Below are 56,227 nucleotides of genomic sequence, written 5' to 3'. Positions count from 1 at the left end.
AAAGCGTGTAATATCTTCAACTAAAATATCATCTAAGTGGCCGTTAACAAGTGCATATAAAATTGCAACCTGCTGCTCGACTTTTAATGGTTTGTTTTCGTCCTGTTTTAACACTTCAACAGTACGCTTACCACGCTCTAATTTAGACGCAGTAGCTGCATCAAGGTCAGAACCGAACTGTGCGAAAGCTTCAAGCTCACGATAAGCAGCCAAATCAAGACGCAGTGTACCTGCAACCTTCTTCATCGCTTTAATCTGAGCAGATCCGCCTACACGGGATACCGATAACCCGGCGTTTATTGCCGGACGTACACCTGAGAAGAATAAGTCTGACTGCAGGAAGATCTGTCCGTCAGTGATGGAGATTACGTTTGTTGGTACGAACGCACTGATATCTCCGGCTTGTGTTTCAATAAACGGCAGTGCAGTAATTGAACCTCCGCCTAACTCATCATTCAGTTTTGCCGCACGTTCAAGTAAACGGCTGTGAAGATAGAAGACATCCCCTGGATATGCTTCACGTCCCGGCGGACGGCGAAGTAGTAATGATAATTCACGGTAAGCTGCTGCCTGTTTTGTTAAATCATCATATACAATCAGTACATGTTTACCGTTAAACATAAATTCTTCTGCCATTGATACACCTGCATATGGTGAGATGTATAATAAAGGTGCCGGCTGTGACGCACTTGCAGAAACAACGATTGTGTAATCAAGTGCACCATTTTTACGTAATGTTTCAACAGTTGAACGAACTGTTGATTCTTTCTGTCCGATTGCAACATAAACACAGATCATATCCTGATCTTTTTGGTTTAAAATTGTATCAATTGCTACAGTTGTTTTACCTGTCTGACGGTCACCGATGATTAATTCACGCTGACCACGTCCGATCGGTACAAGTGCGTCAATCGCTTTAATACCTGTCTGCAGCGGCTCATCAACACTTTTACGTGCCATAACACCAGTTGCAGGACTTTCAATTGGTCGTGTTTTAGTTGTACCGAGCGGCCCTTTGCCGTCAATAGGCTGACCAAGCGGGTTAACTACTCTTCCAACCAGTTCTTCACCAACAGGTACTTCCATAATACGACCTGTACGCTTTACTTCGTCGCCTTCTTTTATATCATCAGATGGTCCTAAAATTACAATACCGATATTATTTTCCTCTAAGCTCTGGGCAAGACCCAGAACACCGCTAGGAAATTCAAGTAACTCTCCAGCCATTGCATCACTTAAACCATGAGCAAGTGCAATACCGTCACCCACCTGGATTACAGTACCTACATCAGATACTTTCATATCTGCTTCATAGTTTTCAATCTGGCTTTTTAACAGAGCACTGATTTCATCAGCTTTGATTGCCATAAAATCACTCCTTAATTAGCTATTCGTCCGTTCTTTGAACTGATTCTGTAGAGATTCGAGCTGGCCGCTTACAGATCCATCGTAAACACGAGTTCCGATGAAAACCTTAATACCGCCAATCAATTCTTCATTCACTTTATTGTCGATTAACAATTTTTCATAACCTGTTTTGTTAATAAAATATTTACCGATTTCATCAAGCTCTTCCGCCGACAATTTATATGTTGATTCGACTACAACATACTGTTGATTTTCATGCTTGTTGTACTCATCTACAAATGCAGCGTGTACATCAGACAGTTCATTCAATTTGTTTTTGTCGGATAAGATTAAAAGCGTGTTCAAGAGAGGCTTTTCAACCCCTTTAAATGTCGTTTCAATCAAAGCTTTCCGGGATTCTTTGCGGATTCTAGGGTTCTCCATAAAATCGTTAAAGCCGGGCACATTTTCAATACTTTTCATAACAACTTCAAAATCTTCATGTACTCGTTTTAAAGTATTTTCATCCTGGACCGCACTGAATAAAGCTTGAGCATATTTCTTTGCAGAATTAGCCATTATTTATCCCCTGCTTCCTGTATGTACTTCGTCACAAGTTCTTTTTGTTCTTTTTCGCTGATTTCTTTTGAAATCATCTTTCTTGCAATAAGAACAGATAATTCCGCCACTTGATCATTGATCTCTCTGACAGCTTTTTCTTTCTCGCTTTCAACATCTGCTTTTGCGTCTTTAATCAATTGATTTGCACGCGTATTCGCATCATGAATAATTGCTTCCTGTTCTTTTTTCGCCTGGCCTTTTGCATTTTCCATCATCTCGGAAATCTCAGATTGAGTTTTCTTTAATAATGCTTCGTTTTCTTCCTGTACTCTAATTGATTCTTCTTTGCGTTTTTCAGCATCGCTAATTTCGTCATGGATAAACTGTTCACGGTCATCCATGATTTTTTTAACGGGCTTCCATACGAAATATGACAAAGCGAGAAGCAGTATCAGGAAACTTGCCAAAAGAACAATACTTGTCCCAATCGCAGAACCCATCGTATCAGCAGCACCTAAAATAAGAAAATCCACTCATGTACACTCCTTTCAAGAAAGTCTCATAAAATTCGTTAGTTGACATAATAAGAGGGCGAAATCTTAATTGGAAGACTTCGCCAAAAGTAACGATTCTTAGAACGTGAACATAAGTAAGAATGAAATAACGATCGCCATAATCGGCACCGCTTCTACAACACCGATACCAATGAACATGATACCCATAAGTGGTCCGCGTGATTCCGGCTGACGCGCAACCCCTTCAACTGTTTTAGAAACTACCATACCAATACCGAAAGATGCACCAAGTGCCGCTAATCCTGCCGCAATACCAGCTGCTAATAAACTCATAATATATTTCCTCCTAATTATTCTATAAATAAAATTTTATATTAATGGTCTTCGCTCACTTTATGTGATAGATAAACCATCGCTAACATAACAAATATAAACGCCTGAATTCCGCTTATAAAGACTTTAAATCCCTGCCAGATCATCATCGGAATAAAACCGCCGACTGCGCCGAGAATTGTACCGCCTGTAACCAAAGTTAAAAGCAGTGTCAAAAGTACTTCACCTGCATAAATATTACCGTAAAGTCTGAGACCCAATGTTAAGTTGTATGTAAATTCCTCGATGAACTTAATTGGGGCAAACCACCACATCGGTTTGAAATACTCTTTAATATAACTTCCGAAACCACGCATTTTCACACCATAATAATGTGTCAATACAATCATCAGTCCTGCCAAAGTCAAAGTAACTGTCGGATCTGCTGTTGGTGATTTCCACCATAATGTGTGCTCTGCGTCCGGAGCAACAAACATGAACGGAATACCCAGGATGTTCGCTGTAAAGATAAACGTAATTAAAGTCAATGCAAAAAAGTGGAATTTACCGCCTGTTTTCCATGCCATATTACTTGATATAATACCTCTGACGAAGTTCATCAGTGCTTCTACCAATACCTGAGGTTTCCCTGTCGGTCTGACCGCAAGCTTTCTTGTCATAAAGAATAATGTAAAAAACACTATCAGACATGTCAAAATAATCATCATTGATGTTGATAATTCAAATGTTATCGGCAGTCCAAATAAGTCTATCGTTCTCGTAGGACTTCCATGCTCCATTTTCTCACCTCTTTCACTTCGTCAATTCTTTAATTCCACGTACTATAATTAATATATAACTAAGGGCAAGCCCTGCAGCTATCGCAAAAATATTAAACACTTCCGGGAAACGCACCCAGATGAGACAAGTCATAATCACAATCAAAAAGCGTGTCAGCGTCCCTGTCTTTACCCGTTCAACATCACTGTCATAAGATTTCTCAAGGTGATAGAGCCAGTTTAAATTCATCAATATTGACGCAAAAGTGCCTAATGCGGCGCCTGCTGCTATTGATGATTGTGTAACTGCAAATATGAGTATGCTTAAAATGAGAGGGATAAGTAAAAACTTCAAAAAGTGATGGAAAAATCGTCTTAAAAATGACACTTTCAACATTGTCTCCTAGTGGTATTAACGGCCCGTTTTATGAAACCGTTACATTACTCTTGTAATGATATATTAGTGATAATTTAGTGTCAATATTTTGTTGGAATTATTTCGATATATCAACACTTCCGACATAATATTGACATATTTTTCACACTCTAAAACTTGCAGGTTTTTCTCCCAAAATCCCGTAATAATATTTTATATTTTCGCATATTCTTCTCGATGCTTCTCCATCACCGTAAGGATTGGATGCCTTGGACATTTTCTCATATAAAGAAGTATCTTCCAGCAGTTCTTTTGTCAGCTTATAGATGTTTTCTTTGTCTATACCGGCAAGCTTCAAGGTTCCTGCCTCAACACCTTCCGGACGCTCAGTGGTATCACGCAGTACAAGTACAGGCTTCCCAAGTGACGGTGCTTCTTCCTGAACACCGCCTGAATCAGTCATAATGATATGGCTTTTGGCAGCAAAATTATGAAAATCAAATACATCAAGCGGTTCAATAATTTCGATTCTGTCGTGATCAGATAAATACTTGGCCGCAATTTCCCGGACCTTCGGATTTTTATGAATAGGATAAACGACTGTTACATCTTCAAACTCATCAACGATGTCACGCACCGCACTGAAGATGTTCTCCATCGGTACACCGATATTCTCTCTTCTGTGCGCTGTTAACAAGATTACTTTGTTATCTTTATGCTTATCGATGATTTCGCTCTTATAGTCCTCATTCACAGTGGTCTTTAACGCATCAATTGCAGTATTGCCTGTGACTGAAATTAAATTTTCATCCTTATTCTCTTTTAACAGATTATCTCTTGATGTTTCTGTCGGTGAGAAATGAAGATCTGCCAGCACACCTGTCATCTGACGGTTCATCTCTTCAGGAAACGGTGAATACTTATTATGTGTACGAAGACCCGCTTCAACATGTCCGATTCTCACTTCATTATAAAACGCAGCAAGACTACCGGCAAAAGTAGTTGTCGTATCTCCGTGAACTAAAATCATATCAGGCTCTGCTTCTTTAATAATCGCCTCAAGACCTGTAACTACCCGCCCGGTGACTTCAGATAATGTCTGTCCCTGCTTCATAATATCAAGATCATAATCCGGTGTAATACCAAAAATCCCAAGTACCTGGTCAAGCATTTCACGATGCTGTGCTGTAACCACAACAATTGGTTCAAGATCAGGGTCTTTTTTCAATTCCAATACAAGTGGTGCCATCTTAATTGCTTCAGGTCTTGTTCCAAAAACGGTCATTATTTTTTTCATTCAACTTCTCCTTAAATCCCTTAAAATTTAACGTGTTCCGAATAATCTGTCCCCGGCATCACCGAGGCCGGGAATAATATAACTTTTTTCATCCAGTTTTTCATCCAGTGCAGCGATATATATGTCGACATCAGAATGTGCCTTCTGCAGTGCCTCTACACCTTCCGGTGCAGCAATCAGGCAGACAAAACGGATTTTGTTGGCGCCTCTTTTCTTAATTGCAGTAATTGCTTCAACTGCCGATGCACCTGTCGCAAGCATAGGGTCAATCACCAGTATATCCCGGTCTTCAATATCTGCCGGAAATTTTGCATAGTACTCAACTGCCTGCAGTGTCTCCGGATCTCTGTAAAGACCAATATGCCCGACCCTTGCAGCAGGGATTAGTTTATGAACTCCCTCCTGCATACCGAGGCCGGCTCTTAAAATTGGAACCAGGCAGATTTTCTTCCCGCTCAAACGCTTTGCAGTCATAGTTGTAATCGGCGTTTCCACTTCCACATCTTCAAGCTGCAGATTTCTCGTCACCTCATACACCATCAGCATGCCGACTTCATCAACCAGTTCCCTGAAGTCTTTAGTAGACGTTTTTTTATCACGAATGTAGCTCATCTTATGCTGAATTAACGGATGATCCATTACATGCACATTAGACATAGATAGTCCTCCTATTTATAGAGTGGATATTTTGCTGTTAAAGCATGGACTTTTTCCTGCAGTCCTTCAAGAGAAGCCTCTTCTTTAACACGGTTCAGTGTTTCAACAATCAAATCAGCGACCTGTTCCATATCCGCTTCGTTGAAACCTCTGGAAGTCATTGCAGGTGCACCCAGTCTGATGCCTGAAGTAACAAATGGTGACGCTTCGTCAAATGGAATCATATTTTTATTACATGTAATTCCGATTTCATCCAGCGCTTCCTCTGCAATTTTCCCTGTCAATCCGTAGCTTTTCACATCTACAAGTACCAGATGATTGTCAGTACCGCCGCCGACAATTCTTAATCCTTTTTCAGACAGTCTTGCTCCAAGTGCCTGTGCATTTTTAATCACCTGCGCCTGATAAGTTTTAAACTCCGGCTGAAGTGCTTCACGGAAGGCAACAGCTTTCCCTGCAATAACATGCATCAAAGGTCCGCCCTGTATACCCGGGAAGATAATTTTATTTAATTCTTTAGTATATTTTTCTTTGGCAAGGATAAAGCCGCCGCGTGGTCCGCGCATTGTTTTATGAGTAGTGGAAGTAACGAAGTCCGCATAAGGAACCGGGTTCTGGTGAAGACCGGCTGCAACGAGTCCGGCGATATGCGCCATATCTACCATGAAGTACGCACCGACTTCATCAGCAATCTCGCGGAATTTCTTAAAGTCTATTTCAAAAGGGTATGCACTTGCGCCTGCAAGAATTAATTTAGGCTGCTCTTTTTTCGCCTGCTCAAGAAGTGCATCATAGTCGATTCTCTCAGTGTCTTTAGTCACACCATATTCTACAAAGTTATATAATTTACCGCTGAAGTTAACAGGGCTGCCGTGAGTCAAATGACCGCCGTGGCTTAAATTCATACCGAGAACTGTATCACCCGGCTCTAAAATGGAGAAGTAAACGCCCATATTTGCCTGTGAACCTGAATGAGGCTGTACATTTGCATATTCTGCTCCAAATATCTCCTTCAAACGGTCAATTGCAAGACTTTCAACTACATCAACATGTTCACAGCCGCCGTAATAACGTTTCCCCGGATAGCCTTCTGCATATTTGTTTGTTAAAGTAGACCCCTGTGCTTCCAGCACTGCCTGTGATACAAAGTTTTCGGATGCGATTAATTCAATATTGTTGTTCTGACGGTCAAACTCATTCTGCATTGCCTCATAAAGTTTTGGATCTTCTGACTTAATATATGACATTTATATAACTCTCCTTATTATTTTAAATATTATTGATATTTCGCACGCGGTCCACCAATAAGTTTCGGACGGCTTTTTGCGATGGTAACAACAGCTTCACCAATTTTTTGGGTGTTTGTCCGGACTGGAACGGCAACATGTCTGATATGCATACCAATCAGTGTCTGACCGATATCAATTCCTGCATCTGCAGTAATCTTTTCGACAACCACCGCATCACTTAAGTGTCTGTATGCATATTCACTCAGACTGCCTCCCGCCTGACGATGCGGTACGACAGAAACAATCTCGGCATTCAGCCTTTCTGCAACCCTGCGTTCCAGGGTTAACGCCCTGTTAATATGTTCACATCCCTGGAAGATTAAATCGAGGTGATGTTTTTCAGAGAGTGACTGAAGCGTACTGAATATTATTTCTGCTGCTTCTAAAGAACTGTGACTGCCGATTCTCTCACCAATCACTTCTGAAGTTGAACAGCCGATCACCAGTGTCTCACCGGAAAAGAAAAATCCCTGACTGTCCAGTTCATCAAACAACTGCTTAATTTCATTCTTCAATCTTGCATACTCTGCGCTCATGTCTACCACCCTCATATTCAGTATTCAACCAAATATTAACGATATCATCTGCGAGTCCGGGACCGATTACCCGCTCACCCATAGCAAGCATGTTTGAATTATTGTGCTCTCTCGTGGCATGTGCACTGAATGTATCGTGAACTAAAGCACATCTTATCCCTTTAACTTTATTCGCTGCGATACTCATTCCAATACCTGTGCCGCAGATAAGAATACCACGGTCAAACTCTCCTGAAGCTACCTTTTGTGCTGCAGGCTTTGCATAATCAGGATAATCCACAGAATCCGTATTATCAGGACCAAGATCAGTGACATCCACACCGTTATCCTTCAGTTTCTGAACAACCGATGCTTTTAAATTAACGCCGCCATGGTCTGACGCTATAATGACCTTCATAACCTCACCTCTTCCTTACTTAATCAATTATAAGCAAAAACATGTCTGTATTAAAGTAATCTTAATAAAATTTACACTTCTATTTTATCTACAAAGGTCTTAATCTCCTGAAAAACCTTATTGTAAACTTCTTTTTCTGCACCGAACGGATCACTGATATCCACAGAATGTTCTGTAGTAAACTTACTCAAAAGTTCAACTTCAGCACCCGGATACATATTTTCTACCGCTGTCCTATGTGCTTCTGTCATCACAAGAAGCACGCTTTGAAGTGTATCTGCCTTTGACAGCTGCCGGGGGCTGGAGGGTTCCGGAAGTGCGTTCTCCCTGATAATTTCAAGCGAGTATTTACTGATACGGTCCGAAGTAACCATCAGTCCCCTCGATTCAAATTCCCGCTCAGGATATACTTTTTTTGCATAGCTTTCTGCGAGAGGGCTGCGGCATGTGTTTCCCGTGCACACAAATATTATCTTTTTCATGTTAACCTTCCTTAATAATTTCATCGCCGGCTGCCTTGTAAATCCGGTTCAACAGGGCTTCTGAATGTTCATCTCTATGAAACGCGTAAATATAAATTTCATCAACGTCGGACTTATCCATGATGCGTAACGCACCGTACAAGTTTCTTGCCGCATTTCTATAATCAGCGGCATCCATACATAAACTCACAAATTTTACGCCTTCAGGAATTTTGTCTCTTGTCGTCTCCGGTGCGATAACTCCGATTTTTTTATTTCTGGCTTCGGAAATTTTCCAGTTCATCACCGACTCTTCCACTATAGTCAGCGGCTGTCTTGGTGCATAATGTTTATACTTCATGCCGGGTGCAATGGGTTTATCCATCGTCATCTGATATGCGTCTACGCTGTTTTCAAGTACACTCTCTAAATCTTCTTTCGTTACTGCACCCGGTCGTGCAATCCGGTAAGGGAAAGTCGTACAGTCAAGAACAGTTGATTCTATACCGTAATCCGCCGGCTCACTCGCAATCACACCATATACTTTTCCATTTAAATCATCAATGACATGGCTGAAATCGGTCGGTGACGGCTTGCCGCTGATATTGGCACTCGGTGCTGCAAGCGGCACATCAACAAACTGCAGCACTTTTCTGCCTACAGCATGACTCGGCATACGGACTGCCACCGAGGGAAGCTCTGCAACTGTCCGTGACGGCAGATAATCTCCTTTTAAAGGGAGAATAAAAGAAATCGGTCCCGGCCAAAAATGCTCCATCAGTGCTGATACACGGCTGTCATTAATTTCAACGAAATTTTCAAGCTGTTTAATACTGTGAATATGAACAATCAGAGGGTTGTCCGACGGCCGTCCTTTGGCATTGAATATTTTATTGATTGCTTCCGGATTGGTTGCATCACCTGCAAGACCGTATACAGTTTCTGTCGGCAGGCCCACGACCTCCCCGTATGTAATTGCTGTTTTAATTTCCTTCAGCTTTTGGAGTGCTGATTCACTGTCTACGTCTTCAGTTGATATTTTCCATACTTTAGTATCCACTGTCATCTCTCCCACATAAAATGTAAAATTCTTGGGTTGCCGTTAATATCGTTCTCAATTTCCGGTACAGTATTCGGCCAGATACTTACTATATAATCCCTGAGTGCTTCACCTTGTCTGAAGCCAATTTCGAAATACACTTTTCCACGGTCATTCATAACCTTCGGGAGCTCATTAATCATTTTTTTATATAAGGCAAGTCCACTGTCTCCGGCATATAAAGCAACAGCCGGCTCGTACTCTAGTGTCGACCGGCTCATGTATTCAGTTTCATCACTTGAAATATAAGGCGGGTTGGAAATTAACACATCCACCCGGATACCTTGTTCAATTAAAGGTTCGAACAAATCACCTTTTAAAAGCACTGTTTTTGTGTTGTGAAGATGATTATTTTCCCTGGCGACATCGAGTGCCTTCTCTGATATATCCACAGCAAACAACCGGTTATGCGTCCAGTGTTTTCCCAGAATGATTGGAATGATGCCTGTACCCGTTCCGATATCAGCGGCAGTTTTCCCGTCATCTGCCGTTTCTTTCAACACAAGCTGCACCAGTTCCTCAGTTTCATTCCTCGGAATTAATACATTTTCATTTACTTTAAATTTTTCTCCGTAAAACCACGAAAAACCAATAACGTATTGATACGGTTTTCCTGAACAGACTTCATCAATCACCTTGTGCAGCATCTGCCTCTCAGCCTCCGGCATCTCTTTTTCACCGTCAATCATCAGTCTGGTCCGGTTCATTCCGAACAAATCCTCCATCGCAAGAAAGGCAGGATTTGTTTCTTCATGACTGTTTTTCAGTTTCTCGACGGCAATTTTCAGCTGGGATGCGTAACTATAGTCCAGCATTATTCAGTTCTTCAAGTTTGGATGTCTGTTCTTCAATTGTCAGTGCATTGATGATATCTTCCAGGCTTCCGCTGATAATTTGATCAAGCTTTTGAATGGTTAAGCCGATTCTGTGGTCTGTCACCCTGTTTTGAGGATAATTATACGTTCTGATACGTTCGGAACGATCTCCCGTTCCTACCGCTGTTTTTCTTTTTTCTGCATATTCCGCGTGCGCTTCCTGCTCCATCATGTCGTAAATACGCGCATTCAATACTTTCATTGCCCGCTCACGGTTTTTAATCTGGGATTTTTCATCCTGACTGGTTACAACAACACCTGTCGGCAGGTGGGTGATTCTGACTGCGGAATCTGTCGTATTAACGTGCTGACCGCCGGCACCGCTTGAACGGTACGTATCAATTTTTAAATCTTCATTCCGGATATCAATTTCAACATCTTCTACTTCCGGCAGCACAGCCACCGTCGCTGTCGATGTATGAATACGTCCGCCTGACTCAGTTTCAGGCACCCGCTGAACTCTGTGCGCACCGTTCTCAAATTTCAATTTGGAAAAGGCACCGTTCCCCTGAATCAGGAAACTGATTTCTTTATATCCACCGTGGTCACTGGCACTTGCTTCGACCACTTCAGTACGCCATCCCATATCTTCTGCAAAACGGGAATACATTCTAAACAAGTCCCCCGCAAAAATCTGTGCCTCATCTCCACCTGCAGCACCTCTGATTTCCATAATCACGTTCTTATCATCATTTGGATCTTTTGGAATCAAAAGGACTTTCAGTTTTTCCTCAAGTTCAGGCAGTTCTTTTTCAGACATTTTAATTTCTTCTTTCAACATGTCTATCATTTCTTTATCATCTGTCTCACCAAGCATCTCACGTGACTCGGCAATTGTTTCTTTATGCTGTTTGTATTCCCTGAATGTATCCACAGTTTCCTGAAGATCACTCTGTTCTTTTGAATACTCCCGTAATTTCGCAGGGTCACTGACAACATCAGGATCTGACAAAAGCTCGTTCAGCTGCTCATAACGGTTTTCTATAATTTCCAGTTGATCAAACATATTTTTCACCTTTTCATCTCTATAATCCGTTCAATTATATCATATTTTTATAACAAAAAAACTGCACTGAAAATTGCTTCAGTACAGTTTGAGATTCATTATTCGTTACTTGATTTGAAACCGAATTTTTTGTTGAATCTTTCAACACGGCCGTCGGCAGATGCGAACTTCTGACGACCAGTATAGAATGGATGTGAATCAGAAGAAATATCAAGTCTGATAACTGGATACTCATTACCATCTTCCCACTCCATAGTTTCGTTTGAAGTACGAGTTGAACCGCTCAAAAACTTATATTCTGTTGTTGAGTCAAGAAAAATCACTTTGTGATATTCAGGATGAATTCCTTGTTTCATAATTTTCAGCTCCCTTGCCCTGAACCATCTGGAACAGAGTTATTCTGTGGTTTTTTCCACACAGTACCTACGTATTATACATGTGAAAAGGGTAAAAATCAACCATCTGTACGATAATTATATTACAGGCTTTCCGGATTTTTGAGATGCAAGCATACGCTCTCTCAAAACATCGAAAAATTCTTCGTTTGACTCGGTCTGCCGCAGGATTTTCAGGAATCTCTGTGTAAAGTCCGGTGCATCTGTAAATAAATTTCTAAGCTGCCATAGAACGTCCAGTTCCTTTTTATCAAGCAGCAGTTCTTCTTTACGTGTACTGGACCTTCTAATGTCAATCGCAGGGTATATTCTGCGCTCACTTAAATTCCTGTCCAAGTGAAGTTCCATATTCCCTGTACCTTTAAATTCTTCGTAAATCACATCATCCATTCTGCTTCCTGTGTCAACCAGAGCAGTGGATAGAATCGTCAGGCTTCCGCCTGCTTCAATATTACGTGCCGCACCGAAAAAGTGTTTCGGACGGTGAAGACTTGCAGGATCCAGTCCGCCGGAAAGTGTTCTGCCGCTTGGCGGAATCACCAGATTGTATGCTCTTGCGAGCCGTGTGATGGAGTCCATTAAAATAATAACATCCTCACCCATCTCTACAATACGTTTTGAGCGTTCAAGCAGGAGCTCTGCAACCTTTACATGATGTTCAGGCGGCTCATCGAATGTAGAATGGACCACACTTGCATCTTCAACAGAACGCTCAAGATCTGTTACCTCTTCCGGGCGCTCTCCAATCAACAGTATGAATAAACGCGCTTCCGGATGATTCTTTGTAATTGCTGTTGCGATCTCTTTTAATAAAGAAGTCTTACCTGCTTTCGGCGGTGCGACAATCATACCACGCTGACCGAAACCGATTGGTGTCACCAGATCCATAATTCGTGTGGATAAATCTTTCGGCCCGTTCTCAAGACGGATACGCTGATCCGGGTAGAGTGGTGTAAGTGCCTGGAAATGTGGACGCTTTTTTACGTCTTCTGCATTTTGATCATTGATAAAATCAACCTGCAGCAGTCCGTAATACTTTTCATTTTCTTTCGGCTTCCTTACTTTACCGGTAACCTTATCCCCTTTTTTCAGCTCAAAGCGGCGGATCTGGGAAGCAGAGATATAAATGTCTTTCTCCCCTTTTGAAAAGTTGACTGTCCGCAAAAATCCATAACCATCCTGCTGGATGTCATCAAGGACACCTTCCATATAATAATTTCCGTCCTTCTCCATCTGCGCTTCCATAATCGCAAGGACGAGTTCTTTTTTATTTAATTTACTGTAGTTTGATAATCCGAGCGTCTTCGCCCGTTCAGTAAGTGCTTTAGTCGTATTCTTTTTATATAAAACATCAAAGGACTCATACTTCATCACTTCATTTGCTTTATCAGCCAATATATTCACTTCACTTTCAATTTTTGGACTTTACTTTCAAAATGAGATTCACGTTAAGAAGGTAACTATCGAGGCAATCACATGATATTTTACATGAAAACAGGATAAATGAAAAGGACATGCCGCCCGTATTTATTTTTCTTCATTAATCAATTTTCAGCAGAATTAAATTATACATTTATGCCGGACTTTCATTCACATAAAAAAACCGGAGACTAAAAGTCTCCGGGAGAAATTCTAGATATCTTCATCTTCTATTGTTTCGCGCCAGATATCCGCGCCTAAACTGCTTAGTTTTTTCACAATGTCTGAATATCCTCTGTCGATATGGTTAACATTATGAATCGTCGTGACACCCTCTGCAATCAAACCTGAAATTAAAAGGCATGCACCTGCACGAAGGTCACTTGCATACACATCCGCACCTTTTAAAGTTGAAGGATATATCAGTGCAGAACCGCTTTTTTTCTCAATCATTCCGTCCATACGCTTCAATTCATCCACGTGACGGAACCTCGCCGGGTAAATAGTTTCCGACACTTTACTTACGCCCTCAGCCATAAACAATAATGGTGTCAACGGTTGCTGAAGGTCTGTCGCAAAGCCCGGGTATACCTGCGTTTTAACAGAAACTGCATTATATGATTCCGGTGATGAGATGACAACGTAATCATCACCCATATCAATATGAACGCCCGCCTCCTCAAGTTTAGAAGACAAAGATTCCATATGCGTCGGAATAATATTATTAACCGTAAAGTTTTTACCGGCTGCAGCACCGACAATCATATATGTCCCTGCTTCAATTCTGTCAGGGATAATGCTGTGGCGTGTTCCGTGAAGTTTCTCTACACCGTTAATTTTAATCGTATCTGTTCCGGCACCTTTAATATCCGCACCCATTTTATTCAGCAGGGATGCAACATCCACAATCTCCGGTTCTTTTGCAACATTTTCCAAAATTGTCTTGCCTTCTGCACAACTCGCAGCAATCATTAAGTTAATTGTCGCACCAACAGAAACAACATCAAAAAATATTTTAGCACCTTTCAGTTTTTCTGCGACCAGATACATTGCACCGTGCTCATTTGTGACTTCAGCTCCCAGTGCTTCAAATCCTTTAATGTGCTGATCAATCGGACGCGGCCCGAGCGGACACCCTCCGGGAAGACCGATTACACATTTCTTAAAGCGCGCAAGCATTGCACCCATCATATAATATGATGCTCTTAATGATTGGACTTTTGTATTGGGAAGCGGCATATTTTCAGCTTCCGATGCATCAACTTCCAGAGTTGTATCATCAAGTGCCGTCTTGATGTTCAAGTCGTTCAGTAAGCTCATTAAAGTTTTCACATCGGAAATCTCCGGCAGTCCTTCCAATACCACTTTTCCCTCAGAAGCCATCAGAGAGGCAGGTATCAGTGCAACTGCACTGTTCTTTGCACCACTGATATCCACTTGACCTGTTAAAGTCTGTCCGCCTTTGACTTTTATCACTTCTTTAGACATATATTTTCTCCTTATATACCAATATCATGCTCGCTTACTTATTTTTCCAGTCTTCGAGGAACTGGTCAATCCCTTTGTCTGTTAAAGGATGATTTGTTAATCTTTTAATGACTTTATAAGGAATTGTTGCGATATGTGCACCGCGGATTGCAGCACCGTGTACATGACCTTCATTACGGATAGACGCCGCAATAATTTCTGTTCCAATATCATGAATGGTAAAGATATCGCTGATTTCTTCGATGAGCTGCATACCTTCAAGACCGATATCATCCAGACGTCCGATGAATGGTGAAACATAGGTTGCACCCGCACGCGCAGCAGTAAGTGCCTGTACTGTATTAAAAATCAGTGTAACATTTGTTTTAATTCCTTCTTCTGAAAGGACTTTAACTGCCTTCATACCTTCCGCAGTCATTGGAATCTTGACAACGATATGGTTGTGCAGCTTGGCAAGTTCGCGGCCTTCTTCAATCATGCCTTCAGCTTCAAGAGAAATAACTTCTCCGCTGACCGGTCCGCCGACCAGCTCACAGATTTCAACTAAGCGATCGTGAAATGAGATATTTTTTTCTTTTGCGACTAGTGAAGGGTTTGTAGTTACCCCGCTTAGTACGCCCCATTGATTAATTTCAGTAATTTCGTCCATGTTTGCTGTATCAATAAAATATTTCATAATATATTATCCTCCAAATTGTTTATCGTTCTTATTATAATGTATCAATCATCACACCGGCAATGTATTTGATGAACATTCTTTGAATCTGCTATTATAGTAAAGAATTCACAAGGAGGAAATTACAATATGACACCGCCGATTCTTTCATTCAATAATTTTGTCAAAGATTTCGAGAAATTTCAACTAAAAGGAAATGACCTGTCAATACCGAAAGGTGAAATCACTGCTGTTGTCGGTGATGAAGGTGCAGGAAAAACCACCCTGCTCGAATTAATCATGGGGCTGAGGACTTTGGACAGTGGAACAATAGAACGTTCACTTGTTTCGGAAAATGATTCCATGACAGCATTTAAAGCAGCAACGGGTTTTGTATATGACGACCTTTATTTTTATGATTTCGGAACTTTAAATGACTTATCCCGCATGATGAGTGAAGTCTATCCATCATGGGAACAGAAGATATTCCACAAATACTCGGCAGAATTCGGACTGCCGGCCGGTCAGAAGTTCAGAGATTTTTCATCTGAAATGAAAATGAAAGCCATGCTTGCAGCAAGTCTTTCCCATCATCCTGAATTATTAATTATGGATGAACCTGTTAAAGCCCTGGAAACCAAGGCACGTTTTGAATTTTTCAAATTATTGCGCCAGCTGCAGAAAAAAGAAGAGTTAACCATTATTATTACATCACAAAATGCCAGTTCAGTTGAAAAATTTGCGACAAATATGCTGTTTATGCATGAGGGGGAATTCATTCTCGAAGGCCGCCCCCGTGAACTGAAAAAACAGTATAAAACACTGGATATCGCGTATAAAAGTGCAATCGGAGGTACACATAAATGATACAGCAGATGAAACGGGATTTTTTCTCACTCAAAATGATTTTTTTATTTTTCACATTCATTGTTCCTGCACTTTATTTAGTGCGTAATGAGTTTACAACAATGGGGCTTCTTCTGAGCGCTTTTGTTGTCGGCATGCTCGTAATGAATGATGAGAAATTCAAATTAAATAAGTTTTTTAACAGTATGCCGGTAAATCCATCTTCACTTTTTTGGGGCCGGGTAACGCTCGTATCCCTTTTCGGTATTCTCTGGGTAATACTCGAGATTCTGCCGTTCGCTGTATCCGGGAGCATTCCCATGTCGTTTGCAGCCGTCTCAATCCTGATTCAGTCCAGCATGATATTAATTCTGGTCCCTTCAGGCTTATCCGCACTGCAGCTGATTAAAGGAAAATTATTCCGCTGGGTGCCGTTAATCATCAGTTATTTTGTACTGATATTTATTTCTTTGTACATCACTGATCTTTTTATGATTATATTAAATACACCTGAGGCAGAGACAAACACAGGAACAGCATTTCTCACGCTTGCCTCCCTCGTTGTATTTTCAATTGCATATATGTACTTAAGCAGCTTTATGTATAAACGTGCTTTACAAAAAAGAGATTTAATTTAAAAAAACTTTCGGACGGCGATCGTCCGAAAGTTTTTTTCTTATGCTTTGTTTGATGTACCGAATTCTTTGATTTTTCCTGTAACTGTCGCAAGAATTGCTTCTTTCGCAGGTCCAAGATATTTTCTCGGATCGTATACTTCAGTATCTTTATTCAGTACGTCACGTACCGCTTTTGTAGAAGAAATCTGGTTTTCAGTATTCACGTTGATTTTAGATGTCCCAAGAGAAATAGCTCTCGTGATATCATGTGTCGGAATACCTGTACCGCCGTGTAATACTAATGGAATATCAGATTGGTTACCGATTTCCTCCATTTCTTTAAAGCCAAGGTTCGGTTCACCTTTGTACGGCCCGTGAACAGATCCAAGAGCCGGTGCAAGACAGTCAATTCCTGTCTTTTCAACGAGCTCACGGCACTCTGAAGGATCAGCGTAGATGACACCGTCAGCAACAACATCATCTTCCTGTCCGCCGACAACACCAAGTTCAGCTTCAACAGAAACACCTTTTGGATGTGCGTATTCTACAACTTTTTTAGTTGTTTCGATGTTTTCTTCGAAAGGTCCGTGGGATGCATCAATCATTACAGAAGTAAATCCTGCATCGATTGCTTCCTTACATTTTTCAAAGCTTGAACCATGGTCTAAATGAATCGCAACAGGTACAGTGATATTTAAATCCTCAAGAAGTCCTTCAACCATTTTTACAACAGTTTTGAAACCACTCATATATCTTGCAGCACCTTCTGACACACCTAGAATAACCGGTGCTTTTTCATTTTCAGATGCTTGAAGAATCGCTTGTGCGTATTCAAGGTTGTTTACATTATACTGTCCTACAGCATATCCTTCTTTTCTTGCTTTTTGCAGCATTTCTTTCATTGATACTAAAGGCATTTTAACTTCCTCCTAAAATTCTATACTTTCACAGATAATTATACCAAAAGCTTTTTATTTTAACCAATCGTTTGTTAGTATAAAGGATACTAACATTTAGAAACGGAGAATGCATGATGGATAAAATTTTAAGAACACAGCTCGGTCACATATACAACCATATCGATGCACAGGCCGAAGAGCTCGAAATTGCAGCCAGACTCCTCTCACAGGCTGTTGACAGCGAAGGAAATATCCTGCTTAAAACCTTTCATGATTTCACATTGATTGAAGACCTGCTGCTTCAAGGTTCTCTGTCATTACCCGATATCTCACGATTCAGCACGATTGAAGATATCGATACCCCTGACCGGGTGCTTGTAGTCGGTTCAGTTATTGATCCCGAGGTTAAATCATTTGTCACAGAACTGCAGGATAAAGGTTCTGAATTCGTCCTCATCGCAACATTCAATAAAAAAGAAAGTGATTTTATCGACTCAATCAATCACTACATTGATTTGAATTCACCGCGGCCTTTAGTCCCTACACCGAACTTCGATAAAATTATCAATCCGTATATCAATGTATTTCTATACGCCTATTATCACCTGTACACGTTTATTGATGAAATGACAAATGAAGACTATGAATAACAAAAGACGCATGCCGGGCATGCGTCTTTTATATTACCTATTTACTTTCATCAAGACATGCATTAATCAGACCCTGGAATAACGGGTGCGGACGTGTCGGTCTTGACTGAAATTCAGGATGGAATTGTACAGCAACAAAATAAGGATGATCCTTAAGCTCTACCATTTCAACCAGTCTGCCGTCAGGAGACGTTCCTGAGAACACCATGCCCTTCTCTTCCAATGTATCTTTATATGCATTATTGAACTCATAACGGTGTCTGTGACGTTCATTAATTAATGAGTTATTATACAGTTTTCTTGCGATTGTGCCTTCTTTAATTTCACACGGGAAACTGCCGAGACGAAGTGTTCCGCCGAGATCAATCACATCTTTTTGATCCGGCATCAAGTCAATAATCGGATCTTTAGTGTTTGGTGCCAGTTCTTTTGAATGCGCCCCTTCAATACCGACTACATTTCTCGCAAATTCCACCGTTGCAAGCTGCATACCAAGACAGATTCCTAGTGCAGGCACATTATTTTCACGCGCATATTTCATCGCAAATATCTTACCTTCTACACCACGTTCGCCAAAACCGCCCGGTACCAGAATACCGTCTACTTTTTTCAGAACCTCTTCATAGTTATCTTTATGAATATCTTCCGAATTAATCCACTCAATCTCAACATCTGCAGTGCGCTCATATCCTGCATGACGCAGTGATTCTGCGACAGAAAGATACGCATCCTGCAGGGAAACATACTTTCCGACTAAACCAATCTTTATCTTTTTATCAATATTACTTAAATTATCAAGCAGGTGTTTCCACTCTACAAGTTCTGCCTGTTCTGAAGGTTCAAGTCCCAGCTGGCTGACCACAATATCATCCATCTTCTGGCGCTGCAGGCTCATGACAACATTGTAAATAGTATCTTCATCGCGTGCTTCAATGACATTTTCTTTTTCAATATCACAGAACAATGCAATTTTATCTCTTAAGTCCTGTCCCATTTCATGTTCTGAACGTACAACAATCATATCCGGCTGGATTCCTAAACCGCGCAGTTCTTTAACACTGTGCTGAGTCGGTTTGGTTTTCATTTCACCGGCTGCTTTAATATAAGGCAGGAGCGTACAGTGAACGTACATCACGTTCTCCCGTCCAACATCACTTCGTAACTGGCGGATACTTTCTATAAACGGCAGTGATTCAATATCCCCGATGGTACCGCCGATTTCAGTAATTACAACATCTGCCTTTGAAACCTCTCCTGCTTTAATCAATCTGGATTTAATTTCATTTGTAATATGCGGAATCACCTGTACTGTTCCGCCCAGATAATCCCCTCGGCGTTCCTTTCGGATGACCTCTGAGTATACCTTACCTGCTGTTACATTAGAATATTTGTGTAAATTAATATCGATAAAACGTTCATAATGTCCTAAATCCAAATCCGTTTCTGCACCGTCTTCAGTCACAAAAACTTCTCCGTGCTGATAAGGACTCATCGTTCCCGGATCTACGTTTAAATACGGATCAAACTTCTGAATCGTGATAGAGTACCCTCTGTCTTTTAATAAACGACCAAGCGATGCTGCTGTAATTCCCTTTCCAAGCGAAGACACTACGCCGCCAGTTACAAAGATATATTTTGTCATTAACCTCTTCCTCCTGTAAAAATAAAAATGCCCCCTTCCACAATACGTGAAAAGGAGCCGTTCGTTATCTTTCCCTTTTTCAGGGAGCCCAAATAAAATATTATCACTTTTCTTGGAAAAGTCAATTAAATTTAAGCTGACTCTTTTTAAAGATCGTCCTCATCTTCATAGCTGTCTTCTAATTCATCTGTGTCATCATACTCAAGATTCTCACCGATAGACTCATCGATTTCATCTTCTTCATCGTCCTCTACAGGTGTCTCAAGGTCTTCAGTATCATCTTCTACAAGCTCTTTATCCTGGTCAAATACTTCTTCCGGACTTTCATCTTCTTCAAAAATTTCCGGTTCTTCTTCAACCGCAAGATCAATTTTGTGAATTGTCGGTGCAATCTTATCTGAAATATCATCCATGGAATACCAGTCTCTAAGTCCCCAGATTCCATCTCCGACACTTAAAAAGCGTCCGTCCGTATTTAAATCTGTGTAGAATTGCAGCACGCGTTGTTCAATCTCACTGTCCTTATAGCTGCCTGTCTCTTTAAACTTATCGATGATTTCATAAAGATCTGTTTCTTTACCTTTATCCTGCAAATAAATGTAAGACATATCTATGAATGAATTCTCATCCATCATTTCTTTTGTGTAACTGTCCAACCTCATGTAAAACATCCTTTCCGTTCTCGGATACTGAAAATATAATACAGTGAAATGATATATGAAGCAAGCATAAATCAATACTGTATGTACTTCTTATAAAATTCACGCCCGTCTTGTTGTTCAAACCGCGAAAAGCCGACATATTCAAACAGCTTGTTTAAATTTTGGTCCTCATCTACGAAAACTGTCATCTGCTTTACTTCCTGAATATTGCGGCGGATAAATGTACCCAGCTGCCTTAAACCGCTTGAAGCCATTCCCTGGTGTCTGTAGTTTTCATCAATATGGATATGGTCAATATGTAAAGACTCTTTATCAACCGCACATTCAATGCTGCCGACTTCGATTCTGTCATCCATAATCATTTTAATACTTATATCTGTACGATGCCACTCTTCATCTAAAATTAATTTTAAATTCCCTACATAATTTCTGTCGAGGTCCAAATAATAAAGGCGCTCTTCACCAACCGGTCCGTCTTCCTTGGTTGCTGTATGGATAAAACCTGAACGTTCATAAAGATTCCACGCTGCAGCATTGTCTGTATCCACCACAAGATACAGATGATCGAAATTTGAAAACTCACTCTGAACATAGAGCGGCAGATTCATCGCAACCTTTGTTCCGTACCCGTTTCCCTGAAGTGTTTCATTAATCGATAAAGATCTCACATATACCACATCTCTAGGCGTATCGTAACCTTCATGCTGATAATGTTTGTGAAGCACGAAAAAGCCGATAATCTGTTTTTCTTCATTCTCCACAACACATGCGCGCCTGTTCTCATCCTTTAATGCATCATCCAGTACATCAAGGGGCAGACTCGAATAGTGCATTTGCTGCTCGCTCAATTTAAAATCCGATAAAAATTCTCTGTCACTCTCTCTATACTCTCTGATTTTAATATCATTCATCAAAAAACCCCTCCCCGTAACTTTATATAAACATATTTCTCCCCTTCTGTCTTTACCCTGTCTACTGTAACTATAGTCATATCATGGATAAATTTTCGTATATCATGTTTACAGTTTCTTTATTAGGTTATTAAGTATTTTATACATCCATGAAATTCAATACATTAGAAATCAGAAAAATCCTGATTTTACTTAAGACGCTTTATTTCAAAAAATGAAGCATTACAAATAAGGGGGACATCACTTTGGCAACGAAAGAAAAGAAAGACGAAAACGCTCCAAAAGGAGACGGGAGAGGAAATATGAAGCTCGGTACAGTATTCTGGGGTGCCGGCGGAGTTATTTTTATAGCAGCACTTTTTGCAATGATATTTCCTGCCACAGTTGAAACTATATCTTATGATATTTATGATACTATCTCTAATTATTTCAACTGGTTCTTCCTGCTCGCTGTTTTTGGATTTGGTGTATTCTTATTATTCATGGCACTCTCACCCTACGGCCGGATTAAACTTGGCGGGGATAATTCAAAACCGGAATTCTCATTCCGTTCCTGGATAGGAATGTTGTTCTCAAGCGGTCTTGGTGTAGGTCTTGTATTTTACGGCGTAGCTGAACCGATGGAGCACTTTATGGTAGCGCCTTTCCCGGGCGGAGAAGTAGAAACTTATGAAGCCGCGCGTATGGCGATGGGCTATACTTTCTTCCACTGGGGCATCTCACAGTGGTCCATTTTTGGTGTCGCAGGTCTTGCAATCGGCTACTATCAATACAGAAAAAAGAAAGACGGTATGATTTCAACATCTCTTGAACCTTTATTCGGTCAAAATTACAACAAACCATCACGTAATTTAATCGATATTCTTGCAGTAATTGCAACAGTCACAGGGATGGCAACTTCTGTCGGTCTTGGAATTCTGCAGATGGACGGCGGATTAAATATCGCTTTCGGTATTCCGAACGGTGCAGTCACTCAGGTAACCCTGACCGTATTGATGACAGCTCTGTTTTTATTCTCAACCATCACCGGATTAAAACGCGGAATGAAATGGCTCAGTAATCTGAATATGATTCTGGCAGCTGTCGTTACGATATTTGTGATGATTGTCGGACCGTTCTCATTTATCATGGAAAGCATTGTGCTCGGACTCGGAGACTATTTAAGTACATATGTCCCGTATTCACTGCGTACTCAGCCGTATTCCGGAGAGACGTGGGTTCAGGAGTGGACTGTCTTCTACTGGGCATGGGTCATCGCGTGGAGTCCGTTTATCGGCTCATTTGTTGCCCGTGTATCAAAAGGACGTACCATACGTGAATATGTGCTGGGTATCTTAATCGTGCCGCCGATATTATCTTTCATATGGATTGGCGCACTGGGAGGAACTGCACTTTATTCCGACCTGTTCAATAATACAAATATCGGCGAACTGGTCCTCGATGATCAGACGGCAGCACTATTCTCATTATTTGCACAGCTGCCGATGACAGAGATCATTTCTGCTCTGGCAATCCTGTTAATTTTCACATTCCTGGTCACTTCTGCCGACTCGGCAACCTTCATTGTTTCCGGAATGAGTATCGGCAGTACTGAAAACCCGCCGAAACGCATGAAAATCCTATGGGGTCTGCTTCTTGGATTCCTGACAATTTCATTAATTCTCGCTGGAGGACTGCAGAGTCTTCAGGCAGCATCACTTCTTGCCGGGCTCCCTTTCACTATTGTATTGATACTGATGATTTTCTCAGTAGTCCGTTCAATGAGGCGTGAACCGAATGAAACAATGAAACGACGTCCTAAAAAGAAGCCGCTTAAATAATAAGTCTTAAAAATATAAAAAGTCATTGGTATAATTATACCAATGACTTTTTATATTGGAGGACTATCATGAAGATTGGAATAGACGCCGGAGGCACCTTACTCAAAATAGCATACATTACTGGAGATGAAAGAAGGCTTGAAAAACGTCCATCCACCGACATAGACAGCTTAATTGATGAGCTTAATACTTCTCACAGGGATGATGACATATATCTTACAGGCGGTAAGGCTGAATATATGAGCAGCCGGCTGACAATACCTGCCGTACTGTCAATAGAATTTGATGCCACATTCCGAGGATTAAAACTTCTCATGAAAGAACAGGGATTCAAATTCAATAAATTTGTATACTTAAATGTCGGCACAGGCACAAGTTTTCATCAGGCGGATTCGGATGGACAGCGGCGTGCCGGTGGATCCGGAGTCGGCGGCGGCACATTAATGGGTCTCTCCCGCCTCCTCACCGGAGTTGAAAATTTCGATGACATTATTTCTCTCGCCAAAAATGGAAACCGTGATCAAATAGATTTAAAAGTACATCACATATATGCCGGCAATAAATCCCCCTTACCCGGTGACTTAACCGCAAGTAATTTCGGTAATGTACAGCCCGGGGATCATAAAGATGCAAATATCGAAGATCAGCTTCAGTCAGTGATTGCACTGGTCGCAGAAACTGTAAGTACTATCGGCATATCCCTTGCAGAAGGTTTTAATACTGAACACATTGTTTATATCGGTTCAACACTTCTTGATAACGATGTAATGACCGAGATTATCAACCGCTATGTCCGGCTTAAAGGCATGCGTCCGCACATTATTGTCGATGGAGAATTCTCTGGGGCAGTCGGTGCTGCCATGTAAACACGGATTATCATCGAAAGCTTAACTAAAAAATCAAAAGGGTGGTTGTAATGAAATTCATTCTACTGATGCTTTGTATTCCCTTCTTATTTGTATCTTGCTTCGTGTCCATATTCTCATCAGATGATTCGGATAGTACAGAGGAGGAAACAGTTGAAGATACTGACGACACCGATGAAAATGCAGAAGAGGAAGAAACAGTTCCCGAAGAAATCACGGAAGTTGATATTACCAGCGATGTATTTATTTCAAATTTTTTCTCTGCCAGCTATGATTACAAAGGCGTTTCTATTTTTTCAACATATGATTATATGGTAAGACAGCTCGGAGAACCAGAAGAAAGCGGTCAGATTGTCGACGGCACATATTACAGCTACGGTCCGATAGCTTTCAATTATCCTGTTGAAGCTGCCGGCGATACACAGGATGTCCAGGTAGACGGTATTATTATTTTCCCTGAAGAATTTTATAAGTCAGACGCTGTTGAAAATTACGGATGGCCGACCTTTGATGAGCCCGGAAATTTTAGAATGTTTTATGACGGGGACACTGAGAATGGATTTTACACGATGCTGACATATGACAGGGATGACAGAATTACTGCAGTGACACTCCACAACAAAAATCTTCAGGATACTGATTTTTATGAAGAATAAAAAAAGACAGCCTCAGCTGTCTTTATTTCTGTTCTCCGTTAAGTTCAAGTACTGCAGTAACCTCAGCATTCAGCGAATTTACTGCTGAACAGTATTTATCAAGAGATAAATCTACTGCACGCTGTGCTGTTTTACGTGGAACATCACCATCTATACTCACAAGGATTTCAACATTGGTATAGCGTTTTGGCTCTGTTTCTGCACGGTCACCGTTTAGTTCGAGCTCTAATTTTGTTACTTTATCCATGTGATGCCGCATAATCACGCACATATCAATACCCATGCAGCCGGCAACACCATGAAGTACCATTTCCATCGGAGACGGTGCACTTCCTGAACCGCCGGCTTCTTTTTTAGCGTCCATCTTCACCGAATGGCCGGAATTCTCACCTGTTGATTCAAATAAAATATCTCCCTGCCACCTTGAAACAACCTTCATCTTCACACTCTCCTTTCTTTACACTTTTATGATTCACTGTGACCGCCGTGAACATGTCCGGCAAGTACATATAGAACAGCTGTTGACACAAAGTGTGCTGAATTTTGATTGGCATCAGACTGTGGATATACTTCGACATAATCCATACCGCACAGGCCGCGTTTACCAAATTCATAAATCATCGTACACAACTCATAGGAGGTCAGCCCGTTCCCATCCACCGGGCCGCCCGGATTAAACGCAAAATCAAGTACATCACTGCATATTGTCAAATACACAACATCGACATCTTCTGCCGCAAGATCATAAATTTTATTGGCATACTTCCTTAAGTCTTTCTGCTCACGAATGTCATTAATCGTCAATGTCACAGCACCCGCTTCTTTCGCAAGTCTGCCTGTCTCCGGCTTATTACGCGCGCCTTTAATCCCCGTATGAATCAAAGACTCATTACGTACGCCCTCTGTCTCATACAAGCGCTTAAACGGTGTACTGCGCGCATATAAATCACCTTCATGATGCGGCATATTGTCATAATGGGAATCCAGGTGAATAATTCCTACTTTCTTCCCTGTGTTCGTCAAAGCCTTTACAATCGGATAAGTGATACCATGATCACCGCCGAGCCCGACGAGAAATTTATCCTGTTTCCAAAGATTCTCTGCGAATGACTCAATGCGCTCCATCGTCTCCGGCACATCATGCGGCACAACACTTACATCTCCAACATCCCCCAAAGAGAGATGCTCTTCAACATTAATATGATCGAGTTCAGGCAGATATGTACTGTATCTTGCAGATGACAGTCTGATCTGCTTCGGTCCGAGCTCACACCCTGTATAGTCCCCCCATGTACATGCCCCCTCCCAGGGAACACCATACACGATGACGTCTGTATTATAATTTTCTTCACCCGTTAAATTCTCTGCGCCAAGAAAAGGCGGTGTATTTCCATAGATATTACTCATTATTTCCCCTCCTAAATATCAATGCATAATACTATTATCCAAAAATTCGTACAAATAAACCACTAAAATGAATACAAACATCCTGACTCGTTTACTTGATCAAATAATATAAGAAGCAAAAACTAAGTAAACAATTTCAAAACCCTTCTACTCCATATCTCCGCCCACTGCCTCATCATACGCTTCAAGTGCTTTTCCACCATAGACACTTCCGGGACCGCCGCCCATCACAATCGCAACACCTGCAAGTTCTGCGATTTCTTCCCGTGTCGCTCCGAGTTTCACCAGTTTATTGACATGATTTCCGATACATCCTTCACATTTATCTGCAACTGCATAGGTCAATGCGATAAATTCTTTCGTTTTTTCATCTAAAACTCCCGTTTTATAAGCAGCATTTTGAAGTTTTTTAAATGCACTCATCGTATCGGGAACTGTTTCCTGAAGGCGCTTTGTATTCCTTTGTGCACGGGTATTCAACTGTTTCCAATGACTCATATTATCCATCCTTTTCAATCTTCTGTATTGTGTAAAAATTATTACATCTTTAATATAACAATAATTTTCCAAAAGGTGATTGACAAAGCTTAAAAATGTTGTATTATGGTGTAGATGAAATCGGAAGGAGTCCTGAATAATGCAGGTTGAGTTAACAAAATTTAGAGTGAAACAAGGGAAAAGTGAACTTGTCGATGAGTGGATGGCTTTTTTAAATGAAAACATGCAAGATGTTCTTGTTACACTGGATGGTGAGAAGATGTTTATCGAAACCATTATGAGGGACAAAATCGGTGAACACGAATACTTGTACTGGTATTCCGTCCAGTCAGACCACGGCGGCACATCAAAAGAGATCCAAAACTGCATTGATGCCAAACATCTGCAGTACTGGGATAAGTGCATTGATAAAACATTCCGTCCGCGCGATTTAAAAAATGAGGTTGTAATGATTCCAAATCATCTTAGAGATTATATGTCACATCACGAGTAAAAAATAAAAGAAGCACTTCCGGTTTCGGAAGTGCTTCTTTTATTTTTTATGTACAGCTTTTATCCTGTACATCATACACTCTGACAATGGTGACACTTCGTAATAAGTGAAAGTCTCATAATCCATCTTCCCTCCGGGAAAGTAACCTGTCACTTCAAGCCCCGCCTTATTACATAAATAATAAATTTCATCAGCAGTATAACACTTCAAATGCTGACTGACCGCTTCTTCTTCACGGCCTGTATACCACCAGGAATCTCTCATCACAGATTCATCCTTATCAAAACCGTACTCTCTGATAATATTTTTACTAAGCTGCATTTTTCTTCCGGCAGTTTTTCTCCAGTAATCCGGGTGGTATATATCAATGAGCACAGTCCCATCTGCATCCATCCAGTACTTTATCTTTTTCAAAAGTTTGAGCTGATCATCATCGCTGCCGATACCAAAACCGTCAATATAAAGAATCAGATCAAACGAATGATTAAATGATACCGTATAAAAATCATCATTTATATAATGTACATTCGGTATATTGAAACCCTTCGAATATTCCACCATATCTGTAACCAGCTCCACAGCCGTCACTGACTTTACAGACTCTGAAAGCACCCTCGATAAGCTGCCGTCCCCGGAACCAAGCTCGAGTACCCTTGAAGGGACTCTCCCGGCCTGTTCCAAAAGCGTACTGCCGAGACTTTCATCCTTCTTCACATTTATAGTTTTCATCATTTCATACTGCTCAGCATAAAAATCTTTTTCCCATTCATTCTTCATTTATGTTTCCTCCTGTAATTTAACAGCCTTAAGCATCCCTTGTTACACATCAATCCCAAGATATTCACTGAATGTTTGTTCTCTGTAATTCTCATGCCAGTCATTATGTATTTTAAATACCTTTTGTATATCACCGTCATATAATTCTTCAACCACATATTTAACAGTGATAAAGCTTTTCCAGTAATTAAACATAATCCCGGACATACTGTCGTTGTAGCTGTCTGAACCAAAATCTTCGACTGAACGTTCGCCGTATTTATCTTCAAATAGTTCAAGCAGCCGGCTGTGAACTTCTACTTCCTGATTGAACGCTTCATCATCCATCAGAATGCGTCTCGGGAGATATTCACACATTCCCTCTTCGAACCAAATCCCGGATGAATAGTCATCAAAGTCATCTGGAAAAAACTCAATATGATGCGTCAGTTCATGTGCAAGTATCGTCAGAATCTGTCTCTCATCAAATGATGCATAATATGATGCCACCTCAGCATCCTCCCTGCCGTCAAGCTGAACTGTCATCACTTCTTTCCACTCATCTTTATCCGGTGTCATAAATATCACGTCTCTTGAAGTATATGCCGGTACCGGTACACTGCTGAGTATATTTACCGCGATATCTTTAGATGTCCACACTATAGCTTTCGGTGCATCCAAAAGATTATATTCTTCTTCCAAAATGTTTTTGTATTTCAACAGCCGTTCAAATAAGATATCCGCAGTCTGTTGATACTTCTCAAAATCATGCTGGTTCTCATATGCAAAGATCTGTCTCATACTGTAAATCCTTTCTATAATTAAATAATAATTTTCTTTTTTAATCCTTCTTCATTTTCTCAAAATTCACAGTTTTATACAATATCTCTTCTTTCACCAAAAAAGCACATGACGTTAAAACGTCATGTGCTCAATATATTAATTCACATCATTTACCTGTATGGATGGCTTTCTTTATACTTTCCATTTCCTTCAAAACGTTCAAAGAATGCATCCATGGTTTCATCAGTGTCTGTTAATGTCATACCAAAATAAATATACGCAATATTAATCAGGAATAAAAGCAGTGCCTCGATGACTATGAAGGATACACCCACGTCAAAAAATGCTGAGGTCAGAATCAAAACAGCTGAAGTAATCATTACTAAAATAATACTCATTCTCTGAAATTTCGCTGATAAGTACTGCTTTTCCCCGCACTCCGGACATATAATATGACGGTCCAGTGTGACCGATCCTTTAATTTTAGTTTTAGCCGTCCATTTTTCATCACAATTTGTACATCGTGTCATTATTATCACCTCATGTAAAGATTAAGTTATGCACCGTCTCTTCGTGTTTCAGGTATATTCGACAGTTCTATAGTGAACAGCTGTACACCAATAATTGCACTGAAAATCGCGGCAAGTGTAAACAACACTGTAAATAGACCAAACCCTGCAAATATAGGGATGAATATTAAAAGCGGCAGCAGCAATACCGACAAAAGACTTCTTCGTCTGTATTTTTTAGTTAAGTATTGGGACTCTCCACAATGCGGACACTCCACATCCGGTTTAAGTGTGATATATCTTTTTATTATTGCTGCACCGCGCCATTCACGGCCGCATTTTTGGCATTTCGCCATACAATCATCCTTAATTTCTTTAATTATCGTCATATGTTAGTGTAATATACATGCTCCTTATGATTCAACCCCACCTGAACATACAACGCCTCATCTACTGTATCTATTCCCGAATAAACAAGCTTTAACCCTTTAAATCCAACTTTAATTTTAAAGTATTTTTCTATTTGTCCGTGAATAGTGCCATTTGTATTAAATCGGTATAACCGTCTTCAAGTTTAACCTGCCGGACCTGGCGTCCTTCCTCTACAAAACCGAGACTTTTATAAAAACTCACTGCTGATTCATTATTAGAAAACACATCCAGCACAATCTTCTCGAGTACCGTACTCTTTTCTGCATGTTCAACTGCACGTTTAATCAGTTCAGAGCCAATCCCGTGATCTGAATACTGTTCCTGTACACTGATTCCAAACTGACAGACGTGCTCAAACTTCTTCCTGTCGAGCTGAAACAAGTTGATAATGGCGATAATTCTGCCGTCCGCTTCAACTACCAGCCCCATGTCTTCATCTCCTGTATTCTCAATCATTTCTTCCTGCTCTTTCAAAGACAGTGAATGATCTTCGACAGGTGTCGCCAGAGTGTCCGGGTTTTCCTCCGTCACAATCTCTTTATGTTTAATTAACTGTTTGGCATCGCTCAGTACTGCTTCACGAATCACATATTCCAAATCGACAACTCCCATTCTTTATAATAAAATCCATTCAGTTCAAGTATCTACCCATAACTAATAAGTCTTGAAACATGTCATCCATCTTCACATGATTCTTCAGACGTCCTTCTTCTTTAAATCCAAAATTTTGATAAAAAGATACCGCCCTCTGATTACGCTCGAACACCTCTAATTCGATTTTACACAGTGTTTTATGATTACTGACAAAATCAATCATATATTCCATCAGTCTGCCTCCGGTTCCGCCGCCGGTATACTCCTTCTGGACTGCCATTCCGAATACTGCCACATGACTGACTTTCCGTCTTTTTAACCCTGACATCGTTAAAGTGCCTATAATTTCTCCTTCTGATTCAGCCACTAAAAATAAGTCACTTTCAGATATATCCATAATCACTTTTTCCTCTTCAGCCGTTGTCAAAGTGAGCTCATCTGCTTCAGTCATCAACTGCTCCCTGTATGTATCCATACACTTTTCCAAATGAATCAGTACATTTTCCGCATCACGGATTTGTACCGGTCTGATTATTACTCCCATACCAATTCCCCCTGTTTAATAATTCTCTCTATCTTCTCAAAGCTGTCATGTATTGTCACAAAAAAAGACAGCACATGCTGTCTTAAAATTATATCTTTTTATCTTTACCGCCCGTGCTGTCAAAGCGTTTTGCAATTTCTCTGCCGATTTCAATGGAACATGTTGCTGCCGGTGACGGCGCGTTCAAAACATGGAGACTGTATGCGTTCTCCTCAAAATGGAAGTCATCCACTAAAGATCCGTCAGGATTCATTGCCTGAGCCCTGACGCCTGCTTCCATTGGAGTCAGCTGCTCTGGTTTAATTAAAGGAATTAATTTATTCACTTCTTTTACAAAAGCTTTCTTATTGAAGGACCGGTAGTATTCACCCGCTGCTTCCTTCATATTTTTTATTCCCATCCTGTAAAGCCCCGGGAAAGTCAGAATTTCAGCAGTTTCCCTCAAGTGAAGACCGAGTTTCGTATACGCTTCTTTTTTCAGTCCAAGAACAGCATTCGGCCCGACATCAACGCCGCCGTGAATCATGTTGGTCAAATGTACACCTAAAAACGGCAGTTCAGGATTCGGGACAGGATAAATTAGTGTATTAACATAATGACTGATCGATTCATCCAGCTCATAATATTCTCCGCGGAACGGTATAATCTTCACATCTATGTCCACTCCTGCCATTTTCGCAAGTTTATCACTGTAAAGCCCTGCACAGTTAATTAAGTAATCCGCCTTAATTTCACCTGTCGGTGTATCCACGTGGATTTTATTCTGCTTAACATTTAACCCTTGAACCGGTGTATTTAAAAGCAGCGTCCCGCCGTTCTCTTCAAATAATTCTGCATATTTTTCTGTGACTTCCTTGAAATCAACAATTCCGGTATCCTCTACAAGAATACCGCCGACAGTATTTACAAACGGTTCTATCTGCCTCACCTCTTCACCGTTCAAGAGTTTTACAGTCAGTCCGTTTTCAATTCCGCGCTCATATAACTTTTTCATTACCGGAATCTGTTCCTTACTGGTCGCAACAATCACTTTCCCGCACTGGTTATATTTAATATGGTGTGTTTTACAAAATTCAATCATAGATTTAGATCCGTTTCTTGCGAACACTGCCTTATACGACCCGGGCTTATAATATATGCCGGAGTGAATTACACCGCTGTTATGCCCCGTCTGATGCTTCGCGACTTCTGATTCCTTATCCAAAACCACAATTTTTTTATCTTTATGTTTCTCTGAAATTTGATACGCCGCACTGAGTCCGATGATACCGGCGCCGACAATCACTATATCTGCATTCAAATGAATTCCCCCCTAATGATCTAAAGTAATACCGCAGCTTTCCGCAACCACTTCAACGATATGTTTCACTTCTACTTCACTGCTCAAATTTTCCCGTTCAACACCAAGTTTTAACTGAATATGACAGCCCGGGTTTGATGTGATAATCAGGTCAGGAGCTGCTTTTTTCACATTGTTCATCTTCAAGTCAAGAATCTGCATAGACTCATTAAAATGAATAATATTATAAATACCTGCAGAGCCGCAGCAGAGTGACTGTCCGTTCATTTCCTGATAATTAATACCCGGAATTTTTTTAATAATATTAAGTGGATCTTTAAATACTTTCTGAACGTTTTCAAGGTGACATGAAGGCTGGAATACCGCGCGTTGATTGACAGGATGCTGTAAATTCAAATCCACTGAAGCCATAATTTCAGATATATCACGTACTTTGTCCGTAAAGGCTTCTGCCCGTTTATACCAGTCCGTGCCTGCTTCAAATAATTTATGATATTCCTTAAGTGTCGCCCCGCAGCCGCCGATGGTATTCACAATATAATCAAAATCATACTTTTCATATGCTGCAATATTTTCTTTTGCCTGAGCCACTGTTAAATCATGTTCCCCGGCATGGTGCTGCAGTGCACCACAGCATGTCTGTGCCTTGATGTTCGTGACCTGAACATGGTGAGCTTCCATAATTTTCACAGCAAGACTGTTAATCCGGCTGAAAAATGTATCCATAATACACCCCTGAAAAAAGCCGACACTCAGACCTTTCTGCCTGAATGGATTCACGCTTCCTTTGATACGTTTCGATAAAACAACATCCGGTACCGCACGGCTTAAATCATTATACTTCGGCAGCGGTTTTAAGATGCCTGCACTTTTTACCAGTCTGTCTATTCCGCTTCTTTGATACAGATAAAGTCCTTTATTCCCAAGCCTCAAGACACGTTTGTTTTTCAGCGCAAACTTAAAAGCACCCGTTCTCAGCATTTTTTCTGTGATACTTTCTTTCCTGTGATCTTTCAGCACTTCTACAGCAGACATCAGAATGTCGCCGTATCTCACATTTGTCGGACAGATGGTTTCACATGCCCTGCATCCGAGGCATAAGTCAATCCCCTCAGACATATCCTCTATATTAATCTTTTCCTCGACAGCCATCTTTACTAAATTAATGCGCCCCCTCGGCGAATGCTTTTCTTTTTTAAACGCGATATACGTCGGACATACAGGCAGGCAGTACCCGCACTGTACACAGTCAAATGTTGCCTCGTAATCCAGTTTATCAAGGAGCTGTGTCATTATTTAACACCAGCCTTTTCTCACCGGGGTTTGGAAATATTTTTCCCGGATTTAATATATTTTTCGGATCCAGTGCTTTTTTTACCGCTTTTTGAAATTCAAGCCCTGCCTGCCCGACTTCCTTTTCCAGAAACGCACGTTTCATTGTTCCGATGCCGTGTTCACCGGACAGCGTGCCGCCGAGTTCAATCGCATAATTAAATATTTCTTCCACTGCATCTTCTACCCGCGATACTTCTTCTGCATCCCGCATATTAGTATTGATGGTCGGATGTAAATTACCATCACCGGCATGGCCGAACACAACAATATTCAAATGATATTTTTCTTTAATTTCATCGATTTTTTTAAACATATCCGGTATCTTACTGAGCGGCACTGTCGCATCTTCCGATATTTTAGTATAACCGCTTGAGACAATCGCCGGACTGACGAGTTTTCTCACCTGCCAAAGTTTTGCTTCCTCTTCTTTGTCACCGGCAATATTAACACCGGTCACGCCGATTTTTTTAAGTGCACTGCGGATGACTTCCATTTCTTTTTTCAGAGCCTCTGTATCACCGTCCACTTCTACGAGTAATACAGCAGCTGCTTCCCTCGGCAGATCAAGTCCCGCATAATCTTCTACTTTATTAATCGCATTCTGATCAAGAATTTCCATTTTAGACGGCCGGACACCTGACGTTAAAATTGTTGAAATTGATTTTCCGGCAGTATATAAATCATCGTAAACAATCATTGCCGTCATCGTATCAAGCGGTTTCGGTATCAGCCTGAGTGTTGCTTCGGTAATGATGCCGAGCGTCCCTTCCGAACCGACAAGCAGCTTTGTTAAATCATAACCTGTCACATTCTTTACTGTCTGTCCGCCGGTATGAATGATACTCCCGTCTGCTGTAACTACCTGAAGTCCCAGTACATAGTCTTTTGTTACACCATATTTAACACCACGCGGTCCTCCCGCATTTTCTGCAAGATTCCCGCCGATTGTACAGACTGAGGAAGATGACGGATCAGGCGGATACATTAAATTATAATCATCCGCAAGTTTGTGAATGTCTCCTGTCCGGACACCCGGGCTCACCTTAATTAATAAATCGTCCGGGAAAATCTCCAGATAGTGATTCCACTGTGAAAAATCCATTACAATACCGCCTGCAACCGGCAGCGGGCCGCCGGATAATGACGTTGCCGCTCCCCTCGGTGTGACCGGTATTACAAATTCATCCGCAACCCGTACAACTGCCTGTACTTCTTCAGCAGAAATCACCTGTACTACATAATCCGGGATATACTGGCCGAAAGATCCGTCAAAACCGTATGAAATTCGGTCATCCACATCAGTCAACAGCCGGTCTCCTAAAATTTCATGTAATTTTTGTTCGATTGCATTCGACATTTTAATCACCTATATCCTATCGTCTCCAAGTTTTTTACGCATCGTACTTAAATGCTGCTCCATCGCTTTTTTTGACGCTTCAACATCTCTTCTCTTAACTGCCTCATATATCTTTAAATGTTCGCTGAACACTTCTTCACGCTTACGCGGTTTACCAACATTCAACTTAAGTGAAAACTCCAGAACATTTCTATGCAGCTCTTCCAGATTGTTGAATGTCTGAATCATGTAGTTGTTTCCTGTCGATTGAATAATTGCTTTATGAAAATTATAATCCGCACGCATCCCGATTGTTTTCTCGTTGCTTGTGATTTCCTGAAAATCATCAAGTGCTTTTTTTATAGCCTGCAGATCTTTTTCTGTATGACGTACTGCACTGAATCCTGCCGCTTCAATTTCAAGCAGCGTCCGCATTTCCAATAAATCAAACAAATCTTTTCTAGTAAACGCACCATACGAAAACTGCTTAAATGCATCTGCAGCGTCCCGTCTCCTGACATAGCTGCCTTTTCCCTGTATAGATTCTATATAACCGACCGAAACCAATCTCGACATCGCCTCTCTAATCGGCACCCTGCTGACGCTGAAGAATGATGCAAGCTCATTTTCTGACGGCAGTTTTTCACCTTCACCGTATTCTCCCTGCTTAATCATCTCTTCTAATTGAGTAAATATTAAATCCGATAGCTTCTCTTTTTTGATTGGTTTCATCTGAATCAGGCCTCCACTGCTTTTTTACTCCTTAAAAAGTGAACAATCATCACAATTACAAATAGTATATATCCTATTATATCTAAAGTTGTATCCGTTGATATGAGTAAAAACGCTGTTGCGATTAAAATGATTCGTTCAACTATGTTCAACTTAACCCGTATATAATTTCCAAAACCGACTGACAGTGCATATATACCGACTAAAACAGATATCAATGCCGTCGCAAGTGCCGCAAAATTAATCGGTCCTTCATCTGTCTGAAGCAGGAGAATCGGATCGTATGCAATCATAAACGGAATAATAAAGCCCGGCAGTGCCAGCCTCATCGCTGTCCATGAAGTCTGCATCGGATTTGCTTTCGCGATTCCGGCACCAGTATATGCAGCAAGTGCAACCGGAGGTGTCACATTACTCATTGCACCATAATAGAATACGAAAAAGTGTGCAGCCATAGGCTGAACGCCGGCAGTAACAAGAGCAGGTGCAGCAGTAACTGCAACAACAATATATAGTGCTGTTGACGGCAGTCCGAAACTTAAAATAATACATGTCACCATGACAAGCAAAAGAATCAGGAACAAGTTACCGTTTGCGATATCCACCACATTGTAGGCAAGCATTGAACCCACACCGCTCATTGATACAACTGCAATAATGATTCCTACTGAAGCACAGGCTACAGCGACCTGTATAGAGTTTTTCGCACCGTCAATAAGTGCTTCAAAAAACTTGGGAATTGTAATTCTATTCTCTTTATCTTTCGTTAAATAGGATGTAATGATTGCTGCGACAATACCTGCAAATCCTGCAAAAATAGCAGTACGTCCCATGACCAGCACACCGATAACAACAATGATAGGCAAAAGCAGCGCCCCACGTTCGATAAGTACGCGCTTAACATCAGGGATGTTATCTTTACTGATACCCTTTAGTCCCAGTTTTTTTGATTCTGTATCAATCGAAATAACCAATGCTATGAAGTAGAGGAGTGCTGGAATAATTGCCGCCATCACAACTGCTGTATAAGGTACACCCAGAAACCCAGCCATGATAAAGGCAGCCGCCCCCATAATCGGCGGCATAATCATACCTCCCGTAGAGGCTGCTGCTTCAACGCCTCCGGCAAATCTCGGCTTTAAACCAATACTTTTCATAAGTGGAATTGTAAATGCACCTGTTGTTGCCACGTTGGCTACCGCACTTCCGTTTAACGAACCGGTCAATGCACTTGTAATGACAGCGACCTGTGCGGGACCTCCGCGTCTCTGTCCTGCGATGGCCAAGGCTAAATCATTAAATAAATTACTTGCTCCACTCGCTGTTAAAAATGCTCCAAATAATATAAACAGAACAATATATGTAGATGCTATCGACAGTGTGCTTCCGAAAATACCATCTGAAGTCATATAAAGCCTGAACAATAAACGTTCAAAAGAAAATCCCGAATGTGCAAAATCAATAGGGAAATACGCACCGTATACTGCGTAAATCATGGCAATGACACTTAGTACAGGTATAAACCATCCAATTGAACGACGCGTCATTTCAAATAGTACAAGTATACAAAGTATCGCAAACACATAATCAAGCGTCTCTGCACGCGACATACGTTCCACATGAAGATTCGTATACATCAATGTAATATACCCGATGGATATAATCGACATGAATACCATAATTAAATCAAATGCATTGAACTTCGAATCCGGCTTCTTTTTATTTGTCGGATACAGGAAAAATCCAAGAACAAATATTAAAATTAAAAATATAGTATTCCGGTAAAATCCCTGGATATTTAAATAGCTGGATGTCACAAGTACAAATACGGATAATAAAATCCCTATGACAGCAACTGCATACTTTGTCCAGTCCTTAGGATCACGCTGAGTTCCCTCGACAACAACTTCTTCCGGTGTCTCCAACTCTTTTTTTAACTCAGTCATTGTCATTACACTCCTTTAATTCTTCCGGTATTAAATTCTCATCAATTTCCAGACCCTGCTCTTCAAAATATCTGTACGCGCCTTCATGAAGGGGTGTGTTTAATCCCTCAAGTGCCGTTTCAATCTGCATCTCGCGTGCCGAGTTATGAATATTTATCATATACTCGCGATTTTCATATAATATCTTAGTTAAGTTATACACAAATTCCTCATCAAGCTCTGAAGTCGTAACGAGAACATTCGGCTGTGCGATAGTTTCGATATCTTCCTCCTGCCTCGGATATGTGCCTGCTTCAATGGTATATGGATACCATGTGTTCACGACACTGTTGATTGCCTCAACCTGTGCTTCTGTCACATCAAGTACAGTTGCGTTCACACCACTTGCATACATATCCGTAATCGCAGATACAGGAACACCCGCAGGAAGTGATCCTCCGTTTAAACGCCCGTCTCTCATGGCGGAAATAGTATCATCATATCCGAGATACTCAGGGCGTATGTTCTCTTTAGTTAAACCGACACCTTCCATCATGGTCAGCGTGGACTGTTCAGTACCGCTGGCCTGAGGGCCAACAGAAAATGATTTCCCTTCAATATCAGATATATCCCCTGTCTCAACCTCACTGTCCATCAAGACAAAGTGTTCAACATTCGGCCAGATCATACCGACCGCTCTGAGCTCTTCGAACTGCTCCCCTTCATAAATACCGCTGCCTTCTGCTGCCTGTGTCGAAATTAATCCCTGCAGTATGGAGAAATCTGCCTCTCCGTTTTTCATTAAATCAATATTTTCAACTGAACCTGCTGATGCCTGCCCGTTAAATTTAATATTCTGGTCACGGTAATGTTCTGTCCATAACTGCCCCAGACCGACACCAATCGGATAATAAGTACCCCCGGTTGACGCAGTCGCAATATTGTAAATCTCTTTCTTCTGAAAATTACAGCCGCCAAGTACCAGCAGTACTGTAATAATAAGTAGAAAATACTTTTTACTCATTTTTACTCCCCCTCTTTATGTATGCGCTTTCACTTGTAATACAATATGATAATCTTATATTACAAATAGTAAAATTTCAACACTTTATTCACATTTTCGTCACAAATAATTTTACTGACTATTCAAAAATTACTGCATAAATCTGGACTTCTGATGTTTTCTTGTAGACAATAAGATTAATAATTATTGGAGGGTTTGCTGTATGACACTATTTGAGTCCTATCAGATAAAGAATTTAGATTTGAAAAATAAAGTCGTCATGGCACCTATGTGTCAGTACTCTGCTGAAGACGGCTTTCCCAACGACTGGCATACCACCCACTATGCATCAAGGGCTGCAGGCGGAACGGGATTGATTATTGTAGAGATGACAAATGTTGAACCTGACGGAAGAATTACGGATCACTGCCTGGGTTTATGGTCGGACAGTCACATCTCCCGTTACAAAACACTCGTTGATGCCATCCATCAGAACGGCGCAAAAGCAGGCATTCAAATCGCTCATGCAGGACGAAAAGCAGTCGATGCTGAAACTCCCGTCTCATCAAGTCCCATTCCTTATGATGACAGCTCGAAAACACCGCATGAACTGACCACTGACGAGACACGTAATATGATTGAAAAATTCAGGCTGGCTGCCGGACGTGCCGTTTCGTCAGGATTTGATTTTATTGAAATACATGGTGCCCACGGTTATTTAATTCATCAGTTCTCTTCACCGCGGACAAACACCCGAAGTGATCAATACGGTGAGGACTTGAGCCTGTTCGGCTCTGAAGTCATCCATGCTGTAAAAAAAGAAATACCTGATGACATACCTTTAGCCATTAGAATTTCAGCCAAAGAATTTGCAGAAGGCGGTTATGATACTGAACATGGTATTTATCTTGCGAAGCAGTTTAAAAAAGCAGGCGTAGACATTATTCATGTCTCAGCAGGCGGCGAAGGCAGACCTTCTCCGGAACGCTTTCCGGGAGCTTCTCCCGGGTATATGGTGCCTTTTGCCCGCGCTGTAAAAGAAGGGGCGGATATTCCGGTGATTGCTGTCGGTGTGCTGGATGATGTTAACGATGCACGTAAAGTGATTGAAGACGGCTCTGCAGACTTAGTTGCGCTCGGCCGTGCCCTGCTGCGTGACCCGTACTGGGTATTGAACCATGATGACAGCGGATCTTTCATTCCCCGCCAGTACACCAGAGGATATCAATAGAAAGGAGCAGAAATATGCATTTTATTGATAAAGAGAAGAAAATATATGAGATGTCAAAAGACAATGTCCCGAATCTGACAGTGAACGACGGTGACACTGTCGTGATGGAAACGTATGACTGTTACACCGGACAGATGAAAAATGAAAACAGTTCTGCCGGCGGTTCCGGCTGGGATGGTATCAATCCTGCGACCGGTCCTGTATATGTCGAAGGTCTTAAACCAAATGATGTATTGAAAGCGGATATTCAAACCATCACACTTTCCGACAGAGGTGTGATGGTTAACGGCCCGGGAGCAGGTGTCATGGGCAGTATACTTACAGAGCGTCACGTTAAATTTATTGATATTGATTCAGAGAAAGAATTATTAAATTTCAACGGCATCGACATCCCTCTGAATCCGATGATCGGCGTAATAGGAGTTGCACCTTTAAATACACCGGTGAATAACGGCACTCCTGATAATCACGGCGGCAATATGGATTCCGTCAAAGTTACTGAGGGTGCTTCACTTTATCTGCCCGTCTATCATGACGGTGCACTGTTTGCACTTGGTGATGTGCACGCGGCAATGGGTGACGGCGAGGTCAGTATTTCGGGCGTCGAAATTAGTGCGGAAGTTACTGTCAGACTGCAGAAGGCGGACAATATGAAAATATCCCACCCGCTCCTTTCTGATGATGACGGTGTGTATATGATGGTGTCCGACGAGAGTCTCGATACGGCTGTTGATCTGTCTGTAAAAGAAATGATTCGTTTCCTTCATCCTTATACAGACCTTTCTCTTAATGAAATCACCATGTTGATGAGTATTGTCGGACAGACACAAATCAATCAGGTTGTTGATCCGAAAAAGACGGCACGCTTCTTTGTGCCGCGGTATGTACTGAATCACTATAATATTCCAATTTAACAGGGGGTGACATAATGAAATTTGTGATCGCAAATGATTCGTTTAAAGGCACTATGGACCAGATTGAGGCATCTGAACTCATCGCAAAAAGAATAGAAAAACACGGGCACAAAGCTGTTCAAAAACCAATGAGTGACGGCGGGGACGGCCTGTTGAAGTGTGTCGGTCCCGAATACCGCAGCGTCACGGCAGCTGTTGTCGGTCCTGAGGGGCTTTCAGTAAAAGCAACATACAAAATATTTAAGAAAACAGCCATTATTGAATCTGCTGAAGCCTGCGGGATTCATTTATTAACTGAATCCCTTCCAGGTGAAAGGACAACATTCGGTGTCGGGGAACTCATCCTCCATGCGGTCTCAGAAGGGGCTGAAACGATTATTATCGGACTCGGAGGCTCTGCAACATCCGACGGTGGATACGGCTTATTCAAAGCACTCGGAGGCTCTGCTGTCGACAGTGAATCAACACCTGTTCTTTCGTTAAATAAACATATTGATCTTATCAATAGAATAGACAGCCGGACGCTTGTCGATCTCTCTAAAATTGAGATCATTATTGCTTCAGACGTTAATAATCCCCTCTTGGGTGAATCCGGTGCTGTTCGTGTGTTCGGCCCCCAGAAAGGTATTTCAGGAAATAAGCTGAATATTTTTGAAGGACGTCTGAAAAAACTTCACGAAAAAATGATGCGTGCGGGCTTTGAAGATTTCAGTACATCACCAGGGGCGGGTGCTGCCGGCGGTCTCGGCTGGATGCTCATGACTCTCGGTGCAGAAATAAAACCCGGCGGTCCTTTAATTGCTGAGTTAATCGGTCTGGAAGCATCTATTTCAAATGCAGACTATGTCATGACAGGTGAAGGAAAAAGCGACGCTCAGACAATGGACGGAAAAGTGCCTTCTGTCGTACTCGAACTCTGTCAAAAACACAGTGTTCCGTGTATTTTATTATCCGGCCAGATTCACAGCGGTTTTGAAGGTGAATTCCATCATGTGTACGGGCTTGTTGATGATGATTACGATGCTGAAACAGTCATGTCCAACACCAGCAGACACCTGGTCAGAAAAACCGATCAGATTTTATCCGATATTATTTAATCACCTGCCGCATTCTAAAAAAGGCGTCTGACCGGAAAATTCCGGATCAGACTCCTGTAATATATTCAATCTTAATTATTCAAATGATTCCAGTGTCACTTCATCAGGATTTTTCCCCATGCGTTCACCATTTTCCAGCGTATCCATCTGCTGCATTTCCTCATTCGTCAGCTCAAAATCAAAAATATCAGCATTTTCCTTAATACGTTCCGGTGTCACTGATTTCGGGATGGTGGACACACCGTTCTGAATATCCCACCGAAGAATGATCTGTGCCGGGGATTTTCCGTACTTTTCAGCCGCACCAACAATGACCGGGTGATCAAACAATCCGCCCCGCTTCAATGGTGCCCATGCTTCAAGCAGAATATCATGTCTCCCGCAGAATTCTTTTAATGCTTTCTGGGGCAGATGTGGATGATACTCCACCTGGTTCAGTACAGGTTTTATTCTGCATTCTTTAAATAATGTTTCCAGGTGATGTTCATGGAAATTACTGACACCAATCGCTCTGACTTTTCCGGAATCATACAATGTCTCAAGCGCACGGTATGTGTCTGTATAGGTCCCCGGCATCGGCCAGTGGACAAGATATAAATCCACATATTCAAGTCCGAGTGCTTCAAGGCTGCGCTCAAAAGCCGCGAGAGTTTCTTCATAACCCTGATCTGTATTCCAGACCTTCGTAGTAATAAATAATTCCTCGCGTAAAATCCCGCTCTCTTTGACTGCCCGGCCGACACCGGCCTCATTATTATATACTGCCGCAGTATCAATATGACGGTAACCCGCCTGAAGTGCAGTCTCGATTGCACCTTTCAGTTCCTCTTGATCAGTATTTTTATATACACCAAGTCCCATCACAGGAATTTCCACCCCGTTTGAAAGTGTATATGTGTCTTTAATTGAATGAACCATTCAAATACCTCCTGTAAATTATAATAATAATGCACCGTAAATTAAGCCGCCGAGTATAACAAGTGCAGGATGCACTTTAAACTTCGTTAATAAAAGGAAACTTGCCGTTGATAATATCACCGTATGGACCACTCCCGACTCAATATACGCACCGCCGAAGAAATCAAAAGCGATGACGCCGAGGAGCACTGCAACCACGGGACGGACCAGAGTCGTTAATGTTTCGAACTTTTTTGTCCCTTTCATCTTATATAACAGACCGGCAAGTGTAATCATCAAAATCAAGGACGGCAGTACTGTTGCCGTCAATGCAATCACCGCACCCGGAATACCACCTATCTGAAAGCCGATATAACCCGCCATCTTTGTGATAATCGCACCCGGAAGGGCATTGCCGAGTGCCAGTACTTCAGCGAATTCCTGTGATGTCATCCAGCCGTAATTCTGGACCACTTCCTGTTCAACAAGCGGTATAGAAGCAGGACCACCGCCGTACCCAAGAATTCCCGGAATAAAAAATGCCAAAAATATTTGAAAGTACAGAAGCATTTATTTCCCTTCCTTTCTGAACATACTGTATATGATAATGACTGCGATTAAGATGGCAGGATGCAGATCAAGAACAACAAGCAGTATGATTGATACCACCGTAAATACGATGATGAACAACCATGTCGAGCCGGATTTCGCTTTCGCAAGAAATTCATAAGTCAACAGCGCCATCATGACACCGACCACCGGCAGGACACCTCTGCTCATCCCCTGTACCCATTCGAGATCCTTAAATTCAACAAACAGTGTCAATAAAATAATCATTAAAATAATAGTCGGTAAAATTGCTGCAAGCACCGCATTCACAAGACCCGTCCAGCCTGCCTTAATGTAGCCGATATAACCGGCCATCTTCGTAAGAATCGGCCCCGGCAGTGTATTGCCGATGGCCAGAACATCCTGGAACTCCTCGTCGGTCATCCACTTGTGAATATCCACCACTTCCGCCTTAACAAGCGGTATAGAGGCGGGGCCACCCCCGTAACCGAGCATCCCCACTTTAAAAAACACCCAAAAAATTTTCAGCTGCATATAATCCCTTCATTCCTAATATGCCGAAATTGAACCGTCCGTACGGGATTCGGTTCCGCCGACATATGTTCCATTTTCCTGCCTGATAATTATCTGGCCCCGCCCGAAACGGTTCGGCTCAACATTCACTGTAATATTGTGCCCGCGGGCCGCCAGATTTCTTGCAGTATCCATATTAAATCTGTCTTCAACATCCACCGTCAGATGTTCCTTAAACTGCCACCTCGGTGCATCCAGTGCACTCTGCGGGTTCATGTCAAAGTCAATCAGGTTCATCACCACCTGGAGATGCCCCTGCGGCTGCATAAAGCCGCCCATTACACCAAACGGGCCGACAGGTTTTCCGTCCTTAGTAATAAAACCCGGAATAATCGTATGAAGCGGTCTTTTACCACCGCCTATGAAGTTTGGATTGTCCGGATCCATAGAGAAGTTGTGCCCCCTGTTTTGAAGTGCGAGCCCCGTTCCCGGTACAACAATCCCTGAGCCGAATCCCATATAGTTACTCTGGATATAGGAGACCATATTGCCTTCTTTATCAGCTGCCGCCAGATAGACTGTTCCGCCTTTCGGAGGTTCTCCATGCGTTCTTTTCACGGCACACTCCCCGATTTCTTCCCGTCTTTTCAAAAGATAGTCCGCATCAATCAGTGCTTCTGCAGGCATATTCATATAATCTTCATCCGCAACAAATTGATGCATGTCACTGAACGCCTGTTTAACCGCTTCGATTTGATAATGATATGTATCCGTATCAAGTGTTTTGAAATCATCATTTTTCAGCATGCCGAGCGCCATCAGCGCAGAGATACCATCACCGTTCGGCGGAATCTCATGAATATCGTAACCTTTATAATTCAAATGCATGGTATCGACAAAATCCACTTCAAATGATTGTAAATCTTCTTTTGTTAACAGACCGCCTGTTTCCTCTGCATATTTAATTATTTTATCTGCAAGTGCACCGTTATAAACCGACTCACCGCCTGTCTCCCCTATTTCCATCAATGTCTCAGAATGTTCCGGGAGTGTCTTTAATTCCCCGGCTTGAGCATTGCCGAACACATCAAACCACGGCTTGATCTCTTCAAAATTTTCCACTTCCACTTCGAACTTCTTATACGCCGCCTGCCAGAACTTCGCAACTGTCGGTGTCACAACAAAACCGTCACGTGCCGCCATAACAGCAGGTTCCAAAACTTCTTTCAATGACAAATTACCGAACTTGTCAATTAAAGTCCCCCATGCCTTCGGTACTCCAGGTACTGTCACCGGCAGCCAGCCGTAAACAGGCAGTGCCTCATGCCCTGCTGCCTTCACCTTTTCCATGCTTAAAGATTCCGGTGACCTGCCGCTCGCATTCATGCCGTGAAGTTCACCGTTCATCCACGCAATCATAAAAGCATCACCCCCGATGCCGTTACTCGTCGGCTCAACGACTGTCAGCATGGCTGCGGTTGCGATTGCTGCATCCATGGCATTACCGCCTTTTTTCAGCATTTCAGTTCCTGCCGAAGATGCCAAAGGATGCGTTGTTGCGACCATACCATTTTTTGAATACACACTCTGCCTGCTTATTGAAAATGGATAACTGTTATGATTCATTATATGTCCCCTTTGATATAAATAAACCTCTGCATCAAGCAGAGGCTGAAATTATTTTCCGCAGCACTTTTTATATTTTCTGCCGCTGCCGCACGGACACGGATCATTCCGCCCGACCTTCTCTTCCTTCACCACTGTTTTTGTTTTAAGCTCTCTTTCTTTAAAACCCCGGTATTTAAAATGTCTGGTATTTTCTACAATACCGCCGATATTATCAAAAAACGCATTTTCTTCATCAGCTGAATCGAATTGAACACCTTCAGATACTAAATAATTCTTAATATCTTCACGCTGTTTTCCGCTCATAATCAGCTGAAGCAGATGAATATACGACGGATGCAGTTCTTCAGTATTTCCCGGAATTTCTCTTTCAACAAATTCCCTCAGTGTCTCATGTGCACTGGACTCATCGATAAAATTCGGGTCACTGAATTTGATAAATTTCGCAAATTCCGGTTCATAGTAGTCACGGCTGCCCTGAAGTTTTCTCACCATCAGGTACTGTTCTTCATTCATATCATCAATGACAATCTCGCGTCTGTCACGATTGACATTAATTTCATAAGGAGAACCGTCTAAAAATGCAATCAGCTCATCTGCAGAAATCACTTCATTATAGTATTTTTTAAACAGATGAATCAGCTGATCGAAACTGACAATCCCGTATAAATGAAGTGAAGCCCGCACTAAATTCAGGCGCCGCTGCACTTCAAGACGCTCTTCATAATTCTCTTCAGTATTGACTTCTTTATATAACTGCCGGACGGCATCTGATAAGAAGAAAGTTCCTTCGTCCTCTTCAATTTCAAACGCATAACCCATAATGTAGAGGCCGAATACATCCTCAAGCCTGAAACGGTTATCTGTCTTGTCCTCTGAAAGTTTTCTCCACGCATCAAAAGATCTGCTGTCAATGTAGCAGTATGCATAATGTGCCGCTTCCGGAGACTTTTGAGCCGCTTCAATTTCCTTTATAAGATCATCTTTCTTAAGCTTTGAATAGCCCTTCACACCAATCGTCTTTGCCAGCCTCTTTAAATCAACGACTTTGTACAGCTTTAAATAATCCCTGACTTCCTTCATGTCATCGCCCCCGACGTTCCGAATATAATTATATATATTTTAACACATGAGTCTCTTTAAAAAACGTTTAATGCAATATAGATCACAAACGGTATGGTTATGGCACTCAGCAGTGTCCCGAGCATGACAATCTCAGCTGCATACTCAGGATCGTCACTGTATGCTTCAGCAATGATTGAACTGTTGACTGCAGCAGGCATCGATGTCGTAATCATGATTGCCTGGGCAACAATACCCTCAACATTGAATAATGATAACAACAGAAAAGCAAGTACAGGACCGCCGAGCAGCCTCACAGCTGTCGCGAGAAAAGCACTGCTTCTGATTTTTTTAAATTTAATGCCTGCAATCTGTGCACCAAGCGTAAACAGAACCACCGCAATCATTGCGTTCCTGATGTAATCAAACGCTGATGTAACAGGGACCGGCACACCAATACTGAAATAATTGAACAAAAGCCCGATACTGACACCGTAAAAAATCGGCATTTTAAAATAATTTAAAAGTGCACGTAATTTACTTGTATGCTCCGCACTCAATGAAATAATACCGTAGGAGAATGCAAAAACATTTTGAAACACCATCATCATAACCTGGATACTCATGGCGAACGGATCACTTCTGAACACTAAATCATTGACCGGCACACCGTAGTTTCCGGCATTGTAGAACAAATTGGAGTTCCTGAATAAAATAGAATGGCCGTAATTCAAACCAATCCACCGGGCAGTTAATGTACAGATTAAAAATGTAATACCTGCATATAAAATCAAAAATAAAATCACATATAAAAGCAGCATGAAATCAATATCCGCTTCATACAGGTTCATAAAGACAAATCCCGGCATAATATAATTGATCATCAGCTTGGCAAGCGTCGCCCGCTCAAGCTTATACTTCAGCTGAACCACATAGCCGATGATAACGATAATTCCAATCGGAATCATGACATTATTAAATATGTATATAAATTCTCCCATTCATCACCAAACCTTTACATAATAAAATAAATAAAAACAATCGTCCCAAGTACGATAAAAAATAACGGTACACGGAGAATCGCCAGTACAACTGCAAACAAACCACCGAGAAGTCCGTCAACAGGTGACTCCAGGACTTCAAGAATTCCGGGGAATATTAACACTCCGAGCGCAGCATACGGGATAAAATTCAAATATGTAACCACACCTTCCGGAAGGTTCATTTTTCCTGTCATAAATGCAGGAATGATTCTTGTAATCAATGTCGCGAGACACAGACATATAATCAAGACAACCACTTGAACACCCGCCTTTCCATAATAAAACCGGCCAGTGCTGCCAAAAGCATTGAGATAATAATAGCAGCTCCCGGCGGGATAAATGGAATATTACTGAAAATCCAGTGCAGCAGCATACCGTAAACTGCCGTCAGTCCGTATTTATAATGTGTCCGGACAGCAGGCACTAAAAGTGCGATAAACAGTGCATATAATGCGATACCGGATGCACTTATCCACCGTTCATCCATCCATTCCCCTGCAAGGTAGCCGTCGAGTGAGAAGAGCACCCAGAAAAAATACGCCGTGATAAATACAATAAAATAATGGCTGAAACGCTTTAATTCAGGTGGTGTATCTGCTGTTGCAGCAAATCCTTCATCCGTAACATATGAAGACAATACCAGCCGTTTTAACACAGATTCATGCTTTAAATCATAATTCACTTTGAAAGACATCACAAAATGTCTGGAGTTGAGGACAAACACTGCAGCAATGACTGCTGCTGCACCACTTGATGCACTGAGCATCTGTATCGTGAGAAACTGGCTCGCACCGCCGTATACCATGGCGCTCATTAGAAAGGTTTCAAGAAGCGACAGCACAGGTTTTGCTGTAATACCGAATGCAATGGCAACAGGAATATATCCCAATCCGATGATTAATCCGTAAAGGAAGGATTTTTTATATTTCCGCAAATCATTCACCACCGAATTCATTTAATTATTAAGAAATATTCTATCATATTTGTTATAGTCAAACTAAGCTTAATTTTTTAAAGCATTGTATTTATCAAAAAAGAAATGAGGACCCATTCATGAAAGCCATCGCGTTAGATATGGACGGAACTGTACTGAATGACCACGGTCAAATGAGCAGCCGTCTGAAAAATGTATTCCGCAGAATGCATGACAAAGGCATTAAAGTTATTTTTGCAACCGGACGGACACAGTCGGAGATATTAAATGTGACACCAAAGGAAGTCCCGCTCGCAGGATATGTTGCTGCAAGCGGCATGAGTGTCTTTATCGATGACAGGTTGGTTTCTGAAAAAACATTTAAGAAAGAAACGGTCATAGAGATATTAGAACATGCCCGTGAAAATGAAATTTATTATGAGACATTTACTGCACAGACACCCGCTCATACGTTAAAAGCGGATAAAGAATATTCTCTCCGTGACTTCTCTTTAGATACGCCGGAGACTTTAAAACCTTACGAAGAAATCTTGATGAACGAAACAGCAGAAAGTAATGTCCAATGGGTCGATTCCATCGATTACAGTCAGATACTGAAAGTATTCTTCATCAGTAAAGACTTAAAGAAAATAGACCGCTGGCATGATTACCTGGAAAACAGAAAAGACGACCTCGGCTGCGCCCTGTATAAAACCAGCCGTCACAACTGTGAAGTGATGCAGGCCGGCGAAGACAAGGCAACCGGTTTAAAAGTCCTCCTCGACCACTACAATATTGATTTTAAAGATGTTCATGCCTTCGGTGACTCCATGAATGATTTGTCAATGTTTGATGCCTGCGGTAAAAGTACTGCTATGAAAGGCTCTCCTGATGAGATACTGAATGCTGCCGATGATGTCACAGCATTTTCTAATGATGAATACGGCGTTGCCGATTATTTGGAAACACATTACTTGTAAACAGAAGAAGCGGACCCGCCATTTTGACGAATCCGCTTCTTTTATTCTTCTACTGCATCTTCCGGAAGTTCAATGTCCTCGACATCATTAAATGTTGTAAATTCAGTACTGCCTTCAAGCTGGAAGGAACCTTCCGCATCTTCTCCGCCCGCAGAATATTCTATGGAGCGGATTAAATCATTTTCATCGACTTCAACAGTCAGTTTACTTTCCACCTCTGATGTATTCACAGTGCCGAAACTGACTTTAAAGAGTTCTTCGAAAGCACTGTACACATCTCTGTTTGTCCCTTCATATGTGTAAGTCCGTGCCCCGTCCGTTGTATCGACTTCGAGGGAGTCTCCAATATCTGCGATCGCACGTACAGTGTTCTCATAAGTGACAAAAAACAGACTGTCGATAGACACTGACTCCGTTGCATTCACCCATTCTTCACCTGTATAGAAATAAAAGTGACCGTCTTTTGATATTGTACGGTCCTCACCGTTTGAAGAAAGCTGCAGGGACGGCGGATCACCGTTAATAAAACTCACTTCCGCAGAAAGTTCTGCAGGTGCTTCATCATCAATCGCAGCTGAAAGATTCACTGCCGCTTCATAGCTTTCGATATCTTCTGCCTGATCTATTACTTTATTAAAAGAGTCATTATTTGTCTGTTCTATTTCTTCAGTTTCATCACTGCTGTCCGCTTCAGTATTTAAATCGTTTTCCTGTTCTTCAGATACTTCCTCCTCCGATGCATCCGTGTTACCATCATCAGTTACAGGCACTGTCTCTTCATCCGACTCTGCCTCAGGTTCTGTATCGTTTTGACAAGCTGCTAAAACTGCAGTTGATGCCAGTACAGTCAATAAATATTTGGCAACTTTCATCTTCATAACTCCTTAACATTAATCTCCTATGAATCATATCATGGTTTTTTGCAATTCCCTAATAATATGGTACTATTTCACCGTTCTGCGCGCCTTCTGCTTTTCTCTTCCTCTGCCGGCTTTCACACCTGCCGCCGTATAAATCAGAAGACCGCCCCATATGAGTATGTACGCCGTTCTATGAACGTCTGTAAACACTTCGTCATACATAAAAATACCAATCACAAGCATCAGTGTCGGTGCAATATACTGCAGGAAACCAATCAGTGACAGACGGATCCGCACAGCACCGAGCGAGAACAGAAGCAGTGGAATTACCGTGATTACTCCGGTACCAATCATCAGTGCACTGTCTGTATTAAAACCGAATGCAGCTGACCCGGTACTTCCTATATACAGAATATAAATTAATGCAAACGGTGCAAGCACAAAAGTCTCTACCGCCATCGCATAAACTGCATCGATATTAATCGTCTTTTTAATCAAGCCGTACACGCTGAATGACAGAGCCAGATATAACGAGAACACCGGTGCCGACCCGAGACCAACGGTTAAATATAATACTCCGGCAAAAACAATACCTATCGCCGCCCACTGAACTTTTGAAAAACGTTCTTTTAATATGATAACACCAAGAATAATACTGATCAGCGGGTTTATGTAATATCCGAGGCTTGCGTCTAAAATATGTCCGCTGTTCACCGCAATAATATAGACCAGCCAGTTTGATGTAATAACAACTGACGCGGTAAATAATGCAAGCATCTTCTTTTTGCTTCCAAATATAAATTTGAGGTCTGCCTTAAAATACCGCCATTTACCGGTCACAATAATAAATAACAGCATAAATACAAATGACCAGAGTACCCGATGGGCAATAATTTCATATGATGAAATGCCGTCAATCTGTTTCCAGTAAATCGGCAGAAATCCCCATATAATATATGCTGAAAGTGCAAACAGCACACCTTCCTTACCTTTTGACACACACTCACCTCCCATTTTGACAACAAGACAATTTTACTCTCTTATTCCTGAAATGTCCAAACAAGAAAAAGCAGCCCGGTAACCGGACTGCCTGCTGTAAAAATCGTTTATTGAATTTCAAATACTTCAAACGGAAATCTTCCTACAGCTGTTCAAGTTCATTTTCATAGTGTTCATCAGTATTTATTTCACCGGCTTGTGCATCGAGTTTATCTCTGCCCGTAAAATAGAATGCGACGACCGAACCGACAATAACATACATCGTATAAATATATGTGATAAAGAATACAATCGTACCTGCAATTAACAGTGCAATCATCGTTCCCGGACTGTCAATCATAATACCGATAAAGACACTGCCGATCATAATTACAAAATAAAGTACAAACAAGCCGATTGAAAGCAGAACATTACTGAAGAACAGTCTGAGGATACTTTCTCCGGATTTAAACATTACATCCCATGCAATTTTAAACTTATCCATTGTCGGGATCATCGGCTGATCTGTATATGTCAGATAAACCAGACCGATATAAAGCGACACGAGGATATAAGGAATGTAAATCAGCACTGTTACAATCAGGTTCAGAATCATTACAATAACAACAAGACCAATCTGTGCACTCAATGTCACCCATGTCTCTTCCAGGGAACCGTCAGCTGCGAACAGTCCCATTGCAGACAACGGTGCATTCACCAGCAGATAAATCATATTGGCGATGAATCCCATCACAAAGCTGAAAATAAAATACAATACAACAACAATAATCGTTATCTTAACAGCCTTGCCGTACCTGCCTTCTTTAAATACATAAAACAATTCACCGAAGCCGAATGGTTCGTTGTTGTATGCCTTTGTAAAAAAGCGGATAATACCAAGACTCATCGGGTAAAGCAGAAATATACTTAAAAGGAAAAAGAAGAATATACCTAAAAGGATATATAAAATCACCCACGGCGAGTCATAAAACCCAAGTGTCGGCAGCGTAAAGACACCCATAATAATACTTGTGGACAACACCATAAATAATGCCGCCAAAATAGTCAGGAAAATGATTTTAACAGCTTTCCCCGAAGCCTTTTCTCTGTACGTTGATTGATACTGAAACATTTTAACACCCGTCTTTCTATTGTTTTCGATTTTTATTTTAACATTTCTTCAGATAAATAAAGATCATATCCATCATATTCCACGAAAACAGAGTATATAACCCTATTTGTTTAAATTTTATCAAATTCGTGTATAATAAGTTGAAAATATTCTTTATAGAGGAAGTTTACTATGCCAAATGAAAAAAGTTCAGGTCTTGCGGCGGTATTAAGTTTCTTTATCAGCGGACTCGGCCAGATTTATAACGGCCAGATTCTAAAAGGGATTATCATCCTTCTGATTCAGGGAATAAACGGCCTTCTCACATTCATACTGATTGGATATATCTTTTTACCGATTGTATGGTTGTTTGCGATTATCGATGCATACCGGTCAGCAGAAAAAATCAACCGCAGAAATTTCCGGCGTTATAATTAACACCGTGATAAAGTGCACGGTCGGGACAACGGACGTGCACTTTTATCATTACATATCATTTTTTGAAATAAAAACAGCATGATATACTGGATTAAAGGACGTGATTTTATATGGAATTGTTACTCGGGATACTCGCACTCGGAATTATTGTCGTCATTTTTGTATTTCTGCTCGGAATCATTAAATGGCTTCTGCAGGGATACTTCCTGTACCGTGTTGCCGATATGAAAAATCTCGATATGCCGGTCCTGTCATTTATACCTTTCGGTACATTTTATGTCGCCGGACAGGATTACAACGGCAATATATTTGAAAAAGGACGGTTTAACCCAAGAACACTGGGTGCTGTATTTGTCATTGTCGGAATTATCCTGTATTTCTCCGGCCTGTCCATCGGGGATATTGCACTGTCTTATGTATTGATGGAATCTGTGGCATTTATCGGTATTTTCAAAGCCTACACTAAAAATACAGCTGCCGCTGTACTGCTGGCACTTTTAAATGTCATTACTGTAGGTATCGCAGCAATTATTATTTTATTCCTGTACTCAAGAAAACTGGTCCAGGAAGATACAGAGCCGGTCATTTATGAGAACCCGGTAAGAGAAGAATCATCTTCAGACAAATAAAGGGTGCGGAAATCCGCACCCTTTTTTGTATACTATTTCCCTTTTGCTGCCGCAAGTACCGTATTCACAAGAATATCTGCACCTGTCGACATTGCATTGTGATCAAATGTCATTTTAGGATGATGAAGCCCCGGCTTTAAGTCACAGCCGATTCCAACCATCGCACCCTTAAGGTCCGGATACTTTACTGTGTAGTAATGAAAATCATCGCCGCCGCTCGTCACTACAGGCTCAAGACAGTTCTCCTCGCCGATCGTTTCAACAATTCCTTCTCTTAATAATGCCACCGCTGACTCGTGACTCTCACTCGCAACAATTTTTGAAAAATCAACATCTTCAATTTTCACACCGTAGAACGATTCCACATGATTTAAAATATCAAAGACACGGTCTTTCAGCTGATCCATCGCTTCGTTGGTCTGTGCGCGCATATCAATACCGCACTCTGCAATACCGGGGATAATATTCAATGACTTTCCGCCCGCTATAAACTTAGTCATCTTCACTGAAGAAGGAATGACCGGATTAATATGAATTTTAGACAGCATATTAACAATTTCCGCACCAATTTCAATTGCGTTGTAATTCAGATGCGGCCGTGCACCGTGCGCGTCATCTCCAATGATTCTGAATTCAACAGAGGCAGCAGAACCGTGTTCAATACTCGGTGTTGCGGTTCCTGATACCGCTTCTTCAACCGGTCTAAGATGAATGCCGAAGAAATAATCCATATCCTCGATAATCCCTTCATCCGACACATCAAGTGCACCGGTCCCGACCTCTTCTGCAGGCTGGAATACAAATCTCACACCGCAGTCGGATAAGACCTCATGATCTTTAAGCGCCAGCATCGCCTGCACCACCATCGCCGTATGTGCATCATGACCGCAGGAATGATTGGCACGTTTGACCCCGTCCACTTCCTGGTACAAAGCGTCAATGTCCGCCCGGATACCAATTACAGGGCCGCTGCTGAAATCACCGATGTCACAGTACAGACCTGTAATGTTTTTAAATTTGACCGGTTTGAAGCCCTCCGCTTCCAAAAAGTTAAAAATATATTCTGTTGTCTCGTACTCTTCATTACTCAATTCCGGATGTTCATGAATATGATTAAATACTTCAAACATTTTATCAGTTGTCATATAATTTCCCTTCCTGTTCTGATGATATATGACTATTATAATATAAAATTTTGAAAAAGTTTAAAGATTCAAGCTATAATGGATGTATTGAGGAGGAGAATAATACTTATGAACATTAAAGAAATTAAATTACATCAGCTTGTCATGAAAATGAGAAACCCCTTTACTACAAGTTTCGGTACACAGCAGGACCGCTATGTCACTATTATAGAAGCAGTCAACGAAGACGGTCTCTCCGGTTTCGGTGAATGTGTTGCAGGTGAAGACCCACTTTATTCTGAAGAATTTATGGACAGTGCCTTAATCGCCATGAAGAAATATTTTGCCCCTCTTGTGCTGCATAATGAAATCAGCCACCCTGATGATGTGTGGGAGCTGTTTAAACCGTTTAAAAAGAATAATATGGCCAAAGCAGGGATAGAAGGTGCTGTATGGGACTTATATGCGAAAGAAAATAATATCACGCTTTCTGAAGCGGTAGGCGGGAAGAAACCCGACGTTGAAGTCGGAATTTCCCTCGGTCTTGAGGATACTGATGAAGCACTTCTTGAGAGAGTTAAAGAAAAAGTGGATGAAGGATATAAGCGTATTAAAGTAAAAATCAAACCCGGCCGTGATGTTGAAATGGTCCGTAAAATCCGCGATGCATTCGGTGATATTCCGTTAATGGTTGATGCAAACTCGGCGTATACACTTGATGATATTGAAACGTTAAAAGCTCTGGATGAATTTGATTTGATGATGATTGAACAGCCGCTTGCAGCAGGTGATTTAATTGACCATGCCAAACTGCAAAAAGAAATCAAAACACCAGTCTGCCTTGATGAATCCATCGACAGCTATGAGTCTGCACTTGGCGCTATTGAACTCGGCAGTTGTAAAATCATCAATGTAAAAGTCGGACGTGTCGGCGGCATTACACAGTCTAAGAAAATCCACGATCTCGCTCTTGAACATAACATCCCGTTATGGTGCGGCGGAATGCTTGAAGCTGGTGTCGGCAGACTTCATAATATTGCGATTACTACACTTTCAAACTTTACACTTCCAGGTGATACAGCATCTTCAAGCAGATACTGGTTCACTGATATTATCTCACCGGAAGTAATTGCAGAAGATGGTGTAGTGAACGTCAGTACAGCACCTGGAATCGGTGCAGATGTTGACTTCGGTAAAATGGAGCAGTATCTGAAAACGACAGAAGTCATTACAAAGGGCGACCAGATTGATATGGTCTTCTACAACTAAATCCAAACCCTCTGTCAATAAAATGATGGATTGAAATTGATTTTTATCACAGCAGAAATTCATGATTCATATGGATTTCTGCTTTTATTTGTAAAACTCCGTCTTAAGATGCCTCCCTTTACATACCCAAAACCCATTCAAACATCTGGATAACCTCAAAAAACATTAAACGGCCGTAAAAAAGCGTCAATGAGATCTCATTGACGCCTGCAGCCGATCATATTATTCTAATTTCTCTTTTTTAAAGTAATCACAACAATTTCCGGGTGGTTAAACACCCTGAACGGAAACC

65 protein-coding genes (2 of these 65 only partly in view) are annotated in these 56,227 nt (G+C 41.4%); 14 read left to right on the top strand and 51 right to left on the bottom strand.

The annotated features are described in order from the left end of the window. The 19 genes from atpA to fsa form a co-directional block, all read right to left on the bottom strand. A protein-coding gene (gene atpA / locus ACFSX4_RS09420) for a F0F1 ATP synthase subunit alpha (protein WP_377773943.1) crosses the window boundary here: on the bottom strand, positions 1-1,368 show its 5' portion. Its footprint begins 141 nt before the window's first position; only the first 1,368 of its 1,509 coding nucleotides appear in the window; the start codon lies at positions 1,366-1,368; the stop codon falls past the left edge of the window. Positions 1,369-1,383: 15 nt separating this feature from the next. Then, positions 1,384-1,926 (bottom strand): ATP synthase F1 subunit delta, encoded by a 543-nt coding sequence (gene atpH / locus ACFSX4_RS09415; RefSeq protein WP_377773942.1) that lies wholly within the window; start codon positions 1,924-1,926, stop codon positions 1,384-1,386. Further along, positions 1,926-2,441 (bottom strand): F0F1 ATP synthase subunit B, encoded by a 516-nt coding sequence (locus tag ACFSX4_RS09410; RefSeq protein ID WP_377773940.1) that lies wholly within the window; start codon positions 2,439-2,441, stop codon positions 1,926-1,928. The genes atpH and ACFSX4_RS09410 overlap by 1 nt, the downstream gene beginning before the upstream one ends. 99 nt (positions 2,442-2,540) lie before the next feature. After that, on the bottom strand, positions 2,541-2,756 hold the full coding sequence (atpE, locus tag ACFSX4_RS09405) for a F0F1 ATP synthase subunit C (RefSeq protein ID WP_377773938.1): 216 nt from the start codon (positions 2,754-2,756) through the stop codon (positions 2,541-2,543). A gap of 41 nt (positions 2,757-2,797) precedes the next feature. Next, complete coding sequence (gene atpB, locus ACFSX4_RS09400; protein WP_377773936.1) at positions 2,798-3,535, bottom strand: F0F1 ATP synthase subunit A; 738 nt, start codon at positions 3,533-3,535, stop codon at positions 2,798-2,800. A 13-nt stretch (positions 3,536-3,548) separates the two neighbouring features. Beyond that, a complete protein-coding gene (locus tag ACFSX4_RS09395) occupies positions 3,549-3,911 on the bottom strand; it encodes an ATP synthase subunit I (RefSeq protein WP_377773934.1) in 363 nt (120 codons plus the stop codon). A gap of 142 nt (positions 3,912-4,053) precedes the next feature. Continuing rightward, positions 4,054-5,187, bottom strand: coding sequence for a non-hydrolyzing UDP-N-acetylglucosamine 2-epimerase (gene wecB, locus ACFSX4_RS09390; protein WP_377773932.1), 1,134 nt, complete (start codon positions 5,185-5,187; stop codon positions 4,054-4,056). A 27-nt stretch (positions 5,188-5,214) separates the two neighbouring features. Beyond that, positions 5,215-5,844, bottom strand: a complete 630-nt coding sequence (gene upp, locus ACFSX4_RS09385; protein WP_377773930.1) for a uracil phosphoribosyltransferase — start codon at positions 5,842-5,844, stop codon at positions 5,215-5,217. A gap of 11 nt (positions 5,845-5,855) precedes the next feature. Next, the gene (locus tag ACFSX4_RS09380; protein ID WP_377773928.1) at positions 5,856-7,091 is read right to left on the bottom strand and encodes a serine hydroxymethyltransferase; all 1,236 of its coding nucleotides are present in this window, start codon (positions 7,089-7,091) and stop codon (positions 5,856-5,858) included. 29 nt (positions 7,092-7,120) lie between these two features. Then, positions 7,121-7,669 (bottom strand): TIGR01440 family protein, encoded by a 549-nt coding sequence (locus tag ACFSX4_RS09375; protein ID WP_377773926.1) that lies wholly within the window; start codon positions 7,667-7,669, stop codon positions 7,121-7,123. After that, entirely contained in the window at positions 7,638-8,066 is a 429-nt protein-coding gene (rpiB, locus tag ACFSX4_RS09370) for a ribose 5-phosphate isomerase B (RefSeq protein ID WP_377773924.1), read from the bottom strand. Before rpiB ends, ACFSX4_RS09375 begins: the two co-directional genes overlap by 32 nt. 71 nt (positions 8,067-8,137) lie before the next feature. After that, entirely contained in the window at positions 8,138-8,548 is a 411-nt protein-coding gene (locus ACFSX4_RS09365) for an arsenate reductase/protein-tyrosine-phosphatase family protein (RefSeq protein ID WP_377773922.1), read from the bottom strand. Position 8,549: 1 nt separating this feature from the next. Further along, complete coding sequence (locus ACFSX4_RS09360) at positions 8,550-9,587, bottom strand: L-threonylcarbamoyladenylate synthase (protein ID WP_377773920.1); 1,038 nt, start codon at positions 9,585-9,587, stop codon at positions 8,550-8,552. A 2-nt stretch (positions 9,588-9,589) separates the two neighbouring features. Continuing rightward, positions 9,590-10,441 carry a peptide chain release factor N(5)-glutamine methyltransferase gene (gene prmC / locus ACFSX4_RS09355; protein WP_377773918.1) on the bottom strand — a complete coding sequence of 284 codons (852 nt, stop codon included), beginning with the start codon at positions 10,439-10,441 and terminating at the stop codon, positions 9,590-9,592. After that, complete coding sequence (gene prfA / locus ACFSX4_RS09350; protein WP_377773916.1) at positions 10,428-11,507, bottom strand: peptide chain release factor 1; 1,080 nt, start codon at positions 11,505-11,507, stop codon at positions 10,428-10,430. Before prfA ends, prmC begins: the two co-directional genes overlap by 14 nt. A 98-nt stretch (positions 11,508-11,605) precedes the next feature. Continuing rightward, positions 11,606-11,863, bottom strand: a complete 258-nt coding sequence (locus ACFSX4_RS09345) for a type B 50S ribosomal protein L31 (RefSeq protein WP_377773914.1) — start codon at positions 11,861-11,863, stop codon at positions 11,606-11,608. Positions 11,864-11,980: 117 nt separating this feature from the next. Further along, complete coding sequence (rho, locus tag ACFSX4_RS09340; protein ID WP_377774015.1) at positions 11,981-13,273, bottom strand: transcription termination factor Rho; 1,293 nt, start codon at positions 13,271-13,273, stop codon at positions 11,981-11,983. A gap of 261 nt (positions 13,274-13,534) precedes the next feature. Continuing rightward, positions 13,535-14,809 carry a UDP-N-acetylglucosamine 1-carboxyvinyltransferase gene (locus ACFSX4_RS09335; RefSeq protein WP_377773912.1) on the bottom strand — a complete coding sequence of 425 codons (1,275 nt, stop codon included), beginning with the start codon at positions 14,807-14,809 and terminating at the stop codon, positions 13,535-13,537. Positions 14,810-14,843: 34 nt separating this feature from the next. Then, positions 14,844-15,485, bottom strand: coding sequence for a fructose-6-phosphate aldolase (gene fsa, locus ACFSX4_RS09330; protein WP_377773910.1), 642 nt, complete (start codon positions 15,483-15,485; stop codon positions 14,844-14,846). Positions 15,486-15,614: 129 nt separating this feature from the next. Here fsa and ACFSX4_RS09325 point away from each other — a divergent pair, with 129 nt between their 5' ends. Then, positions 15,615-16,331 carry an ATP-binding cassette domain-containing protein gene (locus tag ACFSX4_RS09325; protein ID WP_377773908.1) on the top strand — a complete coding sequence of 239 codons (717 nt, stop codon included), beginning with the start codon at positions 15,615-15,617 and terminating at the stop codon, positions 16,329-16,331. After that, positions 16,328-16,948, top strand: coding sequence for a hypothetical protein (locus tag ACFSX4_RS09320; RefSeq protein ID WP_377773906.1), 621 nt, complete (start codon positions 16,328-16,330; stop codon positions 16,946-16,948). Before ACFSX4_RS09325 ends, ACFSX4_RS09320 begins: the two co-directional genes overlap by 4 nt. 38 nt (positions 16,949-16,986) lie before the next feature. Here ACFSX4_RS09320 and ACFSX4_RS09315 read toward each other — a convergent pair whose 3' ends face one another. Beyond that, on the bottom strand, positions 16,987-17,844 hold the full coding sequence (locus ACFSX4_RS09315) for a class II fructose-bisphosphate aldolase (RefSeq protein ID WP_377773904.1): 858 nt from the start codon (positions 17,842-17,844) through the stop codon (positions 16,987-16,989). Positions 17,845-17,960: 116 nt separating this feature from the next. On the opposite strand from ACFSX4_RS09315, the gene ACFSX4_RS09310 reads away from it, so the two are divergent. Then, positions 17,961-18,476 (top strand): DUF2529 family protein, encoded by a 516-nt coding sequence (locus tag ACFSX4_RS09310; protein ID WP_377773902.1) that lies wholly within the window; start codon positions 17,961-17,963, stop codon positions 18,474-18,476. Between the two features lie 37 nt (positions 18,477-18,513). On the opposite strand, the gene ACFSX4_RS09305 is transcribed toward ACFSX4_RS09310, so the two are convergent. The 3 genes from ACFSX4_RS09305 to ACFSX4_RS09295 all read right to left on the bottom strand — a co-directional run bounded on the left by ACFSX4_RS09305 (position 18,514) and on the right by ACFSX4_RS09295 (position 21,691). Then, complete coding sequence (locus ACFSX4_RS09305) at positions 18,514-20,118, bottom strand: CTP synthase (protein WP_377773900.1); 1,605 nt, start codon at positions 20,116-20,118, stop codon at positions 18,514-18,516. Between the two features lie 146 nt (positions 20,119-20,264). Then, positions 20,265-20,780 carry a DNA-directed RNA polymerase subunit delta gene (gene rpoE, locus ACFSX4_RS09300; protein WP_377773898.1) on the bottom strand — a complete coding sequence of 172 codons (516 nt, stop codon included), beginning with the start codon at positions 20,778-20,780 and terminating at the stop codon, positions 20,265-20,267. Positions 20,781-20,851: 71 nt separating this feature from the next. Then, positions 20,852-21,691, bottom strand: coding sequence for a GNAT family N-acetyltransferase (locus ACFSX4_RS09295; RefSeq protein WP_377773896.1), 840 nt, complete (start codon positions 21,689-21,691; stop codon positions 20,852-20,854). Positions 21,692-21,936: 245 nt separating this feature from the next. Between ACFSX4_RS09295 and ACFSX4_RS09290 the strand changes: the two genes are divergently transcribed. From ACFSX4_RS09290 to ACFSX4_RS09280, 3 genes are all read left to right on the top strand, one after another. After that, complete coding sequence (locus tag ACFSX4_RS09290) at positions 21,937-23,511, top strand: BCCT family transporter (RefSeq protein ID WP_377773894.1); 1,575 nt, start codon at positions 21,937-21,939, stop codon at positions 23,509-23,511. Between the two features lie 68 nt (positions 23,512-23,579). Beyond that, positions 23,580-24,377: a type II pantothenate kinase gene (gene coaW / locus ACFSX4_RS09285; RefSeq protein WP_377773892.1), complete on the top strand. Its 798-nt coding sequence runs from the start codon at positions 23,580-23,582 to the stop codon at positions 24,375-24,377. Between the two features lie 50 nt (positions 24,378-24,427). Continuing rightward, positions 24,428-25,033 (top strand): hypothetical protein, encoded by a 606-nt coding sequence (locus ACFSX4_RS09280; protein ID WP_377773890.1) that lies wholly within the window; start codon positions 24,428-24,430, stop codon positions 25,031-25,033. A 22-nt stretch (positions 25,034-25,055) separates the two neighbouring features. Here ACFSX4_RS09280 and ACFSX4_RS09275 read toward each other — a convergent pair whose 3' ends face one another. The 3 genes from ACFSX4_RS09275 to ACFSX4_RS09265 all read right to left on the bottom strand — a co-directional run bounded on the left by ACFSX4_RS09275 (position 25,056) and on the right by ACFSX4_RS09265 (position 26,938). Continuing rightward, positions 25,056-25,472, bottom strand: coding sequence for an OsmC family protein (locus tag ACFSX4_RS09275; protein ID WP_377773888.1), 417 nt, complete (start codon positions 25,470-25,472; stop codon positions 25,056-25,058). Positions 25,473-25,498: 26 nt separating this feature from the next. After that, entirely contained in the window at positions 25,499-26,443 is a 945-nt protein-coding gene (locus ACFSX4_RS09270) for an agmatinase family protein (RefSeq protein WP_377774013.1), read from the bottom strand. 144 nt (positions 26,444-26,587) lie between these two features. Beyond that, positions 26,588-26,938 carry a carboxymuconolactone decarboxylase family protein gene (locus ACFSX4_RS09265; protein ID WP_377773886.1) on the bottom strand — a complete coding sequence of 117 codons (351 nt, stop codon included), beginning with the start codon at positions 26,936-26,938 and terminating at the stop codon, positions 26,588-26,590. Between the two features lie 139 nt (positions 26,939-27,077). On the opposite strand from ACFSX4_RS09265, the gene ACFSX4_RS09260 reads away from it, so the two are divergent. Then, on the top strand, positions 27,078-27,431 hold the full coding sequence (locus ACFSX4_RS09260; RefSeq protein WP_377773884.1) for a DUF6176 family protein: 354 nt from the start codon (positions 27,078-27,080) through the stop codon (positions 27,429-27,431). Between the two features lie 39 nt (positions 27,432-27,470). On the opposite strand, the gene ACFSX4_RS09255 is transcribed toward ACFSX4_RS09260, so the two are convergent. The 12 genes from ACFSX4_RS09255 to ACFSX4_RS09200 form a co-directional block, all read right to left on the bottom strand. Continuing rightward, on the bottom strand, positions 27,471-28,208 hold the full coding sequence (locus ACFSX4_RS09255) for a class I SAM-dependent methyltransferase (protein WP_377773882.1): 738 nt from the start codon (positions 28,206-28,208) through the stop codon (positions 27,471-27,473). A 42-nt stretch (positions 28,209-28,250) separates the two neighbouring features. After that, a complete protein-coding gene (locus tag ACFSX4_RS09250) occupies positions 28,251-28,988 on the bottom strand; it encodes a hypothetical protein (protein WP_377773880.1) in 738 nt (245 codons plus the stop codon). A gap of 152 nt (positions 28,989-29,140) precedes the next feature. Next, on the bottom strand, positions 29,141-29,500 hold the full coding sequence (locus ACFSX4_RS09245; protein ID WP_377773878.1) for a TIGR04104 family putative zinc finger protein: 360 nt from the start codon (positions 29,498-29,500) through the stop codon (positions 29,141-29,143). 26 nt (positions 29,501-29,526) lie between these two features. Next, positions 29,527-29,835: a TIGR04104 family putative zinc finger protein gene (locus ACFSX4_RS09240; protein ID WP_377773876.1), complete on the bottom strand. Its 309-nt coding sequence runs from the start codon at positions 29,833-29,835 to the stop codon at positions 29,527-29,529. Between the two features lie 163 nt (positions 29,836-29,998). Further along, positions 29,999-30,499 carry a GNAT family N-acetyltransferase gene (locus ACFSX4_RS09235; protein ID WP_377774011.1) on the bottom strand — a complete coding sequence of 167 codons (501 nt, stop codon included), beginning with the start codon at positions 30,497-30,499 and terminating at the stop codon, positions 29,999-30,001. Between the two features lie 43 nt (positions 30,500-30,542). Continuing rightward, positions 30,543-31,049 (bottom strand): GNAT family N-acetyltransferase, encoded by a 507-nt coding sequence (locus ACFSX4_RS09230; protein ID WP_377773874.1) that lies wholly within the window; start codon positions 31,047-31,049, stop codon positions 30,543-30,545. Positions 31,050-31,137: 88 nt separating this feature from the next. After that, positions 31,138-32,349, bottom strand: coding sequence for an L-2-hydroxyglutarate oxidase (lhgO, locus tag ACFSX4_RS09225; protein ID WP_377773872.1), 1,212 nt, complete (start codon positions 32,347-32,349; stop codon positions 31,138-31,140). Positions 32,350-32,361: 12 nt separating this feature from the next. Beyond that, the gene (locus ACFSX4_RS09220; RefSeq protein ID WP_377773870.1) at positions 32,362-33,642 is read right to left on the bottom strand and encodes a (Fe-S)-binding protein; all 1,281 of its coding nucleotides are present in this window, start codon (positions 33,640-33,642) and stop codon (positions 32,362-32,364) included. After that, on the bottom strand, positions 33,626-35,041 hold the full coding sequence (locus ACFSX4_RS09215; RefSeq protein WP_377773868.1) for an FAD-binding oxidoreductase: 1,416 nt from the start codon (positions 35,039-35,041) through the stop codon (positions 33,626-33,628). Before ACFSX4_RS09215 ends, ACFSX4_RS09220 begins: the two co-directional genes overlap by 17 nt. Before the next feature lie 9 nt (positions 35,042-35,050). Beyond that, the gene (locus tag ACFSX4_RS09210; RefSeq protein ID WP_377773866.1) at positions 35,051-35,752 is read right to left on the bottom strand and encodes a FadR/GntR family transcriptional regulator; all 702 of its coding nucleotides are present in this window, start codon (positions 35,750-35,752) and stop codon (positions 35,051-35,053) included. Positions 35,753-35,757: 5 nt separating this feature from the next. Continuing rightward, complete coding sequence (locus ACFSX4_RS09205) at positions 35,758-37,698, bottom strand: TRAP transporter permease (protein ID WP_377773864.1); 1,941 nt, start codon at positions 37,696-37,698, stop codon at positions 35,758-35,760. Further along, the gene (locus ACFSX4_RS09200; protein WP_377773862.1) at positions 37,691-38,701 is read right to left on the bottom strand and encodes a TAXI family TRAP transporter solute-binding subunit; all 1,011 of its coding nucleotides are present in this window, start codon (positions 38,699-38,701) and stop codon (positions 37,691-37,693) included. The genes ACFSX4_RS09205 and ACFSX4_RS09200 overlap by 8 nt, the downstream gene beginning before the upstream one ends. Positions 38,702-38,903: 202 nt before the next feature. On the opposite strand from ACFSX4_RS09200, the gene ACFSX4_RS09195 reads away from it, so the two are divergent. From ACFSX4_RS09195 to ACFSX4_RS09185, 3 genes are read left to right on the top strand one after another with little or no spacing between them, the layout of a single operon-like run. Beyond that, positions 38,904-39,911 (top strand): NADH:flavin oxidoreductase/NADH oxidase, encoded by a 1,008-nt coding sequence (locus ACFSX4_RS09195; RefSeq protein ID WP_377773860.1) that lies wholly within the window; start codon positions 38,904-38,906, stop codon positions 39,909-39,911. A 14-nt stretch (positions 39,912-39,925) separates the two neighbouring features. Then, complete coding sequence (locus ACFSX4_RS09190) at positions 39,926-40,825, top strand: acetamidase/formamidase family protein (protein WP_377773858.1); 900 nt, start codon at positions 39,926-39,928, stop codon at positions 40,823-40,825. A 14-nt stretch (positions 40,826-40,839) separates the two neighbouring features. After that, on the top strand, positions 40,840-41,922 hold the full coding sequence (locus tag ACFSX4_RS09185) for a glycerate kinase family protein (RefSeq protein ID WP_377773856.1): 1,083 nt from the start codon (positions 40,840-40,842) through the stop codon (positions 41,920-41,922). A 75-nt stretch (positions 41,923-41,997) separates the two neighbouring features. Here ACFSX4_RS09185 and ACFSX4_RS09180 read toward each other — a convergent pair whose 3' ends face one another. From ACFSX4_RS09180 to ACFSX4_RS09145, 8 genes are read right to left on the bottom strand one after another with little or no spacing between them, the layout of a single operon-like run. Then, complete coding sequence (locus tag ACFSX4_RS09180) at positions 41,998-42,840, bottom strand: aldo/keto reductase (protein WP_377773854.1); 843 nt, start codon at positions 42,838-42,840, stop codon at positions 41,998-42,000. An 18-nt stretch (positions 42,841-42,858) separates the two neighbouring features. Next, on the bottom strand, positions 42,859-43,389 hold the full coding sequence (locus ACFSX4_RS09175; protein ID WP_377773852.1) for a chromate transporter: 531 nt from the start codon (positions 43,387-43,389) through the stop codon (positions 42,859-42,861). Continuing rightward, entirely contained in the window at positions 43,390-43,923 is a 534-nt protein-coding gene (locus ACFSX4_RS09170) for a chromate transporter (RefSeq protein ID WP_377773850.1), read from the bottom strand. A 15-nt stretch (positions 43,924-43,938) separates the two neighbouring features. Continuing rightward, positions 43,939-45,528, bottom strand: coding sequence for a gamma-glutamyltransferase family protein (locus ACFSX4_RS09165; protein WP_377773848.1), 1,590 nt, complete (start codon positions 45,526-45,528; stop codon positions 43,939-43,941). A gap of 51 nt (positions 45,529-45,579) precedes the next feature. Further along, positions 45,580-46,611: an SEC-C metal-binding domain-containing protein gene (locus ACFSX4_RS09160; RefSeq protein ID WP_377773846.1), complete on the bottom strand. Its 1,032-nt coding sequence runs from the start codon at positions 46,609-46,611 to the stop codon at positions 45,580-45,582. A gap of 56 nt (positions 46,612-46,667) precedes the next feature. After that, the gene (locus ACFSX4_RS09155; protein ID WP_377773844.1) at positions 46,668-47,591 is read right to left on the bottom strand and encodes an AEC family transporter; all 924 of its coding nucleotides are present in this window, start codon (positions 47,589-47,591) and stop codon (positions 46,668-46,670) included. A 14-nt stretch (positions 47,592-47,605) separates the two neighbouring features. Continuing rightward, a complete protein-coding gene (locus ACFSX4_RS09150; protein ID WP_377773842.1) occupies positions 47,606-47,890 on the bottom strand; it encodes an AzlD domain-containing protein in 285 nt (94 codons plus the stop codon). Then, the gene (locus ACFSX4_RS09145; protein ID WP_377773840.1) at positions 47,878-48,567 is read right to left on the bottom strand and encodes an AzlC family ABC transporter permease; all 690 of its coding nucleotides are present in this window, start codon (positions 48,565-48,567) and stop codon (positions 47,878-47,880) included. The genes ACFSX4_RS09150 and ACFSX4_RS09145 overlap by 13 nt, the downstream gene beginning before the upstream one ends. Positions 48,568-48,686: 119 nt before the next feature. Between ACFSX4_RS09145 and ACFSX4_RS09140 the strand changes: the two genes are divergently transcribed. Continuing rightward, entirely contained in the window at positions 48,687-49,526 is an 840-nt protein-coding gene (locus ACFSX4_RS09140; RefSeq protein ID WP_377773838.1) for an HAD family hydrolase, read from the top strand. A gap of 41 nt (positions 49,527-49,567) precedes the next feature. On the opposite strand, the gene ACFSX4_RS09135 is transcribed toward ACFSX4_RS09140, so the two are convergent. The 3 genes from ACFSX4_RS09135 to ACFSX4_RS09125 form a co-directional block, all read right to left on the bottom strand. Next, positions 49,568-50,398: a hypothetical protein gene (locus ACFSX4_RS09135; RefSeq protein ID WP_377773836.1), complete on the bottom strand. Its 831-nt coding sequence runs from the start codon at positions 50,396-50,398 to the stop codon at positions 49,568-49,570. Between the two features lie 72 nt (positions 50,399-50,470). Further along, positions 50,471-51,385 (bottom strand): EamA family transporter RarD, encoded by a 915-nt coding sequence (gene rarD, locus ACFSX4_RS09130; protein WP_377773834.1) that lies wholly within the window; start codon positions 51,383-51,385, stop codon positions 50,471-50,473. A 142-nt stretch (positions 51,386-51,527) separates the two neighbouring features. Next, positions 51,528-52,496, bottom strand: coding sequence for a hypothetical protein (locus ACFSX4_RS09125; RefSeq protein WP_377773832.1), 969 nt, complete (start codon positions 52,494-52,496; stop codon positions 51,528-51,530). Positions 52,497-52,667: 171 nt separating this feature from the next. On the opposite strand from ACFSX4_RS09125, the gene ACFSX4_RS09120 reads away from it, so the two are divergent. Next, positions 52,668-52,913 carry a hypothetical protein gene (locus ACFSX4_RS09120; protein ID WP_377773830.1) on the top strand — a complete coding sequence of 82 codons (246 nt, stop codon included), beginning with the start codon at positions 52,668-52,670 and terminating at the stop codon, positions 52,911-52,913. Positions 52,914-53,023: 110 nt separating this feature from the next. Continuing rightward, positions 53,024-53,542 carry a hypothetical protein gene (locus tag ACFSX4_RS09115; RefSeq protein ID WP_377773828.1) on the top strand — a complete coding sequence of 173 codons (519 nt, stop codon included), beginning with the start codon at positions 53,024-53,026 and terminating at the stop codon, positions 53,540-53,542. A 32-nt stretch (positions 53,543-53,574) separates the two neighbouring features. Here ACFSX4_RS09115 and ACFSX4_RS09110 read toward each other — a convergent pair whose 3' ends face one another. Next, positions 53,575-54,687, bottom strand: a complete 1,113-nt coding sequence (locus tag ACFSX4_RS09110) for an amidohydrolase (protein WP_377773826.1) — start codon at positions 54,685-54,687, stop codon at positions 53,575-53,577. Between the two features lie 108 nt (positions 54,688-54,795). Here ACFSX4_RS09110 and menC point away from each other — a divergent pair, with 108 nt between their 5' ends. Further along, positions 54,796-55,935, top strand: coding sequence for an o-succinylbenzoate synthase (gene menC, locus ACFSX4_RS09105; RefSeq protein WP_377773824.1), 1,140 nt, complete (start codon positions 54,796-54,798; stop codon positions 55,933-55,935). 227 nt (positions 55,936-56,162) lie between these two features. On the opposite strand, the gene ACFSX4_RS09100 is transcribed toward menC, so the two are convergent. Continuing rightward, positions 56,163-56,227, bottom strand: the 3' portion of a protein-coding gene (locus ACFSX4_RS09100) for a metallophosphoesterase (RefSeq protein WP_377773822.1). It continues 784 nt past the right edge of the window; only the last 65 of its 849 coding nucleotides appear in the window; its start codon lies off the right edge, out of view; the stop codon is at positions 56,163-56,165.

The organism is Corticicoccus populi, assembly GCF_042686195.1.
Taxonomy (GTDB): domain Bacteria; phylum Bacillota; class Bacilli; order Staphylococcales; family Salinicoccaceae; genus Corticicoccus; species Corticicoccus populi.
Note: the sequence above shows the minus strand (reverse complement) of the source record. Positions and strands in the feature narration are given on the sequence as shown.

Bases quoted from the DNA above. Each gene is read 5' to 3' on its own strand.
- atpH (WP_377773942.1), bottom strand. From the start codon at position 1,926: ATGGCTAATTCTGCAAAGAAATATGCTCAAGCTTTATTCAGTGCGGTC.
- atpE (WP_377773938.1), bottom strand. From the start codon at position 2,756: ATGAGTTTATTAGCAGCTGGTATTGCGGCAGGATTAGCGGCACTTGGT.
- atpB (WP_377773936.1), bottom strand. From the start codon at position 3,535: ATGGAGCATGGAAGTCCTACGAGAACGATAGACTTATTTGGACTGCCG.
- ACFSX4_RS09395 (WP_377773934.1), bottom strand. From the start codon at position 3,911: ATGTTGAAAGTGTCATTTTTAAGACGATTTTTCCATCACTTTTTGAAG.
- wecB (WP_377773932.1), bottom strand. From the start codon at position 5,187: ATGAAAAAAATAATGACCGTTTTTGGAACAAGACCTGAAGCAATTAAG.
- upp (WP_377773930.1), bottom strand. From the start codon at position 5,844: ATGTCTAATGTGCATGTAATGGATCATCCGTTAATTCAGCATAAGATG.
- ACFSX4_RS09380 (WP_377773928.1), bottom strand. From the start codon at position 7,091: ATGTCATATATTAAGTCAGAAGATCCAAAACTTTATGAGGCAATGCAG.
- ACFSX4_RS09375 (WP_377773926.1), bottom strand. From the start codon at position 7,669: ATGAGCGCAGAGTATGCAAGATTGAAGAATGAAATTAAGCAGTTGTTT.
- rpiB (WP_377773924.1), bottom strand. From the start codon at position 8,066: ATGAAGGTCATTATAGCGTCAGACCATGGCGGCGTTAATTTAAAAGCA.
- ACFSX4_RS09365 (WP_377773922.1), bottom strand. From the start codon at position 8,548: ATGAAAAAGATAATATTTGTGTGCACGGGAAACACATGCCGCAGCCCT.
- prmC (WP_377773918.1), bottom strand. From the start codon at position 10,441: ATGCTGGACTATAGTTACGCATCCCAGCTGAAAATTGCCGTCGAGAAA.
- prfA (WP_377773916.1), bottom strand. From the start codon at position 11,507: ATGTTTGATCAACTGGAAATTATAGAAAACCGTTATGAGCAGCTGAAC.
- ACFSX4_RS09345 (WP_377773914.1), bottom strand. From the start codon at position 11,863: ATGAAACAAGGAATTCATCCTGAATATCACAAAGTGATTTTTCTTGAC.
- rho (WP_377774015.1), bottom strand. From the start codon at position 13,273: ATGAAGTATGAGTCCTTTGATGTTTTATATAAAAAGAATACGACTAAA.
- ACFSX4_RS09335 (WP_377773912.1), bottom strand. From the start codon at position 14,809: ATGTCTAAAGAAGTGATAAAAGTCAAAGGCGGACAGACTTTAACAGGT.
- fsa (WP_377773910.1), bottom strand. From the start codon at position 15,485: ATGAAATATTTTATTGATACAGCAAACATGGACGAAATTACTGAAATT.
- ACFSX4_RS09325 (WP_377773908.1), top strand. From the start codon at position 15,615: ATGACACCGCCGATTCTTTCATTCAATAATTTTGTCAAAGATTTCGAG.
- ACFSX4_RS09320 (WP_377773906.1), top strand. From the start codon at position 16,328: ATGATACAGCAGATGAAACGGGATTTTTTCTCACTCAAAATGATTTTT.
- ACFSX4_RS09315 (WP_377773904.1), bottom strand. From the start codon at position 17,844: ATGCCTTTAGTATCAATGAAAGAAATGCTGCAAAAAGCAAGAAAAGAA.
- ACFSX4_RS09310 (WP_377773902.1), top strand. From the start codon at position 17,961: ATGGATAAAATTTTAAGAACACAGCTCGGTCACATATACAACCATATC.
- ACFSX4_RS09305 (WP_377773900.1), bottom strand. From the start codon at position 20,118: ATGACAAAATATATCTTTGTAACTGGCGGCGTAGTGTCTTCGCTTGGA.
- rpoE (WP_377773898.1), bottom strand. From the start codon at position 20,780: ATGAGGTTGGACAGTTACACAAAAGAAATGATGGATGAGAATTCATTC.
- ACFSX4_RS09295 (WP_377773896.1), bottom strand. From the start codon at position 21,691: ATGAATGATATTAAAATCAGAGAGTATAGAGAGAGTGACAGAGAATTT.
- coaW (WP_377773892.1), top strand. From the start codon at position 23,580: ATGAAGATTGGAATAGACGCCGGAGGCACCTTACTCAAAATAGCATAC.
- ACFSX4_RS09280 (WP_377773890.1), top strand. From the start codon at position 24,428: ATGAAATTCATTCTACTGATGCTTTGTATTCCCTTCTTATTTGTATCT.
- ACFSX4_RS09275 (WP_377773888.1), bottom strand. From the start codon at position 25,472: ATGAAGGTTGTTTCAAGGTGGCAGGGAGATATTTTATTTGAATCAACA.
- ACFSX4_RS09265 (WP_377773886.1), bottom strand. From the start codon at position 26,938: ATGAGTCATTGGAAACAGTTGAATACCCGTGCACAAAGGAATACAAAG.
- ACFSX4_RS09260 (WP_377773884.1), top strand. From the start codon at position 27,078: ATGCAGGTTGAGTTAACAAAATTTAGAGTGAAACAAGGGAAAAGTGAA.
- ACFSX4_RS09255 (WP_377773882.1), bottom strand. From the start codon at position 28,208: ATGAAGAATGAATGGGAAAAAGATTTTTATGCTGAGCAGTATGAAATG.
- ACFSX4_RS09250 (WP_377773880.1), bottom strand. From the start codon at position 28,988: ATGAGACAGATCTTTGCATATGAGAACCAGCATGATTTTGAGAAGTAT.
- ACFSX4_RS09245 (WP_377773878.1), bottom strand. From the start codon at position 29,500: ATGACACGATGTACAAATTGTGATGAAAAATGGACGGCTAAAACTAAA.
- ACFSX4_RS09240 (WP_377773876.1), bottom strand. From the start codon at position 29,835: ATGGCGAAATGCCAAAAATGCGGCCGTGAATGGCGCGGTGCAGCAATA.
- ACFSX4_RS09230 (WP_377773874.1), bottom strand. From the start codon at position 31,049: ATGGGAGTAATAATCAGACCGGTACAAATCCGTGATGCGGAAAATGTA.
- ACFSX4_RS09220 (WP_377773870.1), bottom strand. From the start codon at position 33,642: ATGACACAGCTCCTTGATAAACTGGATTACGAGGCAACATTTGACTGT.
- ACFSX4_RS09215 (WP_377773868.1), bottom strand. From the start codon at position 35,041: ATGTCGAATGCAATCGAACAAAAATTACATGAAATTTTAGGAGACCGG.
- ACFSX4_RS09210 (WP_377773866.1), bottom strand. From the start codon at position 35,752: ATGAAACCAATCAAAAAAGAGAAGCTATCGGATTTAATATTTACTCAA.
- ACFSX4_RS09205 (WP_377773864.1), bottom strand. From the start codon at position 37,698: ATGACTGAGTTAAAAAAAGAGTTGGAGACACCGGAAGAAGTTGTTGTC.
- ACFSX4_RS09200 (WP_377773862.1), bottom strand. From the start codon at position 38,701: ATGAGTAAAAAGTATTTTCTACTTATTATTACAGTACTGCTGGTACTT.
- ACFSX4_RS09195 (WP_377773860.1), top strand. From the start codon at position 38,904: ATGACACTATTTGAGTCCTATCAGATAAAGAATTTAGATTTGAAAAAT.
- ACFSX4_RS09190 (WP_377773858.1), top strand. From the start codon at position 39,926: ATGCATTTTATTGATAAAGAGAAGAAAATATATGAGATGTCAAAAGAC.
- ACFSX4_RS09185 (WP_377773856.1), top strand. From the start codon at position 40,840: ATGAAATTTGTGATCGCAAATGATTCGTTTAAAGGCACTATGGACCAG.
- ACFSX4_RS09180 (WP_377773854.1), bottom strand. From the start codon at position 42,840: ATGGTTCATTCAATTAAAGACACATATACACTTTCAAACGGGGTGGAA.
- ACFSX4_RS09175 (WP_377773852.1), bottom strand. From the start codon at position 43,389: ATGCTTCTGTACTTTCAAATATTTTTGGCATTTTTTATTCCGGGAATT.
- ACFSX4_RS09170 (WP_377773850.1), bottom strand. From the start codon at position 43,923: ATGCAGCTGAAAATTTTTTGGGTGTTTTTTAAAGTGGGGATGCTCGGT.
- ACFSX4_RS09165 (WP_377773848.1), bottom strand. From the start codon at position 45,528: ATGAATCATAACAGTTATCCATTTTCAATAAGCAGGCAGAGTGTGTAT.
- ACFSX4_RS09160 (WP_377773846.1), bottom strand. From the start codon at position 46,611: ATGAAGGAAGTCAGGGATTATTTAAAGCTGTACAAAGTCGTTGATTTA.
- ACFSX4_RS09155 (WP_377773844.1), bottom strand. From the start codon at position 47,591: ATGGGAGAATTTATATACATATTTAATAATGTCATGATTCCGATTGGA.
- ACFSX4_RS09140 (WP_377773838.1), top strand. From the start codon at position 48,687: ATGAAAGCCATCGCGTTAGATATGGACGGAACTGTACTGAATGACCAC.
- ACFSX4_RS09135 (WP_377773836.1), bottom strand. From the start codon at position 50,398: ATGAAAGTTGCCAAATATTTATTGACTGTACTGGCATCAACTGCAGTT.
- ACFSX4_RS09125 (WP_377773832.1), bottom strand. From the start codon at position 52,496: ATGTTTCAGTATCAATCAACGTACAGAGAAAAGGCTTCGGGGAAAGCT.
- ACFSX4_RS09120 (WP_377773830.1), top strand. From the start codon at position 52,668: ATGCCAAATGAAAAAAGTTCAGGTCTTGCGGCGGTATTAAGTTTCTTT.
- ACFSX4_RS09115 (WP_377773828.1), top strand. From the start codon at position 53,024: ATGGAATTGTTACTCGGGATACTCGCACTCGGAATTATTGTCGTCATT.
- ACFSX4_RS09110 (WP_377773826.1), bottom strand. From the start codon at position 54,687: ATGACAACTGATAAAATGTTTGAAGTATTTAATCATATTCATGAACAT.
- menC (WP_377773824.1), top strand. From the start codon at position 54,796: ATGAACATTAAAGAAATTAAATTACATCAGCTTGTCATGAAAATGAGA.